The 56,665-nt window shown below is 63.7% G+C and carries 49 protein-coding genes (1 of these 49 cut by a window edge); 27 read left to right on the top strand and 22 right to left on the bottom strand.

Annotated features, from left to right (window positions below):
- A protein-coding gene (locus ACGK9R_RS08015) for a TonB-dependent siderophore receptor (protein ID WP_394580037.1) crosses the window boundary here: on the bottom strand, nucleotides 1-1,990 show its 5' portion. 239 nt of this gene lie to the left of the window's left edge; the window shows 1,990 of its 2,229 coding nt (coding positions 1-1,990); it begins with the start codon at nucleotides 1,988-1,990; its stop codon lies beyond the left edge, outside the window.
- 172 nt (nucleotides 1,991-2,162) lie between these two features.
- On the opposite strand from ACGK9R_RS08015, the gene ACGK9R_RS08010 reads away from it, so the two are divergent.
- The 6 genes from ACGK9R_RS08010 to ACGK9R_RS07985 all read left to right on the top strand — a co-directional run bounded on the left by ACGK9R_RS08010 (nucleotide 2,163) and on the right by ACGK9R_RS07985 (nucleotide 8,566).
- Nucleotides 2,163-2,615, top strand: a complete 453-nt coding sequence (locus ACGK9R_RS08010; protein ID WP_394580035.1) for a GNAT family N-acetyltransferase — start codon at nucleotides 2,163-2,165, stop codon at nucleotides 2,613-2,615.
- A gap of 334 nt (nucleotides 2,616-2,949) precedes the next feature.
- Nucleotides 2,950-3,858, top strand: coding sequence for a LysR family transcriptional regulator (locus tag ACGK9R_RS08005; protein ID WP_394580033.1), 909 nt, complete (start codon nucleotides 2,950-2,952; stop codon nucleotides 3,856-3,858).
- 133 nt (nucleotides 3,859-3,991) lie between these two features.
- Complete coding sequence (locus tag ACGK9R_RS08000; RefSeq protein WP_394580032.1) at nucleotides 3,992-5,392, top strand: amidase; 1,401 nt, start codon at nucleotides 3,992-3,994, stop codon at nucleotides 5,390-5,392.
- A gap of 44 nt (nucleotides 5,393-5,436) precedes the next feature.
- A complete protein-coding gene (locus ACGK9R_RS07995) occupies nucleotides 5,437-5,664 on the top strand; it encodes a hypothetical protein (protein ID WP_394580030.1) in 228 nt (75 codons plus the stop codon).
- Complete coding sequence (locus ACGK9R_RS07990) at nucleotides 5,657-7,171, top strand: sodium:solute symporter (RefSeq protein WP_394580028.1); 1,515 nt, start codon at nucleotides 5,657-5,659, stop codon at nucleotides 7,169-7,171. The genes ACGK9R_RS07995 and ACGK9R_RS07990 overlap by 8 nt, the downstream gene beginning before the upstream one ends.
- A 9-nt stretch (nucleotides 7,172-7,180) precedes the next feature.
- Nucleotides 7,181-8,566 (top strand): DUF2252 family protein, encoded by a 1,386-nt coding sequence (locus ACGK9R_RS07985; protein WP_394580027.1) that lies wholly within the window; start codon nucleotides 7,181-7,183, stop codon nucleotides 8,564-8,566.
- A 55-nt stretch (nucleotides 8,567-8,621) separates the two neighbouring features.
- On the opposite strand, the gene ACGK9R_RS07980 is transcribed toward ACGK9R_RS07985, so the two are convergent.
- Nucleotides 8,622-9,680: an SPFH domain-containing protein gene (locus ACGK9R_RS07980; protein ID WP_394580025.1), complete on the bottom strand. Its 1,059-nt coding sequence runs from the start codon at nucleotides 9,678-9,680 to the stop codon at nucleotides 8,622-8,624.
- A gap of 2 nt (nucleotides 9,681-9,682) precedes the next feature.
- On the bottom strand, nucleotides 9,683-10,174 hold the full coding sequence (locus ACGK9R_RS07975) for an NfeD family protein (RefSeq protein ID WP_394580023.1): 492 nt from the start codon (nucleotides 10,172-10,174) through the stop codon (nucleotides 9,683-9,685).
- A 250-nt stretch (nucleotides 10,175-10,424) separates the two neighbouring features.
- On the opposite strand from ACGK9R_RS07975, the gene ACGK9R_RS07970 reads away from it, so the two are divergent.
- Nucleotides 10,425-11,147, top strand: a complete 723-nt coding sequence (locus tag ACGK9R_RS07970) for a trimeric intracellular cation channel family protein (RefSeq protein ID WP_394580021.1) — start codon at nucleotides 10,425-10,427, stop codon at nucleotides 11,145-11,147.
- Between the two features lie 5 nt (nucleotides 11,148-11,152).
- Here the strand turns inward: ACGK9R_RS07970 and ACGK9R_RS07965 are convergent, their stop codons facing one another.
- Nucleotides 11,153-14,056, bottom strand: coding sequence for a hypothetical protein (locus ACGK9R_RS07965; RefSeq protein ID WP_394580019.1), 2,904 nt, complete (start codon nucleotides 14,054-14,056; stop codon nucleotides 11,153-11,155).
- A 122-nt stretch (nucleotides 14,057-14,178) separates the two neighbouring features.
- On the opposite strand from ACGK9R_RS07965, the gene ACGK9R_RS07960 reads away from it, so the two are divergent.
- Complete coding sequence (locus ACGK9R_RS07960; protein ID WP_394580018.1) at nucleotides 14,179-14,886, top strand: DUF3581 family protein; 708 nt, start codon at nucleotides 14,179-14,181, stop codon at nucleotides 14,884-14,886.
- A 101-nt stretch (nucleotides 14,887-14,987) separates the two neighbouring features.
- Here the strand turns inward: ACGK9R_RS07960 and ACGK9R_RS07955 are convergent, their stop codons facing one another.
- The 5 genes from ACGK9R_RS07955 to ACGK9R_RS07935 form a co-directional block, all read right to left on the bottom strand.
- The gene (locus tag ACGK9R_RS07955; RefSeq protein WP_394580016.1) at nucleotides 14,988-16,706 is read right to left on the bottom strand and encodes a potassium/proton antiporter; all 1,719 of its coding nucleotides are present in this window, start codon (nucleotides 16,704-16,706) and stop codon (nucleotides 14,988-14,990) included.
- 70 nt (nucleotides 16,707-16,776) lie between these two features.
- Nucleotides 16,777-17,208, bottom strand: coding sequence for a hypothetical protein (locus ACGK9R_RS07950; RefSeq protein WP_394580014.1), 432 nt, complete (start codon nucleotides 17,206-17,208; stop codon nucleotides 16,777-16,779).
- A 76-nt stretch (nucleotides 17,209-17,284) separates the two neighbouring features.
- On the bottom strand, nucleotides 17,285-18,163 hold the full coding sequence (locus ACGK9R_RS07945) for a transglutaminase N-terminal domain-containing protein (protein ID WP_394580012.1): 879 nt from the start codon (nucleotides 18,161-18,163) through the stop codon (nucleotides 17,285-17,287).
- Complete coding sequence (locus ACGK9R_RS07940) at nucleotides 18,160-20,553, bottom strand: circularly permuted type 2 ATP-grasp protein (protein WP_394580010.1); 2,394 nt, start codon at nucleotides 20,551-20,553, stop codon at nucleotides 18,160-18,162. The genes ACGK9R_RS07945 and ACGK9R_RS07940 overlap by 4 nt, the downstream gene beginning before the upstream one ends.
- Nucleotides 20,554-20,606: 53 nt before the next feature.
- Nucleotides 20,607-23,957, bottom strand: coding sequence for a DUF2126 domain-containing protein (locus ACGK9R_RS07935; protein ID WP_394580008.1), 3,351 nt, complete (start codon nucleotides 23,955-23,957; stop codon nucleotides 20,607-20,609).
- A gap of 251 nt (nucleotides 23,958-24,208) precedes the next feature.
- Here ACGK9R_RS07935 and ACGK9R_RS07930 point away from each other — a divergent pair, with 251 nt between their 5' ends.
- On the top strand, nucleotides 24,209-25,792 hold the full coding sequence (locus tag ACGK9R_RS07930) for a circularly permuted type 2 ATP-grasp protein (protein WP_394580006.1): 1,584 nt from the start codon (nucleotides 24,209-24,211) through the stop codon (nucleotides 25,790-25,792).
- Nucleotides 25,773-26,777: an alpha-E domain-containing protein gene (locus ACGK9R_RS07925; protein ID WP_394580004.1), complete on the top strand. Its 1,005-nt coding sequence runs from the start codon at nucleotides 25,773-25,775 to the stop codon at nucleotides 26,775-26,777. The genes ACGK9R_RS07930 and ACGK9R_RS07925 overlap by 20 nt, the downstream gene beginning before the upstream one ends.
- Here the strand turns inward: ACGK9R_RS07925 and ACGK9R_RS07920 are convergent.
- The gene (locus tag ACGK9R_RS07920; protein WP_394580002.1) at nucleotides 26,774-27,856 is read right to left on the bottom strand and encodes a putative zinc-binding metallopeptidase; all 1,083 of its coding nucleotides are present in this window, start codon (nucleotides 27,854-27,856) and stop codon (nucleotides 26,774-26,776) included. The two genes, ACGK9R_RS07925 and ACGK9R_RS07920, sit on opposite strands and share 4 nt — an antisense overlap.
- Before the next feature lie 308 nt (nucleotides 27,857-28,164).
- Between ACGK9R_RS07920 and ACGK9R_RS07915 the strand changes: the two genes are divergently transcribed.
- On the top strand, nucleotides 28,165-29,664 hold the full coding sequence (locus ACGK9R_RS07915) for a CoA-acylating methylmalonate-semialdehyde dehydrogenase (protein WP_394580000.1): 1,500 nt from the start codon (nucleotides 28,165-28,167) through the stop codon (nucleotides 29,662-29,664).
- A 9-nt stretch (nucleotides 29,665-29,673) separates the two neighbouring features.
- Here the strand turns inward: ACGK9R_RS07915 and ACGK9R_RS07910 are convergent, their stop codons facing one another.
- A complete protein-coding gene (locus ACGK9R_RS07910) occupies nucleotides 29,674-30,363 on the bottom strand; it encodes a hypothetical protein (protein WP_394579999.1) in 690 nt (229 codons plus the stop codon).
- Between the two features lie 183 nt (nucleotides 30,364-30,546).
- On the opposite strand from ACGK9R_RS07910, the gene corA reads away from it, so the two are divergent.
- The 3 genes from corA to ACGK9R_RS07895 all read left to right on the top strand — a co-directional run bounded on the left by corA (nucleotide 30,547) and on the right by ACGK9R_RS07895 (nucleotide 33,878).
- Nucleotides 30,547-31,515, top strand: coding sequence for a magnesium/cobalt transporter CorA (corA, locus tag ACGK9R_RS07905; RefSeq protein ID WP_394579997.1), 969 nt, complete (start codon nucleotides 30,547-30,549; stop codon nucleotides 31,513-31,515).
- Nucleotides 31,516-31,606: 91 nt separating this feature from the next.
- Nucleotides 31,607-32,773 (top strand): alcohol dehydrogenase catalytic domain-containing protein, encoded by a 1,167-nt coding sequence (locus ACGK9R_RS07900; RefSeq protein ID WP_394579995.1) that lies wholly within the window; start codon nucleotides 31,607-31,609, stop codon nucleotides 32,771-32,773.
- 58 nt (nucleotides 32,774-32,831) lie between these two features.
- Nucleotides 32,832-33,878 (top strand): proline racemase family protein, encoded by a 1,047-nt coding sequence (locus tag ACGK9R_RS07895; protein ID WP_394579993.1) that lies wholly within the window; start codon nucleotides 32,832-32,834, stop codon nucleotides 33,876-33,878.
- Nucleotides 33,879-34,105: 227 nt separating this feature from the next.
- Here the strand turns inward: ACGK9R_RS07895 and arfB are convergent, their stop codons facing one another.
- Both arfB and ACGK9R_RS07885 read right to left on the bottom strand, forming a co-directional pair.
- Nucleotides 34,106-34,519, bottom strand: a complete 414-nt coding sequence (gene arfB / locus ACGK9R_RS07890; RefSeq protein ID WP_394579991.1) for an alternative ribosome rescue aminoacyl-tRNA hydrolase ArfB — start codon at nucleotides 34,517-34,519, stop codon at nucleotides 34,106-34,108.
- A 5-nt stretch (nucleotides 34,520-34,524) separates the two neighbouring features.
- On the bottom strand, nucleotides 34,525-35,472 hold the full coding sequence (locus ACGK9R_RS07885) for a D-2-hydroxyacid dehydrogenase family protein (RefSeq protein ID WP_394579989.1): 948 nt from the start codon (nucleotides 35,470-35,472) through the stop codon (nucleotides 34,525-34,527).
- 185 nt (nucleotides 35,473-35,657) lie between these two features.
- Between ACGK9R_RS07885 and ACGK9R_RS07880 the strand changes: the two genes are divergently transcribed.
- The 5 genes from ACGK9R_RS07880 (at nucleotide 35,658) to ACGK9R_RS07860 (ending at nucleotide 40,147) form a co-directional block, all read left to right on the top strand.
- The gene (locus tag ACGK9R_RS07880; RefSeq protein ID WP_394579987.1) at nucleotides 35,658-36,272 is read left to right on the top strand and encodes a flavin reductase family protein; all 615 of its coding nucleotides are present in this window, start codon (nucleotides 35,658-35,660) and stop codon (nucleotides 36,270-36,272) included.
- Between the two features lie 168 nt (nucleotides 36,273-36,440).
- Entirely contained in the window at nucleotides 36,441-38,531 is a 2,091-nt protein-coding gene (locus tag ACGK9R_RS07875; RefSeq protein ID WP_394579985.1) for a methyl-accepting chemotaxis protein, read from the top strand.
- A 146-nt stretch (nucleotides 38,532-38,677) separates the two neighbouring features.
- Nucleotides 38,678-39,307, top strand: coding sequence for an SDR family oxidoreductase (locus tag ACGK9R_RS07870; RefSeq protein ID WP_394579984.1), 630 nt, complete (start codon nucleotides 38,678-38,680; stop codon nucleotides 39,305-39,307).
- A complete protein-coding gene (locus ACGK9R_RS07865; RefSeq protein WP_394579982.1) occupies nucleotides 39,308-39,787 on the top strand; it encodes a metallophosphoesterase family protein in 480 nt (159 codons plus the stop codon). It abuts the gene before it with no gap.
- Nucleotides 39,788-39,808: 21 nt separating this feature from the next.
- Entirely contained in the window at nucleotides 39,809-40,147 is a 339-nt protein-coding gene (locus ACGK9R_RS07860) for a hypothetical protein (RefSeq protein ID WP_394579980.1), read from the top strand.
- Here ACGK9R_RS07860 and ACGK9R_RS07855 read toward each other — a convergent pair.
- Nucleotides 40,144-40,359 carry a DUF3820 family protein gene (locus ACGK9R_RS07855; RefSeq protein ID WP_394579978.1) on the bottom strand — a complete coding sequence of 72 codons (216 nt, stop codon included), beginning with the start codon at nucleotides 40,357-40,359 and terminating at the stop codon, nucleotides 40,144-40,146. The two genes, ACGK9R_RS07860 and ACGK9R_RS07855, sit on opposite strands and share 4 nt — an antisense overlap.
- 51 nt (nucleotides 40,360-40,410) lie before the next feature.
- On the bottom strand, nucleotides 40,411-41,280 hold the full coding sequence (locus ACGK9R_RS07850) for a LysR substrate-binding domain-containing protein (RefSeq protein WP_394579977.1): 870 nt from the start codon (nucleotides 41,278-41,280) through the stop codon (nucleotides 40,411-40,413).
- A gap of 123 nt (nucleotides 41,281-41,403) precedes the next feature.
- On the opposite strand from ACGK9R_RS07850, the gene ACGK9R_RS07845 reads away from it, so the two are divergent.
- Nucleotides 41,404-41,829, top strand: a complete 426-nt coding sequence (locus ACGK9R_RS07845; protein ID WP_394579975.1) for a VOC family protein — start codon at nucleotides 41,404-41,406, stop codon at nucleotides 41,827-41,829.
- A gap of 30 nt (nucleotides 41,830-41,859) precedes the next feature.
- On the opposite strand, the gene ACGK9R_RS07840 is transcribed toward ACGK9R_RS07845, so the two are convergent.
- Entirely contained in the window at nucleotides 41,860-42,753 is an 894-nt protein-coding gene (locus ACGK9R_RS07840) for an AraC family transcriptional regulator N-terminal domain-containing protein (protein ID WP_394579973.1), read from the bottom strand.
- A gap of 189 nt (nucleotides 42,754-42,942) precedes the next feature.
- Here ACGK9R_RS07840 and ACGK9R_RS07835 point away from each other — a divergent pair, with 189 nt between their 5' ends.
- On the top strand, nucleotides 42,943-44,004 hold the full coding sequence (locus ACGK9R_RS07835; protein ID WP_394579971.1) for an NAD(P)-dependent alcohol dehydrogenase: 1,062 nt from the start codon (nucleotides 42,943-42,945) through the stop codon (nucleotides 44,002-44,004).
- Nucleotides 44,005-44,240: 236 nt separating this feature from the next.
- Here the strand turns inward: ACGK9R_RS07835 and ACGK9R_RS07830 are convergent, their stop codons facing one another.
- Entirely contained in the window at nucleotides 44,241-45,026 is a 786-nt protein-coding gene (locus ACGK9R_RS07830) for a class I SAM-dependent methyltransferase (RefSeq protein ID WP_394579969.1), read from the bottom strand.
- 158 nt (nucleotides 45,027-45,184) lie between these two features.
- On the opposite strand from ACGK9R_RS07830, the gene nfsA reads away from it, so the two are divergent.
- Nucleotides 45,185-45,922, top strand: a complete 738-nt coding sequence (gene nfsA, locus ACGK9R_RS07825) for an oxygen-insensitive NADPH nitroreductase (protein ID WP_394579967.1) — start codon at nucleotides 45,185-45,187, stop codon at nucleotides 45,920-45,922.
- 6 nt (nucleotides 45,923-45,928) lie between these two features.
- On the opposite strand, the gene ACGK9R_RS07820 is transcribed toward nfsA, so the two are convergent.
- Nucleotides 45,929-48,802, bottom strand: coding sequence for an EAL domain-containing protein (locus tag ACGK9R_RS07820; RefSeq protein ID WP_394579965.1), 2,874 nt, complete (start codon nucleotides 48,800-48,802; stop codon nucleotides 45,929-45,931).
- Nucleotides 48,803-48,861: 59 nt separating this feature from the next.
- On the bottom strand, nucleotides 48,862-49,209 hold the full coding sequence (locus ACGK9R_RS07815) for a hypothetical protein (RefSeq protein ID WP_394579963.1): 348 nt from the start codon (nucleotides 49,207-49,209) through the stop codon (nucleotides 48,862-48,864).
- Nucleotides 49,210-49,650: 441 nt separating this feature from the next.
- Between ACGK9R_RS07815 and ACGK9R_RS07810 the strand changes: the two genes are divergently transcribed.
- From ACGK9R_RS07810 to ACGK9R_RS07795, 4 genes are all read left to right on the top strand, one after another.
- On the top strand, nucleotides 49,651-49,917 hold the full coding sequence (locus ACGK9R_RS07810) for a DksA/TraR family C4-type zinc finger protein (RefSeq protein ID WP_394579961.1): 267 nt from the start codon (nucleotides 49,651-49,653) through the stop codon (nucleotides 49,915-49,917).
- Between the two features lie 91 nt (nucleotides 49,918-50,008).
- Nucleotides 50,009-51,625, top strand: coding sequence for a PQQ-dependent sugar dehydrogenase (locus tag ACGK9R_RS07805; RefSeq protein WP_394579959.1), 1,617 nt, complete (start codon nucleotides 50,009-50,011; stop codon nucleotides 51,623-51,625).
- Nucleotides 51,626-51,699: 74 nt separating this feature from the next.
- Nucleotides 51,700-52,104: a hypothetical protein gene (locus ACGK9R_RS07800; RefSeq protein WP_394579957.1), complete on the top strand. Its 405-nt coding sequence runs from the start codon at nucleotides 51,700-51,702 to the stop codon at nucleotides 52,102-52,104.
- Between the two features lie 297 nt (nucleotides 52,105-52,401).
- Nucleotides 52,402-53,292, top strand: a complete 891-nt coding sequence (locus ACGK9R_RS07795) for a dihydrodipicolinate synthase family protein (protein ID WP_394579956.1) — start codon at nucleotides 52,402-52,404, stop codon at nucleotides 53,290-53,292.
- On the opposite strand, the gene ACGK9R_RS07790 is transcribed toward ACGK9R_RS07795, so the two are convergent.
- Nucleotides 53,282-54,211 carry a glycerophosphodiester phosphodiesterase gene (locus ACGK9R_RS07790; protein WP_394579954.1) on the bottom strand — a complete coding sequence of 310 codons (930 nt, stop codon included), beginning with the start codon at nucleotides 54,209-54,211 and terminating at the stop codon, nucleotides 53,282-53,284. The two genes, ACGK9R_RS07795 and ACGK9R_RS07790, sit on opposite strands and share 11 nt — an antisense overlap.
- 95 nt (nucleotides 54,212-54,306) lie before the next feature.
- On the bottom strand, nucleotides 54,307-54,750 hold the full coding sequence (gene soxR / locus ACGK9R_RS07785) for a redox-sensitive transcriptional activator SoxR (RefSeq protein WP_394579952.1): 444 nt from the start codon (nucleotides 54,748-54,750) through the stop codon (nucleotides 54,307-54,309).
- A 177-nt stretch (nucleotides 54,751-54,927) separates the two neighbouring features.
- Here soxR and ACGK9R_RS07780 point away from each other — a divergent pair, with 177 nt between their 5' ends.
- Entirely contained in the window at nucleotides 54,928-56,001 is a 1,074-nt protein-coding gene (locus tag ACGK9R_RS07780) for a zinc-binding dehydrogenase (RefSeq protein ID WP_394579950.1), read from the top strand.
- A gap of 16 nt (nucleotides 56,002-56,017) precedes the next feature.
- On the opposite strand, the gene ACGK9R_RS07775 is transcribed toward ACGK9R_RS07780, so the two are convergent.
- A complete protein-coding gene (locus ACGK9R_RS07775) occupies nucleotides 56,018-56,563 on the bottom strand; it encodes an adenylate kinase (protein ID WP_394579949.1) in 546 nt (181 codons plus the stop codon).
- Nucleotides 56,564-56,665 lie beyond the last annotated feature (102 nt).

The raw sequence follows: 56,665 nt of genomic DNA, 5'->3' as shown, positions 1-56,665 counted from the left end.
CCGGTTCCTGCTTGCCGTACCAGGTGCCCGAAAGCAGTACCGAGAGATCCGGCGTGATCCACCAGTCAAGCGAGGTGTTCAGCGTGTACTCGGGAATGATCGACAGCGGCTGTCCGGTATCCTTGTTTTCGTTCTCTATCATGTAGGTGAAGTTGTTGTTCCAGCTCAGGGTGCTGCCGTTGTGGCCAATGAGCGGCACGCGCAGGTTACCCTCGAAGCCGCTAACCACCGCCTTGGAGGCATTCTCCCACTGGAAGATACCGCCGTTGTCGGCCACCGTACGGCCCACCTCGTCGAGACCCGCCTGAATGCGGTCGTCGTAGTCGTTGTGGAAGTAGGTCAGCGAGGCCTGGTAGCCGTTGTCCGCCCACTCGATGCCGAGCTCCTTGTTCAGGCTGGTTTCGGCGTCAAGATCGCTGTTGCCCTGAACGTAGCAGCCGCCACCGCTATTGCCGGTGTAATTGAACGGGCAGCCAAAGCCGCGGGTGTAGTAGAGGTAGTTGTCGTTGGACTGATAAAGGTTCGGCGCCTTGAAGGCCTGGGCGATGCCGCCCTTTAGGGTCACGGTATCGGTGGCGAAGAACTGGGTGTTGAAGCTCGGGCTTGCGTGGGTGCCGAACTGGCTATGGTGATCCACGCGCAGGCCCGGCGTTACCACCCAGCGCTCGCCCAGGTAGATGTTGTCCTCGGCGAACAGAGCATAGGTCTGGTCGTCCGCCTTGCCATCCTGATTGTTCGGATCGAGCCCGGGCACGGCCGCGCCCCAGCTTCTTGCGCCCTCGACGGAGTAGGGGTCTTCCAGACGGTTGTTGCGGTGCTCGAAGCCCAGCGTCCAGACGTGGGTATTGCCCGCCATTTCGGTGGGCATGTTCACTTCGCCGTCGAAAGTGTAGTTGCGAAGCCGTGACACCGACCCCTCGGCCTCGGTGTTGATGCTGCCTTCCACGCCCCCCGCCAGTCCTTCGTTCAAGCGCCAGTTGTTGGTGCCTTCGAAGCCCAGGGTCACGCGCGAGGTGTTGCCTTCGCCCCAGTTGCCGCGGTGGGTCAGCGAGGCGGTGTTGCGGTACAGCCGGTTGGTTTCGGCGCCGTCTCCGGCAAGCTCGGTGAGAAGGTCGCTGCCGCTTGTGCTGACCGCCCGGTCGCCCGCGTAAATGTTGCCTTGGCGGCTGGTGCCCGCCTCGAGCTCGATCACGTTGGCGTCGTTGACGTCCCAGCGCAAGAGGCCGTTGATGTCGCGGTTGCGCACGCCTTCGCGCCCGGCTGGCGGTGTGGCGTCGGGGTCGCTGGCGAAATCCCGGTTGACCGCCAGCGAGTCGGCGTCGGTGGTACTGACGTTGCCGTACAGGCGGAAGGAGAAATCATCGACGAGAGGGCCGCTGAGCACGAACCCGGCGCGGCGATTTTCACCCTCGTTACTATCCTCAGGCAGGCGCCCGTAAACGCTTACGGAGCCACCCAAAGTATCGGAAGGCGCCTTGGTGATGATATTGACCACACCGCCCGAGGCACCGGAGCCGTAGCGCGCCGCCGCCGGGCCGCGCAGCACCTCGATGCGCTCGACGGCATTGGCGGGCACCCAGTTGGTGTCGCCGCGGGTGTTGCGCTCGCCGCTTCGGCCCATGCGGATGGCGTTACGCGATTGCACCGGGCGGCCGTCGATCAGGATCAGGGTGTTTTCCGGACCCATGCCGCGCAGATCGATCTGGCGGTTGTTGCCGTACTGGCCGGAAGCGCTGTTGCCGGTCAGGTTGACGCCGGGCATGCGGCGAATGATCTCGGAGAGGTCGTTACCCGGTGGGCGACGCTCGATCTGCTCTTCGGTAATGGTGGAGGAGCCCAGGGCCTGGGTCGCAATGGCTTCCGCCGTCACGTAGAGCGTCTCGCTCTCCACGTCCTGAGTTTGTTGGGCGGCCAGCGCACCGGAGAAGGCCAGTGACGTGGCAGCCGCCAGGGTACGCAGCGGGAAAAGCGCGGGGGACAAGCGAAGCATGGGGGTGGGCTCCGAGAGCAAGGCATTTTGTGAAATGGAACTTTTCGGCAATTCGCGAATACTAAAATAAATGATAATCGTTTTCAATAATTATTGGTTTTAAAAAAGAGGTCATTCGAACGCCTGAATCGATGGCGTATAATCCCGGGTTTTCGTCGGATGAGGCCTTACCGTGTCCCTGAAATTTGACTGGTCACGCTTTGACCAACTTGACCTTCACACCTTTCACGAGATCGTGCGCGCCCGGGAAGCGGTATTCGTGGTCGAGCAGGCCTGCGCTTATCAGGAGGTGGATGGCCTCGACCCGCTGGCTTGGCATTTGCGCGCCACTGTCGAGGGTAAGCTTGCGGCCTACGTACGTGTGATCGGGCCGGGAGACAAGTTCGCCGAGCCCTCGGTCGGTCGGGTCATGACCGTGAGTACGTATCGCGGGCGCGCGTTCGGCCGTACCCTGATGGTCGAGGCGATCCGCTTTACCGAGGAGCGCTACCCGGGCCACGGCATTCGCATCGGCGCCCAGGCGCACCTCGAAGGGTTTTACGCCTCGCTCGGCTTTGAAACCGTAAGCGAACCCTTTGATGAAGACGGCATCCCGCATATCGAGATGGTCAAATCCGGGTCGTGATCAGCGGCGCCGTGTTCCCCTCCCGGCCCAGGGCGCTTATACCGCGCCGGGATTCAGGTTAGAGTCGCCTGATCGACAAAGGACGGTGTCATGGAAGATCAACTCGACGCGCTGCTTGCCCCGCTGATTGCAAGACGCACGCGTGCCCGACGGCCCCCACTGCCAAACGCCCGTGAGGTTTCACGCCCAGATCGACTCTGAAGGCGAGGCGAACCTGGACTGGTGAGCGGTCGGGCTCATCTATCTTTTTTACTGCGAGCAGCACCCGCAAACCTTCGAGTTCGTGCGGCAGAACACCTGAGCCGCGATCACGTTTCAAAACAAGGAGTACCCCATGATCAGCGGCCGCGCGCTTCACTACTTCGACACCGTGGCGCGGTGTCGTTCGTTACGCCAGGCGGCGGCCAAGCTGCATATCGCGCCCACGGCGATCAGCCGCCAAATCGACCTGTTGGAGCATCAGATGGGCGCGCCGCTTCTGGAGCGCGGCCCCAACGGCATCAGCCTGACCGCTGCCGGAGAGCTGCTCGCCGCTCAGGCCCAGCACACCTTGCGCGACCTGGAGCGCGTTCAGGAGCATATCGCCGATCTCAAGGGCCTGCGTACCGGCCGGGTACGTCTGCAGGTGGCCGAAGGCGTGGTGGTGGGGCTGCTGGCCCCGGCGCTCGCCGACATGGGGCAGCGCTACCCACGGCTGAATTTTGATATCGGCATCGCCAGCGCCGGGCAGGTGGTGGAAGGCCTGCGCTTGGGGACTGCGGATATCGGCCTCTCGTTTTTCATGCCGCGCCACGAAGATATCTTGATCCTGGAAAGCGCCCGACTGGAGCACCATGCGGTGATGGCGCCGGAGCATCCGCTGGCCGCTTTGGGCGAAGTGACGCTTGAGCGCTTGGCGGAGCACCGCATCATCTTGCCGGGTGAAGCCTTCGGGGCACGTCAGGCTTTCGAACGCAGCGCTCACCGAGCGGGTATCAAGCTCATGCCCACCTTCGATACCGCCTCTCTCGAGACCCAGAAGGCGCTGGCCTTGAACGGGGCTGGCGTGCTGGTTTTGCCGCCCATGGCGGTGGCTCGGGAGTGCCGCCAGGGCGAGCTTACAAGCGTTCCCCTCGCGCCAGACGAACTCGAACCCGCGCGCATGGATCTGTGCGTTTTTCGCCACCGTACGCGCAGTTTTGCAGTTGAGGCATGCCTGTCGCTGCTGGCCAAGGCGCTGCAGGCTCACGACAGCGAGTCGTGACAGCGCCGTGCGTTGATCTCTGTCGTTGAAGGTGCACACAAAAAGTGGACACGCCGTCGTTCAAATTGAAATAGTATAGTGTGCTGACTCACGCCATTCTGGACGCGTCGATAACAACGCAAAGGACGACGGCATGTTCGAGCTTCATCAATTGACGGCCACTCAACTGCTGGATGGCTACCGGAACAAGACATTCTCTCCCGACGAGGTGGCCAAGGACCTGGTGGCTCATATCGAGCGGTACGAAGGCCAGATCAACGCGCTGTACGCCTATTCGCCGGAGCGCTTTCTGGGCGCCGCCAAGGCCTCCACCGCCCGCTGGTCGAAAGGCGAGAGCCTGGGGGCGCTCGACGGCATCCCGATTACGCTTAAGGAGCTGGTGGCCACTCAGGGTCAGCCGGTTCCGGTGGGGACGGGGCTGGGCGACCAGAGCCTGGCGGCGGCTGACGCGCCGCCTGCCGCGCGCCTGAGTGAGGCCAACGCGGTGCTGCTTGGCAAGACTACCTGCCCGGATTTTGGCATGCTCTCGTCAGGGCTTTCATCGTTTCACGGGCTGACCCGCAACCCCTGGAACCTCGAGTGTAACACTGGCGGGTCGAGCTCCGGCGCCGGGGCAGCGGCGGCGGCTGGCTTCGGGCCGGTGCATATCGGCACCGACATCGGCGGCTCGGTACGCCTGCCCGCCGCCTGGTGCGGCGTGGTCGGTTTCAAGCCGACCCTCGGGCGCATTCCGATCGACCCCTATTACGTCGGTCGCTGCGCCGGGCCCATGGTGCGCTGTGTCGAGGATGCGGCGCTGGTCATGCCGAGCCTGAGCCGAACCGACCGGCGAGATGCCATGCGCCTGCCGCCGGAGACGATCGACTGGCAGGACCTCGCGCTCGATCTGAGCGGTTTACGTATCGGGCTGATGCTCGATGCTGGCTGTGGGTTGCCGTTGGCGCAGGAGATCGAGGCAGCGGTGGTTGCCGCCGCCCAGGCACTGGAAGCATGCGGCGCCAAGCTCGTTCCAGTGGCCCCGGTGTTGACTCGAGAGATGCTCGACGGGCTGGATCGGTTCTGGCAGGCGCGCCAGCAGACCGAGCTCGAGAAGCTTTCCGCTGAGGAGCGCGCCCAAGTGCTGCCTGCCATTACCGAGTGGGCCAGTGCCGCCAAGGCCTCGAGTGCCCAAGACGTGGTGAACGGCTTCCAGCAGACCATGGCGATGCGCCGGGCGAGCGAGGCCGTGTTCGACCATGTCGATTTCGTGATCTCGCCCACCACACCCAACGTTGCCTTCCCCGCCGAGTGGGCGTCGCCCACCGACGATCCTCGCCGGCCATTCGAGCACATTGCCTACACCGTGCCCTGGAACATGGGCGAGCAGCCGGCGATTTCGCTCAATGCCGGCTATAGCCGCGAGGGAATGCCCATCGGCGTTCAACTGATCGGGCCGCGCTTCAATGACCACGGAGTGCTCAAGCTGGCTTACCAGCTACAGAGCTGCCTTGCGCTTCCCCCGCAATGGCCTTCACTGCTCACCCATCCTGCGTGACTCTCGATAACAATATGCCTACTACCACTTCAAAGGGAATTACCATGCGTCAACGTTTCGTTCTCCCCACCTCCCGCGCAGGGTGGGGGCTGCTTGCCGCCTTCGTTGGCCTGGTACTGGCCGGTACCTGGCCGGTGATCGGGCTGTTCAACCGCGTAGTTCTACTGTTCGGCCTGCCGCTGATGATCGTCTGGAGCTACGTGATCATCTTCGCCTGCGTCGCCGTGATGCTGATCGGCAATCGCATTGTCGAGGGGGATGGTCATGAATAGCGCCTGGCCGCTCGTCATTACGCTCGGGTATATCGCCAGCGCGATGATCATTGGCCTGAAGGCCCGGGCCGGGCACCGTATGGAGTCGCTGGAGCAGTGGGGCGTGGCCGGTCGCAGTATGGGGCCGGTGACGCTGTATCTACTGATCGCCGCCGGTAGCGTGAGCGCCTACACCTTCATGGGGGCGCCGGGCTGGGCCTACTCCAAGGGCATTGCGGTGTTCTACGTGGCGGTGTATCTCGCCTATCTGGCGCTGGTGGCCTGGTATTTCGGCCCCAAAGTGTGGCAGTTCGGCGAGCAGTTCGGTCATGTGACCCAGGCAAGCGCCATCGCCGACCGATACCAGAGCCCGGCGCTCGGGGGGCTTTCTGCGCTGGTCATGGCGGTGGGCTCGGTCGCCGTGGCGGTGCTGCAGACCGTGGGCTCCGCCTATATCCTGTTCGTGATGAGTGGCGGGATGATTCCCGTGTGGCTCGGGGTGATCATCGTGCTTACCTGCATCGCGGTGTATCTCTACGTGAGCGGCCAGCGCGCGATCGGGCGCACCAACGCCTTCCAGGGGGCGCTAATGCTGGTGGTCGCTTGGTCGGTAGGGCTTTGGGCGCTGCACAGCGCCACCGGCGGGCTCGATGTGGCCGCGCTGTTCGAGCGACTCCAGGCGGAGAACCCAGAGTTTTTGACCCTGCCCGGTGCCAAGGGCGACATGAGTTTCAGCTTCTGGACCACCTCGATCATCGTGTCGATGTTCTCGTTCATGCCGCCGGTGTGGACCCAGTGGATGTGCGCGTCCTCGGCGCGCACCATTCGGCGCAGCGCCACCTGGCTGCCCACGTATTATGTGGTGATCCTGCCCATGGTGGTGGTCGGTTTCATCGGCATCTTTTCGCTGCCGGAGTTGGCTCGCGCCGACACCGTAGTGCTGGAGTACGCCATGGCGAATTTGCCGGTGGTGCTGGTGGGGCTTCTGGGCGCAGGGACGCTCGCCGCCTCGATGTCGTCGAGCGAGCCGTTCATTCACTCGGTGGCACTCTCGATCACCAAGGACGTGCTGCAGCCGCTGTTCAAGCTTTCCGATGCGTTCACCGCCAAACTCGCCCGCTGGCTGCTGCTGCCGGTGATGGCGCTGATCGTCGCGCCGCTGGCGATTGCCGAGCCGGGGAGCCTGGTGATGATTCTGCTGGTAGGGCTGGGCTTTGCCTCCCAGGTGCTGCCAGCGTTCATCGGCATGTTCTTCTGGCCGCGGGCCTCCACACTGGGTGTGATGGCGGGGATTCTATCGGGTTTCGTGGTCACCGTGGCGTTCACCACGGTGTGGTCGCATCCGTTGGGCATTCACGCCGGCTTCTGGGGCTTGATGCTCAATCTGCCGGTGTTCGTTCTGGTCTCGCTCGTCACCCCGGCGGTGGAGGCGAGCGTGGTCGAGCGCTTTTTCCGCATCGCGGCGCCGCGCGGGTTCCGGCGCGCCGGGGCGCTGTCGCTCGAGGTAGCTGACTCACAGCGTTCATGAAACGCGGCTATGCTGGGGCTTGCACTCATCAACGAAGGCAGCGCCATGAGCCACGAACGGGTCGGAAGAGACCGCCCTCAGCAGGTCATCGAGTCGATCTACAGCGTCAATGAAACGCTTTCGGCGGCGCATCGCCAGGCGAAATTCGCTCGTATGGCGGCGTCGCCGCGACGCTTTTTCGACGCCTCGGATCATCTTTACTGGCAGGACGCCTGGCATGACTGGCGCCTCGCGCTTTTCGGCGGCTGGCCGCAAACCCGCACCTGGCTTCACGGCGATGCGCGGGTGGGGAGCTTCGCCGCCGTGGGCTATCCTCAGCATCCGCCTCACTACACCCTGACATCGCTGGATCACGCGCTGATCGGCGATTACCAGCTCGATCTATGGCGGCTGGCCACGAGCCTGACGCTGGACGCACGCGAAAACGCCGGGCTTTCCGACAAGGGGATCGACCGGGCGCTGGAAGCGCTGGCCCGAGGCTATCTCGAGGCTCTAAAGGCTCACCGCGACGGCCAGCCCGCTCGGGCGGGTGCGCTTGAAAGCGCGAAGGGCCCGCTCAAGGCGTTTCTGCGCAAAGTGGCGGACAAGCAGCACCCGGGGCGGGCACTCGCGAAGTGGACCGAGCTCGACGAGCACCAGAACCGGCGTTTCGTGACGGGGTCGCAGAAGCTCGCCAACCTGCCTGCGGACGTCGCCAGCCGGCTCAAGCGAATCATCGAAAACGACTACCCGCAGACGCTCAAGACCCCGGCAAGGCAGGGCGATGCCCACCACTTTAGGGGCAAGGACACCGCGCGCAGGCTTGATGAGGCGGGGCTCGAGCACTATTACGTGCTGCTCGAGGGCGGCCACGAAGACGAGCACGATAACGTCATCCTCGAGGTCAAGGAGCAGCGCCCGCCCCAGGCGTTTCATCTTCTGAGCAGGGCGGACCAGCAGGTTTGGCGCAAGCTCTTTCTTAACGAGGGGCTTCGCCACGCCGCCGCCGCGCACGCGCTTTCATCACATTTTGATGCCTACCTTGGCTGGATCACGCTCAATGAGCGCATTCTGGCGGTTCGCCAGCTGCCCGGCTTTCAAAAACGCCTGCCCACCCACAAGATCAAGGGCGCCAAGGCGTATTGCAAACTCGCGCAGCAGTGGGGCGCCATGCTGGCGGATCTTCACGTGCAGGGGGCCACGGCGCTGAACCGCGGTGAAGCCGGGTTTGCCGAGGCAGTATGTGAGCGCGCCGCCAGAGACGAGGCGGCGTTCATCGAAAGCGTGGCGGCGTTTGCCCGTGGCTATGCCGCCTGCGTCGCGCAGGATTACCGGCTGTTCGCCGAGCATTTCATGGCTGGCGAACCACTGGGCACGGGCTCTTCTGCTGATGTAGCGCGGCGTATCGCGTCTTGAAGCGACACCGAGCCCTGCGCTCGGTGCCTGGCGTTTGGCGTGAGGTGAAAAACCGTTATTGGCCTGCTGCACCCCCCACGACGCCGCTTTGGAAAGCGCTGTGGCGCGCGCTTCTTGAAGCGCCCTCGCGCAGGTGGCTGGCTACGGTGTCTTCCGGCGAGCCTGCCATTTCGCGGAACATGCCCATCGAGCCCAAAAGCGCCGAGGACTCGTAGGGCACGAACACTCGCTCGCCGTCCTTGGCCATGTTGGGCAGTACCTTGATGTAGCTTTGCCCCAGCAAATAACCCACCACGGTGCGCTTGTTTTCCTCGCTTTCGCCGATGGCGTTGAGTACCAGCTTGATCGACTCCTGCTCGCCCTGGGCGCGCAGAATCGCTGACTCCTTGTCGCCCTGGGCGTTGAGGATGGCGGATTCTCGCTGGCCCTGGGCCATGGCGATCGCCGCGGATTTCTCGCCTTCGGCCTCGGTCACCGTGGCCCGGCGCTTACGCTCGGCGGCCATCTGCAGGCGCATGGCGGACTCCACCTCTTCGGGCATGGCGATATCCTGCACCTCGACGCGAGAGATCTTCACCCCCCACTTGGAGGCGGGCTCCTCCATCGCCGCCTGGATTTCGTTGTTCACCTCGGCGCGGGACTCGAACAGCTTGTCGAGCTCCATCTTGCCGACCACCGAGCGCAGCGTGGTCTTGGCCAGTACCTCGACGGCCTGGCTCATGTTTTCCACTTCGTACACCGCTCGCTTGGGGTCGATGATCTGGAAGTAGAGCGCGCCGTTGATGCGCACGGTGACGTTGTCGGTGGTCACCACCGGCTGGCCGGGAAAATCCATCACCGTTTCGCGGCGGTCGATGCGGATCTCATCGGTAGTGATCGCCTGGTACTCGTCGCCGAGCTTGCGATAGCGCAGCATGGTGATGGCGCGCGGCTGCTCGATGAACGGGATGATGACGTTGATGCCGCTTTCGAGCACGCGGTTGAACGAGCCGAGCCGCTCGACCACCATCACTTCGGATTGGCGCACGATGACCAGCCCCTTGACGATGATGGTGATACCGATGATGAGAACGATCAGGCTGATCAACAGGCCAGGGCTAATGGGTAGATCCATCTTCAGGGCTCCTTCTTGTGAGCGTTGTCGTGGTGGGTCGGGTCGGGGGGAGGAGTGAGCACGACCAGCGCGGTAGTGCCCTCGAATCGCTTGAAAATGACCTCGGTGCCCGGGGGTAACGCGGTGTCACCGCTTTCCAGCACGCGCAGGCGGTAGAAGTCGCCGTTGACCTTGATCCCCGTGGCGCCGTCATAATCGCGCTCTAACGTGGTATAACGATTGCCTTTCTCCACCCCGGTACCGGTGGTGCCGTAGGCCACGCCGCGCGGTGAAAAACGCGGGCGAATGTAGCGGATACCCAGCGGCACCAGCACGCCGGAGAAAATACCCATGCAGAGCAGCTGCCAGGGCACTCCCAGGCCGAGCGCGGTCACCAGCGCCGTCAGCGCCGCGGCGATGCCCAGCGCCAACAGCAGCATGGCGCCGGAGGTGAGCTCGGCCAGGCTCAAGAGCAGCGCCAGCACGAGCCAGCTATAGGCGGGGTTCCACTCCATGGGCTTACTCCTGGGGGTTGAAGATCCGTGATTGAAAATCAGAACTCGAAGGGGGGCGTGAGAGCCGTGCCCGCCGTCGAGCTGACATTTACGAGCTAACTCGGTTTCGGGGTGGTCATTCTCGTAGCATACCGGCAATCGGCGCCAGGCGTCACGGTACTTGTCGGCGCGGCCATCGGTGGCGCGGACACGGACAGCACAAAAAGAGTACCATCCCCCGGCTATCGGAATCGGTTCAGGAGAGGCGCGCGTGACGGGAGTGGTTTACTGGCTGGACATGGCCGGGGTAATCGTATTTGCCCTTTCCGGGGTGATACTGGCGTGTCGCTCGCGCATGGACCCGTTCGGCATGCTGGTGCTGGCTGCGGTGACCGGCATCGGCGGCGGCACGCTGCGCGATCTGGTGCTGGGTATCCGGCCGGTGTTCTGGGTCAGCGACCCGGCCTACCTTTGGGTGATTCTGCTGACCGTGGGCGTGTCGCTTTTGGGGTTTCACTACATTCACCGGCTCTCGCGCCGCTTTCTACCGGTGGCGGACGCCTTCGGGCTTGCGCTTTTTACCGTGATCGGCACCCACAAGGCGCTGATACTGGGGCACGCCGGCGTGGTGGCGGTGCTGATGGGCATCATGACCGGGGTCGCCGGCGGGATGTTGCGCGACGTGCTCGCCCAGCGGGTGCCGATGGTGCTGCGCGAAGAGATATACGCTACCGCCGCCATGGCCGGTGGCATCGTCTATGCCGCGCTCTACGCTTTCAGCGCGCCGCTCGGCGTCGCCATCGGCGCTTCGCTGTGCACGACCCTGGGGCTTCGCCTGGCCGCCATCCGCTGGCACCTGGCGCTGCCGCAGTTCGCCTGGGTGAGCGTGGCACCGCCGGAAAGCGATGCCGAGCCCGGCGCGCTCTCCACGCCTGAAAAAGCCAAGGAGCGGGTGCGCATGATTCGCCGCGAGCGCCCGCGCCGCCGGCGCTAATCGTTTTACCAGCGCGGCGCCCGGGTCGCGCGCCAGCCGTCGAACCAGCGTCTGGGCTGTAAAAGGTGCAGGCTCGGCTCGCCGTCAATCAGCTCGACCCCCAGCCCCAGCGCCCCCAGGCGGGCATAGAGTGCGCCGCTTACGCCCTGTTCACCGAGCGTAATATCCGATAAAAGCGAAAGCGGCCCGCCGCCCAGTGCTAAATCATGCAGGTGAATGCGCTCGCCGCTGATCGCTACATTGGCCCGCCCTTCGATGCCATGTACGCTCAGAAGCCGCCCCAGCCATTCGTTGCTCCGAGCGCGGGCCAGAAACAGCCGCGCCAGAAGCCCCGTGTCGCGCATGCTCAAGCGCAGCGAGCTCGACAGTTCGATCGGCTCGGCCCAGGTGAGCGCGGCATCGACCAGCTCCAGGCGCACCCACCAGCCCGCATCCTGAGCGCCCTGGTCGCTCAAACGAAAGACGTTCTCGAGCGTGAGCCTGGAGTCGCGGGCGCGAAAACGCCGGGTTTGCCAGTCGCCCTCGTCGAGGGCCAGGTGGAGCGTGAGATCGCCGCGCAGGCGCTGCTTTAGAAGGGCAAGCTCGGTGCGAAAGGCGCGCAGCGTCACCTCGCCCTCGGCGCGGTAGCCGTCAAGGCGCCATTCACTTTCAAGGCTCGCCTGGCCGCCCAGTAGTTCAAGCCCCTCGGTATCCGGCAGGTAGTCGTTGTAGCGAGCGATATCCGGTACCTCGACGATGGGCAGTTGGATGCGCGTGGTGAACTGCTCCGGCGAAGGCGTTTCGCGCACGTCGCGAAAGTGCGCTGTCTGGGTGGTGAGCGCCAGGTGGCGCCCGGCCAGCGCCGGGCGCTCGCCGCCCTGGCGGGTCAGCTCGAAGCGAGGAATGGCCAGCGTTAGCGAGGCGTCGTCGCGACTCGAAAGCTCGGCGCGAAGCTCGCCGCGCCCAAAAGCGGTGTAGTCGAGAAAGTGCGCCTCAAGGTTATTGGCATCCACCCGCAGCCGGGTCGGGGGGAGCAGGTCGCTACCGCTGAACGCCGTTTCCAGAAAGAGTTCGCCGCTGCCGTCGACGGCCAAGCCCGGCCCCGCGGGAAGAAAGGCGTTGAGAAAACCAAGGCGCTGCACCTCGCCTTCCAGGCGAACCTGGCCGCCGAGTTCACCGTCCCGGCGCTGAAACCGCCCCAGGCGCAGTACCAGCTCGCTTTCGAGCGCCTCGGTCGAGGCCGTGGCGCTGGCCACCTGCCAGCGAAGCCGGGAGCCACTGAGGTCAAACGCCGAGCCGTCGAGCGCGGCGTCTTGAAGGGAGAGCGTCAGGCGGGCGTCGCTCTCGAGACGGCGCGGCTGATCGTCACCCGGCAGGCGCGTGCCCCAGCGCTCGCCAACGAGCGACAGCTCGCCCTGGAGCCGGTTATCGGCAAGCGAAAGCTGCCCCTGGCTGCGCGCCTGGCCGCTTTCGAGCTCGAGCGCCTGCGGGCTCGGCAGCGCCGCCGCGAGATACGGCGAAAGGGCGGCAATATCCGGCATCGTGGCGTTCTGCCAGGTCAGGCGCGCGCTGATCTCATCAAGTGTCGGCGCCTCGAGCGGGCTTTCCAGCGCCAGGGTAATGTCGGCGTCGGCCAGCAGCGTACGGTCCTGGTGGGTCAGCGTGGCACTGCTGAGTGAAAGCGAGGACTCGACCAGGGCACCGGGCTCGTTCGAGGCGCGCAGCACGCCGTTTCCACGGGCGGTGAACGCGTTGTAAGTGGCGCTGAGCCCGTCGGCCTCGACGTCGAGCGCGGCGCGGTAAAGCGCGGCGTCCTGGATTTCGGCGCGGGCGCTGATCCGCCCCTGGCCCTCGAAGGCCAGCGGCGCCGGGGCGGCGGGACTGGCGTAGCGGTCGAGCATGTCCAGGCGCCTTACCCGGCCCTCCAGCGCTATCTCGGCGCCGCGCGGCGGCGCCAATTGATCAAGGCGCTGGTTGGCCGTGGTCGCGGTGGCCGTGAACGAGGCCTGGTCGGCGTAGGGCGTCTGGTCGGCGAGTACCACGTCCTCGAGCGCGGCGCGAAAGTTCAGCGCGTCGTCGTCCACGTTCAAACGCACCAGGCCACTGCCCGTCGCGCTATGCTCGGCCAGCGCCTCGGGCTGGGGCGTTCGTAGAAGTGTCGCGGTGTCGAGCCCCAGGCGCAGCGCCGGGGCGCGAAGCGCCACCTCGCTTTCATGGGTCAGCACGCCGCGCTCGATGCCGAGTGCCACCGTGAGCGCCCCGTTTCCCGCCAGGCTGACGCCGGGCAGCGCTTCGAGATAGGGCATGAATACATCCCAGGCGTCCGCCCGGGCCGAGGCATCGAGCTTGGCCGTGAGCGCGTCGAGCAGCGCTTCGGCAAGCATTGCCGGCTCTTGCGCCGAGGTGGCGGTGGGTGCGAGCGTGGCCCGGGCGTCGAGGCGTACGTCGCGGGCAAGCGTGGCGCTATCCCTCAAGCGCGTCAGCTGGCCGTTGGCCACGGCCAGTGTCAGCTCGCCGGCCGAGAGTGTGTCGCCGCTGAAGGCGGTATCGACAAGCCTGAGCGTACCCTCGGCGGTCAGCGCGACATCGCCCACGCGAAAGCGGCGAATGCCTTCGGCATCGAGGGCGTGAATGTGCAGCTTTCCAGTTAAAAGCGAAAGCAGCGAGAGCGAAAGCGTGGCGCGCTCGGCGCTGATGCTGACAGGGAGCGTCGGGTCCTGGCGGGTCAGCGTCAGGCCTTCGACCTCCCAGCGGCCGGGGTGGCGGGAGCTTGCGCGCTGCCACTGCACCTCGACGCCTTCGATTTGAGAGAGCCGGTCGGCCGCCCACTGGCTGTTGAGCAGCAGCGAACTCGAAAGCCACCACAGCATCGAAAGCATAATAGCGGCGATCAAAACGATCGAAAGGGCGAGCAGCGAATGACGAACCACGCGCGTTTTCGAAGACGTAGAGCGTTTGATAATGGCTCCTTTTGGCGCATGTTTTATGGCATTATGCGCGACAAGGGACTGATATGGGTTTTCGACTTCAACGCTAGGCAGGCAGCAAAGCCATGTTCAAGGATTTTTACACGCAGCGCGGAGACCATGTGGTGATCTCCGCCGAGCAGGCCAGCCGTTTCGCCAAAGGCGTCGCCGGTGACTACAACCCCATCCACAATCCGGATGCGCGGCGCTTCTGCGTGCCCGGCGATCTGCTGTTCACCCTGGTGTTGGCCAGGTTCGGTCTGTCGCGCCATATGGAGTTTCGCTTTACCAATATGGTAGCGGCGGACACGCCGCTCACGTTCAGCGAGAGCGAAGACGGCAAGATCCACGTGGGCGATGACAGCGGCAAGTGCTACCTGCATGTCACCCGCCAGGGCGATACCACGTTCGACCCGCACGTGATCGAAAATTTCGCGCGCTGCTACGTGGCGTTTTCAGGCAAGAACTTCCCGCACTACCTGAAGCCGCTCATGGAGGAGCACGGGGTGATGTTCAACCCCAAGCGCCCGCTGGTGATCTACGACAGCATGGGTTTTTCGCTGACCAGGCTTGACGGCTTTACACCGAACCTGGCGCTGACCGACTCCTCGCTCGACGTTCAGGGCAAGCGCGCCGAAGCGCTTCTGGAGTTCGCCATCGAATCGGCGGGAGAGCCGGTCGGGGTGGGCTCGAAAAAGCTCGTAGTCAGCGGGCTGTGTGACTACGACGACCTGCAGATGGCGGCGATCGTCGACGAGTTCTACCGCTTGAAGGCGGCTTACGAAGCCGCCTGACCCAGTCTGAGCACGTCGTCAGCCAGCCATGATCGACGTGCGTGGCGCAATACGACAAGCGCCTGTCAGGAAAAGGGCATGTCGCCATGCCCGTTTTTCGATCAAGTGGAGCTCTCGGTGATCGTCAAGGCGACGGTCGTCACCCGGTCGCCCAAAAGCCCCTCCACGCTCAGCGTAATGTTCCCCAGAGACAGCGTATCGCCTGCCTTGAGCGGCGTCGAAAGGCGTTCGTGCAGTAACCGATCAAGCGTTATCTCCTCGCTTTCGGACGTGCGAATGCCGTAGGAGTCGCGCAGATCGACGAGTCGCGTGCTGCCCTTGAGCCGCAGTGGCTTGTCGGGAAATTCCGTGTCGGATCCTTCCGGCGCGTCGGAAAATACGCGGTCGATGAAAGGGCGCGTCTCGGGGCGCAGTACCACGAAGAGATGATCTCCCGCTTTCAACTCGGTGGAGCCGCGCGGCGGTATCACCGTGGGGCCGCGCGTGATCATCGCGACCACGGTCGTTTCCGGTAGCGCCAGCTGCGAAAGACGTCGCCCCTCGGCTCGAGGCTGCTCGCTGAGGCGGTACTCGACGATATCCGCATCGACCTCTTCAAGCGCGGTGATCTCCAGGCTAGCCGCGGGCTGAGCCGGCGGCGGCTCGGTCAACTTCAATTTACGCGCCACCATCGGCAGCGTCGTGCCCTGAATGGAGGCGGAGATCAGCACTACGAAGAACACGACGTTGAAGATCAGCGGCGCGCTTTCGAGCCCGAAGATCAAGGGGAAAATGGCCAGAATGATCGGCACCGAGCCCCGCAGGCCCACCCAGGAAACCAGGCTCGTTTCACGAGCGTTGAAGCCGAACAGCTTCGAAATCGGAATCACCGCCAGCGGGCGGGCCACGAGAATCAAAACCGCCGCGATCAAAAGCCCTTGCCACCATACCTCGAGTAGCGAGGGCGGGTTGATCAAGAGACCCAGCACGACGAACATGGCGATCTGACTCAGCCAGGCCAGACCATCGTGAAACAGGAAGATGCTGCGCTGAAAGGCGATCCGGCGGTTACCGATCACCACACCGGTCAGGAAAATGGCAAGAAAGCCGCTGCCCCCGAGGTTGGCCGCGATACCGAACGATAGAAAGCCGCAGGCGGCGACCATGACAGGATAGAGCCCGGAGGCCACCAGGTGGATCCGGTTGATCAGCTTGACCGATGCCCAGCCTATCCCCAGCCCCACCAAAGCGCCCACGCCCATCTGCGTCACGAACAGCTGCAACAGCCCAAGGCCCGGCGGCATGTCGTTTACCATCACTTCCAGAAGGCCGACGGTCAAAAAAATCGCCATGGGATCGTTGGAGGCGCTTTCGATCTCCAGGGTCGATTTCAGGCGCTTGTTGATGTGGATGTTGGCGTTGCGTAACAGCGAGAATACCGCAGCGGCATCGGTGGAGCCCACGATGGCACCGAGCAGCAGCCCTTCCAGAAGCGAGAGCCCTAGAATGTAGGTGGCCGCCACGCCGGTGATCACGGCGGTGACGAGAACGCCCAGGGTCGCGAGTAGCGATGCGGGTTTCCATACGGCCTTGATCGAGGCCGCCGGCGTTTGTAGACCGCCGTCGAAAAGAATGACGGCGAGCGCCATGGTGCCGAGCGCGTGGGCCCAAATCGGGTTGTCGAAGGCGATACCGCCGATACCGCTCTCGCCGGTCAACATACCGATCGCCAAAAAGAGCACCAGTACCGGCAGGCCCAGGCGTGCGGAAAGCTTGCTCGAGAGAATGCCCACCAATATCAAAACGGCGGCAAGTAAAATCAACTTGTCGATTAAAAACATGAAATGTCCTTTCAGGCATGACGCAATTAACGACCGGCCGGCCCTGGCGATCGCGAAGAGGGATCAAGGGTTACGTCAATGAGCGAGAGGGGGGCGCGCGATAAGCGGGTAGCTGGTAGTTACCGCGGGAGCGAATGACGAGCGCGGCGGCGAGAAAGCGCTCGCACGATGCCAAACGCCGGGTCAGGCGATCGGCGCTGGAGGCGATGTCCAGGGTATAAAACGGCGGCGACTGCGAAGCAAGCCCCTGGTCGGTTTCCGAGTCGCCATCGAAGGACGCTGCCATCGGCGCGCGAAGACGTAAACGCTCGGGCAGGTATGCGTAGCCCCGCGTCTCCTTTTGAACCTTGGCGTCGTGACCGACCGTTTTGGCCTGGAGAGTTCCCTGCGGGTGTGGGTGGCCGAACACCCCGAATAACAGGACGATAAGAACGCATAAACGCGGCCACCGCGTGAAGCGATGCGCGGCGATGCGGCGGTGATAGGAAGGCATAAAGGGCATGACGACGTCCTGTGCGGTCGCTCTATCTTCCTGCCCGAGGCGCGATTTCGTCAAGTCACCCTGCAGTGGCATCGTGTCACGCAGCACCGGGCGAAGCGACGGGTATCACGTCGACCTCGACTTCCAGGTGGTGGCTGCCGCCGCCGTTCATGACGCCCTTGAGCGGGGCCACATCGAAGTAGTCTCGCCCCCAGGCGAGTACCGGATGGCGTTCGCCGGCCAGCGCCCCGTTGGTCGGGTCGAGCGCCAGCCACCCCCACTCCGGCACCCAAAGCGCAAGCCAGGCGTGGGAGGCGTCGGCCCCTACCAGCCGCGGCTTGCCCGGTGGCGGCTCGGTCTCCAGATAGCCACTCACGTAGCGCGCCGAGAGCCCGATCGAGCGCAGCGCGCCGATCATCAGGTGGGCGAAGTCCTGACAAACGCCTCGGCGATTGGTCAATACATCGGAAAGTGGCGTGGCCAACGTGGTAAACCCCTGATCATACTCGAAGTGCTCGAAAACGTAGGCGTTGAGCGCCAGGGCGGCCTCGACGAGCGGTCGCTTCGGGGTAAAGCAAAGCCTTGCGAACTCGGCAAGCTCGGCGCTACGGCGCACGAAAGGGGAGTCCAGCCGGTAGAGCTGGGTTTCGAAGCGCGAATCGGCCTCGAGCAACGCCGCGACCTGCTCCCAGGCCGGCGAGTGCGCGGGCAGCGCGGCCATGCCCCAGGTATGGATCGGGGTCGTCACCGTCACGTCGAGCATCCGATGCAGCTCTTCCATGGCGAAGTAGAGCACCCGGTTGCCGAACACGTCGCGCCGTTCGGCCTGATAATGTGGGAGCGGCGTGATGGAAAGCTTCGAGGCGCCGCACTGCTGGTGCTGCGTCTTGCGCGGCAGCACGCGGGTCTCGCTGTGACAAAGCGTGACCGGCGCGCTGTAGTGATAGCGCGTAGTGTGGCGAAGCGTGTACTTCACGGCGCGGGCTCCATGCTGACCATGAGACTTGCCCGCTCGACATGGCTGAAATGGCTATGGCTGATCGCATCGGACAGCGCATTGAGCGGTGTCAAAAGCGCATCGAGCAGCTGGCCGAACGCTTGCTGGGCCTCCTGAGTGTCGTTGACCCGGCTTAGCCGGTCGATGTCGGCCAGATGGAGCGCCGCGTTGGCCTGAATCAGGAGTCGACGCTCGGCGTTGCGGTAGGGCGTGGCCGTGCCCGGCAAGCGCTCGACCTGTTGGTTGAGCCGTTTGAGCATATAGCCGACCGAGCGCGGGTTGGTTTCATCGAACAAAAGCAGATCGATGATCGCCGCCGGGTGCAGCTCGCTGCGGTAGCGCCGCCGATAAGCGGTGAAGTTGTCGGTCGTGGCGAGCACCACTTCCCATAGCGCCGGCTGACGTGCGGGCCGGGCGTTGACGATCAGCTTCAAAAGCGTCAACAGCCCCAGCGCGCGATCCAGAAAGCGACCTATATCCATGAAACGCCAGCCGTAGTGGTGTGGCATGGTTTCGTTACAAAGCCCGAAAAAGCCGGCGAGCCGGGTGAAGATGCCTTCACAGGCGCGCCGCGCGCCACCGGTTTCAAGGCGTGGCGTGAGCGACTCGAACTGATGGCGAAGCTGTTGAACCACGCGCCAGGAGTCGTCGCCCAGATGATCGCGCACGCTACGCGCATTGTAGAGAAGCTGGGAGAAAAGCGGCGCCAGGGCGCGCGGGTCGCTGCTATCGAACTGGGCGAGAAGCGCGGCCTGCTTGGGCTGAAAGCCGGTGAGCGGCGCCGTGCTGGCGGGTGCGGGCTTCTCGCGTAAATCGAGCGCCAGCAAGAGCTCGTCCAGCACCTGGTCGGCGATGTCGTCCTGGTCGTACTCCATGAGCCGCATCAGCGCTTCGCGCAAGAGCCTGGCCCGGTTGTCCAGCCGCTCGCCGTAGCGGCCCAACCAGAAAAGGCTTTCCGCTACGCGGCTGGGCAGGTCTTCGCTGTCGCGAGTGACCACGACCGGGCCACGCGCCTGCTTGAGCTGGCTGGTATGGGGCTGCGCGCTGGTGGCGGTCACCCATACATCCTTCATCACCGGGCTTTCGAGCGAGGGCGAGCCCGGTGCTCCCAGCCAGCCAAGCCCGCCGGGCATCACCTGATAATCCTCGCTGGTGCCCTTGGGCGCGGCAATGCTTTTTGGTGTGCGGCTCACGAAACAGCGCAAGTTGAAAGCCGCCGGGCTCAACGCGGTCAGCGTCTCGTCGAAGGTAGGCAGCGTCGCGGGCAGCGTTTGAGGCGTGGCGGCAGGCAGCAAAAGCGCCTCACCCAGCAGGTGCTCGCAAAGAGCGGGCAGGTAATCGGACAGCGCCGCGCTTTCGAGCACTCCCACGCCCAACGCATTGGAAAGCGCCACTCCCTGGGTGCGCACGGCCTGTAGCAACCCCGCCACCCCGATGGCGGAGTCGCCCTTGAGCTCCATCGGGTCGCAAAAGGCGTCCGGACATTGACGCAGCACCACATCGACGGGCTTCAGGCCTCCCAGCGTGCGCAACCACAGCTGGCTTTCGCGCACCACCAGATCCTGGCCCTGGACCAGCGCGATGTTGAGGTAGTTGGCCAGATACGCGTGTTCGAAGTAGCGCGGATCCTGCGGCCCCGGGGTCAACAGCACCACGGTGGGGTCGTCCCGGTGCTGATAAGCCAGCACCGTCAGCGTGCGGTGGTGGGTGTCGAGAAAGCTCGCCAAGCGCTTGAGCGGCGCGTTGCGATACATTTGTGGCAGCGCGCGCGCCATGAGAATGCGGTTTTCCAGCGCAAGCCCCGTGCCCGAAGGCGCCTGGAGCCGGTCGCCGACCACTCGCCAGCGCCCTTCGCTGTCGAGAATGACATCGACCCCGTGATAGCTGATCGGGACGCGATCGGTGGGCTGCGCGCCGTGGCAGGGGAGTAAAAAATCCGCAGACGCGAGCATCGCCTGGGTCGGTAGAAGGCCCGCCTCGAACAGATGGCGCGGACCGTAGATGTCGCTATAGAGCGCGTTGAACAGGCGGCTGCGCTGCAAAAGCCCCGCCTCGAGAGTATGCCACTGAGGCTGGTCGATCACCCAGGGCAGCGGGTCGAGCCGCCAGGGCCGCCCCTGGCGCTCTTCGTGCATGTTGAAGATCACGCCGTTTTCGGCCAAAAGCCCTTTGATATCGTCGTGCTGGCGAAAGCGTTCCTGTTCGCTCTGGGCATCCAGACAGGCAAGCAGCGCCGGCCAACCCGGGCGCAGCTTGCCAAAGCGGTCGACCATGGCGTCGAACCGTGCGGGCATTTTATTGCCTAGCTGCTCGAGGTAGCCTTCGATAAGTCCGGGGGAGGCGGTCGAAGGCGCAACAGAGGCGGTCATACGGCGTTTCCTGACAATCGTAAAAGTGACGCTTTACATGAAAAGGGTGGCCATCAGCCAGGCTGCCAGCGTAAATCGAGCGTGAGCGGAAGCTCGGGGCTCGGCGTTTCCAGCGGCGGCATTTGAAATCCGTGGCGGTGACCGCCAACCTCGAAGCGCCCCATGCGCCGCGCTTCGGCTTCGAAGGCGTTGACCGGGAAGGTGTCGAAGCTTCGCCCGGTGGGGTGCACCACGTAATAGGTGCAGCCCGCCACGCTGCGCTGGTTCCAGGTATCGATCACGTCGAATGCCAGCGGTGCGTGCACCGGAATCTGCGGATGCAGCGCCGAGGGCGGCTGCCAGGCGCGGTAGCGCACCCCGGCCACCGCTTCGCCGCTGCGCCCGGTGGGCTTGAGCGGCACGCGGCGGCCGTTGCAGCTCACCACGTAGCGGTCGTCGCTCATGCCGCTGACCTTGACCTCGAGGCGCTCCACCGATGAATCCACGTAGCGCGCGGTGCCGCCGGCGGTGGCTTCTTCGCCGAGCACGTGCCAGGGCTCGATTGCCTGGCGCAGCTCGATACTGAGCGTGTCCGTCGAAAGACGCCCGTGCAGCGGGAAGCGGAACTCGCGAAACGGTTCGAACCACGCAAGCTCGAAATCGAAGCCGTGGCGGCGCAGATCATCGAGCACGTCGCCCAGGTCTTCCCACAGGTAGTGGGGCAGCATCCAACGATCCTGTAGCGCGCTTCCCCAGCGCACCGGGCGGCCGCGGTAGGGCGTTTTCCAGAGCCTGGCCACCAGCGCGCGGATCAAAAGCGTTTGCATCAACGAAAGTCTGGCGTGAGGCGGCATCTCGAAGCCGCGAAGCTCCAGAATTCCCAGCCGACCGGTGTCGCTATCCGGCGAGTAGAGCTTGTCGATACAGAACTCGGCGCGGTGGGTGTTGCCGGTCAAGTCGGTCAGCAGGTGGCGCAGCAGGCGATCCACCAGCCAGGGTTTGGCCACGTCGCCTTCGGGCATCTGTTTGAGCGCGATCTCGAGCTCGTAGAGCGCTTCGTGGCGCGCCTCGTCGACCCGTGGAGCCTGGCTGGTCGGGCCGATGAACAGCCCCGAGAAAATATACGAAAGGCTCGGATGGTGCTGCCAGTAGGTGACCAGACTCGCCAAAAGCGCCGGGCGGCGCAGAAACGGCGAATCCTCCGGGGTGACACCGCCGAGGGTAACGTGGTTGCCGCCGCCGGTGCCGGTGTGGCGGCCATCGAGCATGAACTTCTCGGCGCCCAGTCTTGAAAGGCGCGCCTGCTCGTAGAGGCGTTCGGTTTGCGCCACCAGGGTTTGCCAGCTCGCCGCCGGCATGATGTTGACCTCGATCACACCCGGGTCCGGGGTGATCATGAAGCTTTCCAGGCGCGGGTCGCGCGGCGGCGGGTAGCCTTCGATCATCACCGGGCAGCCGATCTCTTTGGCGCACTCCTCGATACTGCTGAGGAGATCGACGTAGTGCTCGAGCTGGGTCAGCGGCGGCAGGAAAACGTGGAGCCGGCCGTCGCGATGCTCGACGCACAGGCTCGTGTGGACCACGGCGTGCTGGCGGTCCTGCTCGGCGCTGGGCTGCTGCTGCACCGACTCGCCTTCCGGGTGACTCGAGCTTGCATGCACGCTCTGGCCCACGCGCTCGGCATAGCTTGCGCGGTGCTGCTCGGCGTGACGCCGCGCGACCTCGCCGTGAATGTCGCCAAGCTCGGCGCGCGGGGCGAACAGCGACTGCGGCTGGGGTCGATCTTCCGATTCCGCCCAGGGCAGCGCCGAAAGCGGTAGGCGAAGGCCCATGGGCGAGTCGCCGGGAATCAAATAGAGGTGATCGCGTCTGAGCGGCCAGCGCCCGGTCTCCCAACGGTGGTTCTGGGCGATCGAGTGGCGAAGCGGTAAGGCGTAACCCACCACCGCGCCGAGATCGCGCTCCAGAAGCCGGGCCAGGCGGCGGCGCTCGGCGTCATCCTTGAGGTTCGCCTCGCGCGGGTCGACGCTGACTGGCAGGGCCTGCTCTTTCCACAGGTAGTAGTAGGCGTCCTCGAAGGCCGGAATCCAGAAGCGCGGCGAAAGCCCCAGCCGCTCGGCCAGCGCGTGGGTAAAGCTCTTGGCAAGCAGTTCGTTGGCGTGCACCGCCGGGGCCTCTTCCATGCAGGCAAGCCATTTGGGTTCGCGCCACAGCGCCACGCCGTCCTTGCGCCAGTAGCAGGCCAGTGCCCAGCGCGGCAGCGGCTCACCGGGGTACCACTTGCCCTGCTGCTGCTGAACCACGCCGCCGCTGGCGAAGACGGCCTGCAGACGAGTCAACAGCGCCTCGGCGCGCTCGCGCTTGTGTTCGCCGAGCGCATCGATATTCCACTGCGGGCTTTCCATGTCGTCGATGGAGACAAAGGTGGGCTCGCCGCCCATGGTCAGGCGCACGTCCTCGCGCAATAGCTCTTCGTCGACCTGGTCGCCGAGGGCCACGATGCGCGACCACTGCTCATCGCTATAGGGTTTGGTGACCCGGGCATCTTCATGAATGCGCTCGACGCGCATCTCGACGTCGAAGCTGACCTCGCACTTGTCGCAAAAACCGGTGATCGCCGCCGCGCTGCCGGTGGTCGGCGTAGCGGCCAGCGGAATGTGGCCTTCGCCGGCAAACAGCCCCGAGGTGGGGTCGAGACCGACCCAGCCGGCGCCGGGCAGGAACACTTCGGTCCAGGCGTGCAGGTCGGTAAAGTCGACCTCGCTGCCCGACGGGCCGTCGAGCGCCTTGACGTCCGGCGCCAGCTGAATGAGATAGCCGGAAACGAAGCGCGCCGCCAATCCCAAATGACGAAAGATTTGCACCAGCAGCCAGGCGCTGTCGCGACACGATCCGCTGCCAAGCGTCAGCGTCTCTTCACAGCTCTGTACGCCGGGCTCCATGCGCACCAGGTAGCTGATGTCCTGCTGCAGGCGCTGGTTGATCTCGACGAGAAAGTCGACGCTCGTGCGCGGCGTACGATCCACACTTTCGAGCCACTCGGTGAGCTTCGGGCCCGCCTCGGTGACTTCGAGGTAGGGGCCGAGCTCGCGCTTGAGCTCTTCGGGATAGGTGAAGGGCAGCTTCTGAGCGCTTTCGTCGAGAAAGAAATCGAAGGGGTTGATCACCGTCATCGGCGCGATCAGCTCGACGGCGATGGTGAGCTCGCGGCGCGGTTCAGGGAAGACCACGCGGGCGTTGAAGTTGCCGAACGGGTCCTGCTGCCAGTTCAGGAAGTGGTCATTGCCGGAAATATCCAGCGAGTAGGACTCGATCCGGGTGCGGCAGTGCGGTGCCGGGCGTAGGCGGATCACATGAGGCGAAAGATTGACCGCACGGTCGAAGCGGTACGTGGTGCGGTGAGTCAAGGCAACGCGAATGGTCATGGGCCACCCTAGAGTTGAGCGGGGCGAACACGCGTGCGCCAGCCCCCGGGTAGAACGCAGTATCGCTCCGGGCGGCGAATTTTGCAGCACAATTTGCGTTGAATGATGAAGGCCCAGGGTGAGCTTGACGCGCAGTGAGCGGCGCGCCATAACGTTTACACAACGTTACCCCGCAGCGGGCGTTTAGCGCAGATCCACCTAAACTGAGGCTATCGGACCTGCGGGTTCGCTGCCGCGCCAGGAGAGCGCCCATGAGCAAAGTGAACTGGAATCAATACGCCTGCCGCGACTATTTTGATGAGCTCATAGCCGCCCCCGGCCAACCCCGCGCCTCGGCTTTTGAACTTTGTAACATGCTCGCCCACTTCAGCGCCGACGAGCTCGCCGAGCGCAAGGCCGCGGCGGAAGTCGCGATTCGTACCATGGGTATTACCTTTACTGTCTACTCCGAAGGCGCGATGATCGACCGTGCCTGGCCCTTCGATATCGTGCCGCGCATCATCCCCGCCAGCGAGTGGCGCAAGACCGAGGCCGGGCTCAAGCAGCGCGTGCAGGCCTTGAATCTTTTCATCGACGACCTTTATCACGACCAGAAAGTGGTCAAGGACAAAGTGCTGCCGGCGGAAGTGCTGGCCCAGTCGGTCAACTTTCGCCCGCAGTGCGTGGGAATCAACCCGCCGCACCGGGTGTGGGCGCACATTTGCGGCTCGGACCTGGTGCGCGGCGCCGACGGCACGCTCTATGTGCTCGAGGATAACCTGCGCATTCCTTCGGGTGTCTCCTACATGCTCGAAAACCGCAACGTGACCAAGCGTGTGCTGCCGGAGCTTTTTGCCTCCAACAAGATTTTGCCGGTGGACGACTACGTCGCCCAGCTCTACGACATGCTGGCGGCGATGTCGCCGCGCCCCGGCGACGACCCCCAGGTAGTGGTGCTGACCCCGGGGATCTACAACTCCGCCTACTTCGAACACGCCTACCTTGCCCAGCAGATGGGGGTGGAGCTCGTTCAGGGCAGCGATCTGCTGGTCGACGAGCATAACGTGGTGTACATGCGCACGGTGGAAGGGCGCCGGCGGGTAGACGTGATCTATCGCCGGGTCGACGACGAGTTCCTCGACCCGGAGGTGTTCAACAAGCAGTCGGTATTGGGCGTGGCCGGTTTGATGCGCGCCTGGCGGGCGGGCAACGTGGCGCTGGCCAACGCCCCGGGGGCGGGCGTGGCCGACGACAAGGTCGTCTACGCTTTCGTGCCGGAGCTGATCCGCTACTACCTGGACCAGGAGCCGCTTTTGCCCAACGTGCCGAGCTATCTGTGCATGTTCGAGAAGGATCGCCAGTACGTGCTTGAGCACCTGGACGAGCTGGTGGTGAAGCCCGCCAACGAGTCCGGCGGTTACGGCATGCTGATCGGCCCGCGCTCGACCAAGGAGACCCGCGACGAGTTCGCCAGGCTGATCGAGGCCAATCCGCGTAATTACATGGCCCAGCCGACCATCGCGCTCTCTACCACGCCCACGCTTGCCGGGGGCTTGCCCGAGCCGCGCCACGTCGACCTGCGCCCGTTCATACTCTCCGCCGGGCCGGATATTCACGTGACCACCGGTGGGCTCACCCGGGTGGCGCTGGTGGAAGGGTCGCTCGTGGTCAACTCCTCCCAGGGCGGCGGCAGCAAGGATACCTGGATCGTGGACGTGGAAGAAAACGACGCGAGCCAGAGCCAGCAGCAGGGGCAATCACAAGGTCAGTCGCAATCTCAACAGCAGGGCCAGTCCCAGGGCCAGCATCAGAGTCAGCAACAGGGAGGCGAGCACCATGCTGTCACGGGTCGCTGAGAATCTTTACTGGATGGCGCGCTACGTCGAGCGCGCCGAGGACACCGCGCGGCTTTTGAGCGTCAACAGCCATTTGATGCTCGACCTGCCGCGCAATCTGCCCCTGGGCTGGGCGCCGCTGATCGAGATGACCGGCACGCTCGAGGCGTTTCGCGCGCGTTTCGACACTTTCGACGAACAGAGCGTGGTGCATTTTCTCTGCGCCGATACGCAAAATTCGAGCTCGATCCTTGCGTCGCTTGCCAGCGCCCGGGAGAACCTGCGCACTACCCGCGATGTGGTGCCGCGCGAGATCTGGGAGGAGGTGAATTACCTGTATCTTGGCGTGGCGGATCACGCCGAGCACGGGGTCAGCCCGCGCCGGCGAGACGCGTTTCTCAAGAACGTGATTCGCAGCTGCCAGACCCTGACCGGGCTGATCGAAGGCACGCTGAGCCACGGCCCGGCGCGTACCTTCATCGAGCTTGGCCGCCAGCTCGAGCGCGCCGATATGACCACGCGGATTCTCGACGTGCGCTCGGCGAGTCTACTGCCGCAGAATCCCGAAGAGCTCTTGCCCTTCGAGAACCTGCAGTGGATGAGCCTGCTCAAGTCCCTGACCGCCTATCAGATGTACCGCCAGCAGGTGCGTCTACGGGTACGCGGCCCCGACGTGCTGCGCTTTCTATTGCAGGACCCGCATCTGCCGCGAGCGATCGCCTGTACGCTTGAAACCCTGAGTCAGGAACTTCAGTGGCTACCCCGCCAGGACCGGGTAGCGGCCACGGTCTCGCTGGTGCGGGCGGACGTGATCGACGCCGACATTCAGGCGCTCGCCCACTCGCCGAGCAAGCTGCACGCTTTCATCGACGAGCTGCAAGTGGCTTTCGCCAACATCCACGACACCCTGAGCGCGACCTATTTCGTCAACAGTGAGGACGTTCCCCGCGTCGACTCGAGCCAGCGCCCGACCCAGAGCACCAGCGGGGAACAGGATAACGACTAGGCGGCGCCGGGCGAGGCACTCCCCCCTGCACGAGCGATCAGCTCGTGCAGGTACTCGAGCTTGGCGTGCACCGGCGGGGCCAGCACCGAGGGCGCCAGGTCCAGAAGCCCCATGTCGCGGTTGAGTTCGTTCACCGCCAGCCCCACCTGATGAAACGCTTGTACCAGGCTCTCCAGACTACCGTCGTACTCGGTATGGGTAACCCCCATGTGCTGAGCGGTGTCGAGGACCGAGACCATGTCGAGATAGAACGCGAAGCTCTCGGCAAAATCCTCCCAGGCGTGCATGGTGGCGTAGGCGGAGATGTGGCGCTCGGCCCAGTCCTGGGGCGCACCCTGCTGGTAGTACTGCTCCAGCGCCTCGCTGTAAGTCGGGTTCTCGTGGTCGCCGAAGACCGCCTTGCAGGCTTCTTCGTCCTGACCCTTGACCAGTAGATCCCAATAGTAGTGGCCGACCTCATGGCGAAAGTGGCCGATCAGCGTGCGGTGGGACTCGTTCATATCGACCCGCAAGCGCTCGCGCTCCACCGTATCCGCCTCCTTGACGTTGATGGTGATATGGCCCTCGGCGTGGCCGGTGTACACCTTCTGCTGACCGACCGAGCGCCAGAGCCCCTGGTCGGGCAGGGCATCGGCCATGAACGAAAAGGTGAGCGGCAGCGGCGTATCGTCGCCCGGAGCGCCATGGGGCAGCTTCAATAAATCCAGCGTGTAGAAAAGCCGACGCTTGGCGGCTTCAAGTGCCGCCCAGCGCTCGCGGTTGCCCTCCACCCCAAGATCCGGAATCACGTCGTTGTGGCAGCAACAGTCGCACAGCGGTGCCGGCTCGGTGCCACCAGGCGCCGGTGCGTGGTCGGCGGCGACCATGCGGTTGCAGACGTTTTCCACCGCGTAATTGTGACACTTGACCAGCGGCGCTTCACAGCCCGCGGCGCTGCAGCGGTACTGGCCGGATTCGAGCGGCTCGAGCGCGACGATGGCATGGCACGAAGGGCACCAGCCGACTTCAAAATCGCAGGCGACACAGTGCGTGTTTTCGAAAAACAGCGGATTACCACAGCGACAGCTAAAGGTCTGCATGAACGTCTCCTTGTTGTGCACCTTCTTTTCAGTCCTATCAGCGCCCGCCCTCGATGCCGCACTTTTTATGAGGGTGGCGATTCTCGCAGCATAGCCTGGCGGTTGCGCGTTGGATGCGTCTCGGCCCCGCTTTTCATCCAAAACGGCGGGTATTTTTTTACCCGCTCGGCACCGCCAAGGGCTAATTGACGTTTACGTCAACTTGCTGCTATATCTGGGCCGATACGAGCATGCGCGCCGCGGCCAGCAGCGTTACCCCTCGCGGCGGAATCTTTTAAAAGCAATAACAATCGATCAGGAGAAACGCTGTGGCTCTACGAGACATTCCACTTTTCATCGACGGCCAGGCCGTGGCGTCGCAAAGCGGCGAGTGGCGCGAGGTGATCAACCCGGCGACGCAAGAAGCCGTTGCCCGTGTGCCGTTTTGCACCCCGGACGAGGTCGAGCGCGCCATCGAAAGCGCCCGCGCGGCCTTTGGCGAATGGCGCAAGACGCCGCTCAACAAGCGCATGCGCATCATGATGAAGCTCGCCGCCCTGATTCGCGAGCACACCGGGGAGCTCGCCGCGCTGATCACCGAGGAGCACGGCAAGACACTGCCGGATGCCGAAGGCGAGGTCGGTCGCGGGCTCGAGGTGGTGGAGCACGCCTGTTCGATCACCTCGCTGCAGCTCGGTGAAGTGGCCGAGAACGCGGCAAGCGAAGTGGATGTGTACACCCTGCACCAGCCGCTTGGCGTGGGCGCGGGCATTACGGCGTTCAACTTCCCGATCATGCTGCCGTGTTTCATGTTTCCGCTGGCGATCGCCACGGGTAACACCTTCGTTTTGAAACCCTCCGAGCAGGACCCGAGCTCGACCATGCGCCTGGTAGAACTCGCTCATGAGGCCGGCGTGCCGCCGGGCGTGCTCAACGTGGTCCACGGCGGGCCGGAGGTGGCCAATCAGCTCGCCGACGATACCCGCATCAAGGCGCTGTCGTTCATCGGCTCCTCCCACGTTGGCGGGCTCTTGTACGAGCGCGCGGCGAAGGCAGGCAAGCGCATGCAGGCGATGATGGGGGCGAAGAACCACTGCGTGGTAATGCCGGACGCCAACAAAAGCCAGGCGATCAATAGTCTATTGGGCTCCGCCTTCGGGGCGGCGGGCCAGCGCTGCATGGCCAACTCCGTGGTCGTGCTGGTGGGGGAGGCGAGACAGTGGCTCGATGAGTTGATCGAAGGTGCGCGCGGTATGCGCGTTGGCCCCGGTACCCAGCGCGACGCCGACCTGGGGCCATTGGTGTCGCCCCAGGCGAGGGCGCGGGTCGAGGGGCTGATCGATCAGGGCGAGCGCGAAGGCGCAACGCTTGCGCTCGATGGGCGCGGCTACCAGGTGGAAGGCTACCCGGACGGCAATTTCGTCGGGCCGACGCTCTTTAGTGACGTGACCGCCGACATGAGCATCTACCGGGAGGAGATCTTCGGACCGGTGTTGTGCGTGGTGAACGTGGCCACGCTGGAGGAGGCGATTGCGTTCATCAACGCCAACCCCAACGGGAACGGCACTTCGATCTTCACCAGTTCCGGCTGGGTGGCCCGGCGTTTCGAAACCGACATCGACGTCGGCCAGATCGGCATCAACGTGCCCATTCCGGTGCCGGTGGCATACTTCAGCTTCACCGGCTCGCGCGGCTCGAAACTCGGCGACCTGGGCCCCAACGGCAAGCAGGCGATCGCTTTCTGGACCCAGACCAAGACCGTGACCGCGCGCTGGTTCGAGCCCGAGAACGTCTCCGGCGGTATCAACAGCACGATCTCGCTGAGCTGAACCGGCCCGCTAGGTCTGCATGAGAGGCAGGCTCTGCTCGAAAAGCCGCTCGATCTGCTCGAGCTGGCTTTCGTGCAACACCAGCAGCGTTTCGCCGCTTTCTGCTTCACCGGCGGGCGGCGTGAGCAGCGCGAACTCGCCCTCCTCGAGGTGAAATTCGTGAATCTCGCGCCGCCCAAGGGCAGTGTCGCAAAGCGAACAGCGGTAGCGCTCATCCTCGCCGTACACCAGGCGGTGATACATCTTGAACTGGGTGTAGAGTGCAAGGCCGCCCTCGAAGGCCGGCCAGCGCGCCGGCGTCGCGCGGGTGCCGTCTTCGACCGTTTCACCCCTGGCGGTTGCGGCTTTGATCGCCGCCGCTAGCGGCTCGGCCAGTAGTACCCCTTGTCGTGACACCGAAAGCGCATCCTCGCGCGAGCGCTGATCGAAGGCGCTCGCGGCCGCGCGAAACGCCTCGAGCGAGATCAGCGGCGAGTCGATGTGGGCCAGGTCCGCCGGATCGCAGCCGCCGTTTTCCCAGCCGTGAATGATGCGAAGCGTTACAAGCCCCTGGGCCATGGGTTTGCCCAGCAGCATGTAGAGCGCCACTTTGACGTGCAGTTCGCGCTCCTGGGCGCTGTTTTCAAACGCGCGATACGGGTCTGCGAACAAACCGTGCAGCCGCCCGTGCACGTGTTCCTTGGCTTCGGCGAAAGGCATGGGGCCTCCTCAAACGCAGTGTTTTCTTCAAGTTATCTCTTTCTTCAAGGTATGGCTTTTTTATCTCATTGACATTAATTATCTCGTGTTCGGCTAACGCTCCGGTTCAACGTAAGCTAGAGTGATCGGCTTTTACTCGGCCTTTTAGCGCCGGAGTTTCAGGTCGACGAGGATGGCAAGACGATGATTCGCAGTATGCTGACAAGCCCGGATGGCAGCCAACAGATAGGCGGCGAAGAGCTGATCGAGCAGTGGCGGGAAGCGCCGCACAGCCACATCTGGATCGACCTTCAGGGCGAAGAGCAAACCGTCGAGCGCACGCTGCTGGAGCGCTTCGAGTGTCACCCGCTGGCGATTCAGGATGCGCACAAGGAGCGCCACCCGCCCAAGATCGAGGAGTTCGAGAACCACACCCTGATCATCTATCGCGGTATCTCATCCTTCGATGCGGAGCTCAACTTCGTGCCCCAGCAGGTGTCGTTTTTCATCGGCGAGCGCTTTTTGATCACCCTGCACCCGGGCGAGGCGATGAGTATCGAGCGGCTGTTCAACGCCCAGGGCGGGGCGCTTCTGGCACAGTCGCCGGAGCGCGCCGCCCTGCGAGTGATGTACACCTCGGCGGGGTTTTACAGCGACAGTTTGCTTGAGTTCGAAACCGCGCTGAGCGATCTGGAAGACGAGCTTTTGGAAGACGGCAACGACGCGCTGATGCGCCGGATCATCAGCTACCGCTCGAAGCTGGTCAAAATGCGGCGAATATTCAGCTACCACAAGGGCATCACCCAGGAGCTGACCGCCTACGACTACGAGCACCTGCCGCGGGATCAAAGCGAAACCCTGTACGCGATCAACGACGTCGCCGAGCGCTTCGAGCGCCTCTACACCCTGACCCAGATGTACTACGACATCTGCGGCGATCTGGTCGACGGCTATATCTCGATCTCCTCGCACCAGCTCAACATCACCATGCGCATCCTGACGGTGATTACCGCGATCTTCGTGCCGTTGACCTTTATCGCCGGAATCTACGGGATGAACTTCGAGGTCATGCCGGAACTCGGCTGGCGCTACGGCTACTTCTTCGTATGGGCGTTGATGCTCGTGATTGCGGGCGCCCTGGTCTGGTACTTCCAGCGCAAGAAGTGGTTCTGATTCGATGCCCCCGGGGCGGTCGGGGGGATTGAGCAAGGGCTAAAGTTTGATATGGTCTCCCAAACTCACCTCGTGATGATGGGAGGCCTTGATGGCTAACGCGCGCGACACCGTACCTGACACCATGGCAGCGATGCTCTTGACCGGCCACGGCGACATCGACAGGCTCGAGTACCGCGAGGATGTCGCCACCCCCGCGCCCGGCCCGGGCCAGGTGCTGGTACAGGTGACCGCCACGGCGAAGAACAACACCGACCGCAAGGCGCGCGAAGGGCTCTACCCGACCAAAGGCAAGGAGGAAGTAACCTCCTTTGCCATGGGGGGCTCCCCTACGCTCACCTTCCCGCGCATTCAGGGCGCGGACATCGCCGGGCGCGTGGTGGCGGTGGGCGAGGGCGTCGATACCGCGCGCATCGGCGAGCGCGGTCTTCTGGACTTCAACCTCTACCCGGATGCGCGCGCCGATATCAACCTCGCGCCGGACTACTACGGCCACGGCGCCGACGGCGGCTTCGCCGAGTACGTGGCGCTGCCTTCCAGGCAGTTCCATCACATTCCCAACCCCGACCTGACCGACGCCGAACTCGCCTCGATGGGCATGTGCTCCTATCAAACGGGCTACCACATGATGACCGCGGCAAACGTGCGTGAAGGCGAGCGCGTTTTGGTCAGCGGCGCCAGCGGCGGCGTAGGTACCGCGCTGATCCAGCTCTGCCGCGTCGTCGGCGCGATCCCCTACGCGGTGAGCCAGCCGGACAAGGCGGAGGCACTTTTAGCGCTCGGCGCCGAGGCGGTGATCGACCGGGGCGAGCTCGACACCTTCGTTGACCGGGTGCTCGAGGCTACCGGCGGCGCGCCGATCGACGCGGTGATGGATCTGGTAGGCGGTTCGATGACGGATCTCTTCATCGATACCATGATTTCGGACATGAGCGCGCGCGCCACCTACCCAAGGCTCTCCATCGCCGGCGCCAGCGGCGGCAACATCAGCGAGATCATGTGGACGCGCATCTACCTCTATCAGGTGCAGATCTTCGGCGTCTCTCACGGCACCCGCGAAGAAGCCGCGCAGCTGATGGCCTGGATCGAGCAAGGCGCGCTCAAGCCGGTGCTGCACGCGGCGTTCAAGCTTTCCGAGCTGCACGAGGCGGAGCGCTACTTCGTCAGCCGGGGTAATAATTATCTCGGCAAGATCGTGATCGTCCCCGACGCCCAGTGGGAAACCCACGGCGCGCCGTTCGCGCTCGCATCGAGCTAACGCTCTTTTTGCCTATCGCGCTTTTCGCTTTTCTCATTGGCCATCCCGGGAGATGCCCTTGAAAAACCGTCATACCATTGAACTGATGGATACCCACGCCGGCGGCGACGTCAGCCGGATCGTCACCGCGGGCATCGACGCGCTGCCCGGCGCCACGGTGCGCGCGCAGATGGAGTACCTGCGCGACGACGCCGACGGCCTGAGGCGGCTTCTGCTCGAGGAGCCCTACGGCATTCCCGAGATGTCGGTGGATCTACTGGTGCCGCCGACCCACCCGGAAGCGGTGGCGGGCTACATCATCATGGAGGTGATGGGCTACCCGATCTATTCCGGCTCGAACACGCTATGTACCGCTACGGCGGTGCTGGAAACGGGGCTCGTACCCAAACAGGAGGGCATCCAGCGCTTCAAGCTCGAAGCCCCGGCGGGGCTGGTGCAAATCGAAGCGCGGGTACACAACGGCGTAGTCGAGTCGGTCACCTGTGAGGGGCTACCGAGCTATATCGACACCTACCGCGATACCCTCACGGTGCCCGGCGTGGGCGAGGTGACCTACTCGATCGCCTACAGCGGCGGGTTCTACGCGCTGGTCGACGCCGAGGCGCTCGGTTTTCGGCTGACCCTTGACGAGGAGGCCGCCCTTGCCGCCTGCGCGTATAAAATCGTCGAGGCGATCAAGGCCAAGCGCGGCTTCTCCCACTACACCCTGGGCGACGTGGGGCCGCTGCCGTTTTTGCACTTCATGGGGCCGGAAGAGGCGGTGGGCGAGGGCTATACCCGCTCGCGCTCGACGACCTATGTCCACCCGGGCGTGATCTGTCGCAGCACTACCGGTACCGGTACCTCGGCCCGGCTTGCGCTGATGAGGTATGAAGGGCGCCTGGAGATCGGCGACAAGCTCGAAACCGTGTCGCTAAGGGAAACCGGCTTCATCGGCACCTTTACCGGCACCCACCGCGAAGGTGCCTATCAGGTGGTCGAAAACACCATCACCGGGCGCAGCTACGTGCTCGCCGAGTCGAAGATCGTGATCAACTGCGAGGACCCGATGGTGCGCTGCGGCGAACTGCACCATATCCTGAGCGACCGGCACGAAGGCTCGTGATCTAGCGCCGAGGGGAGGAGAGTGATCACTTTCAGCGGGCTCGCAAGCAACCCGTGGCGGGTAATGCGGCTCAGTCAAGGCATGTACGTGCCAAGGGCCACAAACCTCATGTGGGAGGCCGCTTCAGCGGGCGAATGGCGCCGTCAGGTGCCTTTGCCGGGCCACCCGTCGCGAGCTGAAGCTCCCTCCCACAACCTCAGTCAAGCCCGATTGAACGGCGTTAAGCGTCAGGGTGACACCTTCCCCCGCAGCGACTTGATCGCGCCCTTACGCGTCTTGTTATCGACCCGGCGGCGTTTGGCGCTCTTGCTTGGTTTGGTGGGGCGGCGCACCTTGCGTGGCGTTACCGCTTCCAGAATCAGCGCCTTGAGCCGGGCGAGCGCATCCTCCTTGTTGAGCTCGAGGGTGCGGTGGCTCTGCGCCTTGATGATGATGACGCCTTCCTTGCTGATGCGCTGATCCGAATACGCCAGCAGCCGCTCCTTGTAGACCGGTGGGAGCGTCGAGTGCGGTATATCGAAGCGCAGGTGCACGGCGGAAGCGACCTTGTTGACGTTCTGCCCGCCGGCGCCCTGGGCGCGAATCTGGGTGAGCGTGATCTCCCAGTCGGCGAGCGTCACGCTGTTGGAGAGTCTGAGCATCGCCTTCACCCCGCCAGATTGGTGATCGCACGCCCGTCGATGAACGCCCTCAGGTTGTCGAAGGCGTCGCCGAAGTAGAGCTCGAAGCTGTCCTTCTCCACATAGCCCAAGTGCGGCGTGGCGACCACGTTGGGGAGTGAGAGCAGCGGGTGGTCGGTGACCGGCTCGTCGTCGAAAACGTCCACCGCCGCGCGCCCGGGGCGGCCCTGCTGCAAGGCGGCCTCCAGCGCTCCCGGCTCGATCAGCCCGGCGCGGCTGGTGTTGACCAAAAGCGAGCCCGGCTTCATGCGCGCCAGGTGCGACGCCGTAACGATACCCTGGGTCTTGTCGTTCAGGCGCAGGTGCAGGGTGAGCACGTCGGCGCGCTCGAAAAGCTCCTGCTGGTTCTGCACCACGCCCAGGCCGTCGGCGATGGCGCGTTCGCGGCTGCCGGCGCGGCCCCATACCAGCACCTTCATGCCGAAGGCCTGGGCGTAGCGCCCGACCACGCTGCCGATGCGTCCGTAGCCAAAAATCCCCAGCGTACGCCCCTTGAGCCCGGTGCCCAGCGTTCGCTGCCAGCGCCCGGCTTTCAGGTTCTCGACCTCTTCGGGAATATGGCGCATCGCCGCGAGCACCAGCCCCCAGGTCAGCTCTGCGGCGGCGTCCGGCGAGCCCTTGCCGGTCATCACCGTCACGCCTTTGCGCTTGCAGGCGGCAAGATCCACGTGGGCCGCGCCGCCGCCGGTTTGGCTGATCACCTTGAGTTTGGGCAGGCGCTCGAGCAGTTCGGCGGTGATCGGCGTGCGCTCGCGAATCAGCACCAGGGCGTCGGCCTCCTTGAAGCGCTTCACTTGGGCGTCGAGCTCGGTCGCGGTGTCGTTGTGGATGGTCACCTGGAGGCCGTCGAGTTTGGCGAAGGCGTCCAGATGGCGCACGCAGTCCTGGTAGTCGTCGGGTATCACGATGTGCACGGGAATCTCCTTTTCATGAGCGGGTTCATTAAAGCATACCCGGCGGGCAGACTTTACCGCGCCGCTCGTTTTTAGGCGCTGGCTCGTTTCGGCGCTGACATGCCCGGGCAGCTTGCGCTAACGTGAGAGCGCTGCGCGGTGAATGCGTTCAGCGCGATGTTCCTGATCCTTGCAAGGAGGGCGCCATGCCCCACTACTCGATCGACGCCGGCGAGCTCAGCGCCGGCCAAATCTACCGGCTGTTATCCGGCACCGTATGCCCGCGCCCGATCGCTTGGGTGGCGACCTGCGACGCCGAAGGCCGCGCTAACCTCGCGCCGTTTTCGTTTTTCAACGTGGCGAGCGTCGACCCGCCGGTGCTGGCGTTTTCACCGCTGCTCGACGGCGAGGGCAGGACCAAGGACACCGTGAACAACCTCAACGCGGTGGGCGAGTGCGTGGTGCACGTGGGCAGCGAAGACCTGGTCGAAGCGCTCAACGCCACCAGCGCCACGCTTACCCCGAATGACGACGAGTTCGATCACGCCGGGCTCGAAAAGGCCGAGATGCCGGGGGTGAGCGTGCCGCGCATCAAGGGCGCGCCCGTCGCCTTTGGCTGCACGCTTTTCGATATCGTGCGCTTTGGCGACAGCCCTCTCGCGGGCTCGCTGGTGCTGGCGCGCATCGTCAGCATCGAGGTCGACGAGCAGATCTGGGACGGGCGCCACGTGGCCATGGATACGCTCAAACCGGTCGGTCGGCTGGCGGGGAGCGACTACGTGCGTATTTCCGATCGCTTCGCGCTGGAGCGCCCGGGCTAAGTAAAAACGAGCCAAAACAGAAGGATATTCGAAGTTTTTTTATGGTCGCGCTCAAGTGCGCGCCTCTGGTGCCGATAGTCGTAGCGTTTCGCCCTTTTTCGGCCCGTGATCCCGGGGTACCGACAGGGCCATACGCTTTCTCTAGTCGACCATAAGCGAACCTTCGTCATGAAAAAGTCGTTAAGTATCCGCGCCATGCTGATGGGCCTTTTTGCCGCGGCGATTCTCGGCGCGGGCGTGCTCGCCGCCACTGGTTGGATCACCAACCAGCGGTTGGTCAATGCCCAACGCTATGTCACCCAGGACGTGCTGGCGCTGAAGGAGGCAGGCCGACAGCTGGGGCTCACCCTGGGCGCCTTTGGCCAGCGCCACGCCGATATGCTGGCCGCCCAAAGCGCGTCGGCGCTAAACGAGGTGACGCCGCTGGACGCGCTGGACGCGCGCTTTCAAGGCGCTCGGGAGCGGCTCGAAAGCGCGCCAGGCGACGAGCACGACCCGCACATGGCCACGCTCGACGCCGACTACCAGCGGCTGCTGGCCGGCGATGCGGCGCTTTTGGAGGTGCGCCAGGATACGCTCGACTTGCGCCTTCGTATCGCCGCGCAGATCGAGGCAATGCAGGCGCGTATCGAGAGCGTCATACAAGGGGCGCAGAGTGCCTCCGATCAAACGCTCTACACCCAGGCGCAGCGGGAACAGAGCCAGCGCGACTTGATGCAGGCCTGGCGCGAGGAGGGCACCACCACGCTCCCCACCCAGCTGCTCGACGATCTTTACCGCCCGCGCGTGGATATCGGCCGCCTGAGCGGTGAAGCGCGCCTGGCCCTTGCCCGGCTGGCGGATCTGAGTCGCCAGATGCTCCAGGTCGAGGATACCGAGGCGCTGATGGATCTGCGTAACTTCGTGATCGTGCCCCAGGTCGGGCAGGCGCTGCAGGCGCTGGACGCGATCGCCCAGGCGCCGAGTACCGAAGTGGAGCAGCGCGAGGTCATCCGCGAGCTGGCCGAGGAGGTGGGCGATCTCAACACGCTCATGGTCGAGGCACCGGACTCGGTGTTTGCGCTGCGTAACGCGCAACTGGCGCTCGATGCGCGTACTCAGGCCGCGCTTTTTGACACCTCCCAGGCGCTGGCGGCGATGAACGATACTCTGGACGCCATTAACGACGATATTACCGCCAGGGCCAACAGCGCCGCCACCGACGCCAGCCGCCTGGCCCAGGCCGGGCGCACGCTGCTGGTGCTGGTGACGCTGGCGGTGGTGGCGCTGCTCGGCATTTTCGGCGCGCGGACCCTGGTGCGCGTGCTCGGCCCGCTCAAGCTCATGCGCCAGCAAATGGAAACCATCGGCGGCGCCAGCGGCGAAAGCGCCGATCTCTCCCGGCGGCTGGCGCTCAAACATAGTGACGAAGTGGGCCAGGCGGCGCTTGCCTTCAACCGGATGATGGATACCTTCGAAGCCATGGTGCGCGAGGTGCGCGAAAGCGCCGAGGCGATCGCCGAGGGCAGCGGCCGGATCGCCGATGGCAATGACGATCTCTCCCAGCGTACCGATCAACAGGCCAGCTCGCTGACCCAGACCGCTGCGAGCCTCGAGCAGATGACCGCGACGGTCAAGCAGACCGCCGACTACGCCGACCAGGCGAAGGGCGCCAGCCACCAGGTCGACCAGCGCGCCCGCGCCGCCGACGACGTAGCCAAGCGCAGCGCCGCAGCCATGAGCGATATTCGTCAGGCGAGCGAAAAGATTACCTCGATCATCAAGGCGATCGACGATATCGCCTTTCAAACCAACCTGCTGGCGCTCAACGCCTCGGTGGAAGCCGCCCGCGCCGGCGAGCAGGGCCGCGGTTTCGCGGTGGTGGCCCAGGAAGTACGTAAGCTTGCCGGGCGCAGCGCCGAGGAGGCCGCGCGCATCCGCCATCTGGTCGACGACAGCATGAGCAAGGTCAGCGAAGGCGAAGAGCTGGTGATCGCCTCGAGCGCCCATCTACAGGAAATCGTCGATAGCCTGGCCCAGGTGACGCACTACGTCGGCGATATCGCCAATGCCACGTTCGAGCAGTCCGCGGGAATCGATCAGATCAACCAGATGGTCGCCCAGCTCGAGCAGGTCACCCGGCAAAACGCCCACCTGGTGCAGGAGGCCGCCCGTACCAGCCAAGCGCTGGATAGCCGCGCCAGCGACATGCACGCCCTGATGGGCCGGTTCCAGGTCAGCGGCTACGCTGAACACAGAGCGCTGCCCAGCTCCGGTTAGTACCGTTTGCATGCAACTGAGCGGAGGCACTGATTTGGCGAAAGCGCTGGTCGCCCGCGCCGATGGGTTGAATTTACCCGTCGGCGCCGGCATCTATCGGTTTAATGTTACACGTCACAGGTTCAGACAACCGCCAGGGAGGTAGCATGACGATACTCGTGGTAGGCGCCAACGGCCAGATTGGCAAACAGTTCTGCGAACAGGCCCAGCAGGCGGGCATAGCCGTACGCGCGATGGTGCGCCGTGAAGAGCAGCTCGAATGGTTCAAGGCGCGCGGCATCGAGGCGGTGATCGGCGATCTCGAAGGCGACATGGCCCACGCTTTCGAGGGCTGCGATGAAGTCGTCTTTACCGCCGGCTCAGGCCCCCACACCGGGCCGGACAAAACGCTTCTGATCGATCTGCACGGCGCGATGCGAAGCGTCGATATTGCCAAAGAGAAGGGGCTCAAACGTTTTGTCATGGTCAGCGCGATTCGCGCCGAAAAGCCGCTCGAGGCGCCGGAGAAGATGCGCCCTTACATGGCCGCCAAGCTCGCCGCCGACCGCTACCTGGAGAACTCGGGGCTCGCCCACGTGATCCTCAAGCCCGGCCCCCTGACCGACGAGGCGCCGACCCACGGCTTCGTCGACTCATTGGAGGCTTCGCCCAGCGGTTCGATCACCCGGGCGGACGTAGCCTACGCGCTGGTGCATGTCGCCCGGCATCCGGCGCTTGAAAACCGCTCGGTGACGCTTTTGAACGGCGACCAGCCCATCGATGCGCTGCTGAGCTAGGTGGGCCTGAAACTCGACACCCCGGTCGGTGTGATCAGCGACACCCACGGGCTTTTGCGCGACGAGGCGCTGACCCTGCTCGAAGGGTGCGGGCTGATCCTGCATCTGGGCGATGTCGGCCATAAGCCCGAGCACGCCGATATTCTAGCCCGGCTCGAAGCGCTGGCGCCGGTTTACACGGTGCGCGGCAATATCGACACCGCCGACTGGGCCAGGGCGCTTCCCGCCACGCAAACGCTCACCGTCAACGGCTGGCGGCTTCATCTGGTGCATCGGCTCGAGGACTTCGATGCAAGCACCGCTTGCGATGCGGTGCTGCATGGTCATTCGCACAAACCCTTCAACGGCTGGCGGGACGGGCGTTTGCTCTTCAACCCCGGGGCGGCGGGCAAGCGCCGCTTCAAGCTGCCGCTGACGCTTGGCAAGCTGTGGCTTAATGAGCGCGTTATTCGTCCCGCGATCATTCACCTGCCGCTATAGCGCCCGCTCGAAGGAGACCCGATGACGACCACTCCCTTGACCGAGGCCGTGCGCCGACTGCTGGAAAACGCACCAAAAAGCGCGCTGCCGCTTACTTATCAACAGGTGGCCGAGGCGCTGGGCCTTGCCCCGCCGCGCACCATCGCCCGGGTAACCGGGGCACTCGAAGAGCTGATGCGCGAGGATGCCGAAAGCGGCCGGCCCTTTCTGGCCGCGCTGGTCGTCAGCCGGCGCGATGGCGTGCCAGGTCATGGTTTTTTCGAGCTGGCTCGGGCGCTGTCGCGCTTTCCTGACGACCCCACGCGCCAGCGCGACGCCTACCACCGGGAGTTCGCGCGAGCGCTCGCCGCGCGCGACTAACGCTGCCGACGAAGCGGCTCGAGCAGCTCGCCCAGGCCGTTGTGGTCGATCTCGTGCATCAGCGCTAAAAGCTCGCCGATCTCACCCTGGGGGAAGCCTTTGCGCGCGAACCAGTTCAGGTAAGGCCCCGGCAGGTCGGCCAGCAGCCAGCCTTGGTACTTGCCGTAGGGCATCGTGTGAGTCACCAGCTTTTCAAGATCGTCGGGCGTCACGCTTGCCTCCTGAACGGACCGATCACGTGCAGCGGTCGAAAAAGCGCAAGCTTACCGGCTCGAGGCAGCGGCGACCAGTTCCTCGGCCAGCGCCCTGGCGGGTGGGCTCGATTGCTCGACGCCGCGATGCACAAGGCCTATCTCTCGATAAAAATCCGGTGCGGCCAAATCCATGGCGTGCACGCCGGTGGGCCAGCGTTTAAGCGCTTTTGATTCTGGCAGTAGCGCCACACCCACTTTTCTGGCCACGAGGGCGACGATGGCGTCCAGCTCGTCGACCTCGCACAAATCCTGAACCTGGCAGTGCTGCTCGCGTAGAAAGCGCTCGACCTGGCGCCCGCCAAACGAGCTTCGTTCGTAGCGAATGAACGGATAGCGCGTCAGCAGCGTGCGCCAGTCGTGGCCGGCCATGCTGGCGGGCACCAGCAGCCGAAACGGCTCGCGCGCGAGCGTTTGCCAGCGCAGACCGCTGTGCAGCGCGAAGGGCGGGCGGATGATCACCGCCATGTCGAGTTCGCCGGTGTCGACCTGGTCGAGCAGGGCCATCGAAAGCCCCGGCAGTACCCGCGTGCGACACTGCGGGTGGGCGCGGTGAAAACGCGCCAATGCCGTGGGCAGCATCAGCCGCTGCATCGAAGCGATCGCCCCGACGGTCACGCGCTCCCCGCCACCGGGCGCCCGGGCGAGCCCCAGCTGACCGTAGAGCGCCAGAAGTTCCTGCGCCTGGCTCAGCACTTGCTGGCCTTGGCGGGTGAGCAGACTCGCCCGACCCTGGCGTTCGAACAGCGTGACGCCCAAATGCTCTTCCAAACGTTTCATCTGCGCGCTCACTCCGGCTTGGGTCAGGCCGATCTTGTGCGCGGCACCTGCGAACGTGCCGGCCTTAACCACCGCCAGTAGCGTTTTCAGCTCACGGATCATCGACAAATCCTGGTTGTGAATCGAGCAAAAAAATATTGATTTTATTTTCGCACAAAGCCGCCTAGCATGAGCATCGAAACGCATTTTTCGACCAACGACAACGAATGATCCAAGGAGCGTGCCATGAGTCTTTCTCCCTTCCATCTCGCCATTCCGGTTTACGACGTCCCCCTGGCGCGGGCGTTTTACAACGACGTCTTCGGGCTGGAAGAGGGGCGCTCCAGCGATAACTGGGTGGATTTCAACTTCTTCGGCCATCAGCTGGTGATTCATGGTCATCCGAAAACCCCGGGCCAGGAGAGCGCGCACACCAACCCGGTCGACGGTCATAACGTACCGGTACCACACTTTGGTGTGCTGCTGGAATGGGACGAGTGGGAGGCACTGGCCGAGCGCTTGAAGCAGAAGGGTATCGAGTTCGTCATCGAACCCTACGTGCGCTTCAAGGGCCAGGTCGGCGAGCAGGCCACCATGTTCCTGCTCGATCCTTGCGGCAATGCCCTCGAGTTCAAGGCGTTCAAGGACAAGAGCCAGATTTTCGCCAAGTAAGCCACGCTTGCGCGTCCAGGGCGCCGGGGGTCACACTCCCGGCGCCTTTTCGTTGCGACGATGCTTGAGCGGGGAGTCGCCGAAGTAGCGCTTGTAGTCGCGGCTGAACTGGGAAACGCTGCGATACCCCACCGCCAGGGCCGCCTGGTTGACGTTGTGGCGGTGCTGGGTAAGCAGCGTCTGGGCCTTCAATAGACGCAGGCGCTTGACGTACTGCACCGGTGAGGCTTGGGTAATCTGCTTGAAATGCTGGTGAAAGGTGGAGTTCGACATGTTCGCCTGGCGCGCCAGGGTATCGACGTCCACGTCCTCGGCGAAGCCCTTGTGCAGCCAGGACAGCACCTGCACGATGCGGGAATAGTGCCCGTGGCCTTGAACCAGCGCCCGCAGTGCCGGTCCCTGATCGCCTCGCAGCGCTTCGAACACCACGTCGCGCAGGCGCGCCGCCCCCATTGCGTGGCAGGCGCTCTCGTCATGAAGGGTCTGCGCCAGACGCATGACCGCCGCATCCATCGTCTCACTCATCGCCACCGAGGCCATCGGCTCCGGGTCAGTGTGCGCCGGGCCGTCGTGACCCATGGCGCTGACCAGCTCGTTCAACAGCGCAGGGTCGAGCCTTACGGCCAGACCCAGAAGCGGCATTTCGGCACTGCCGAAGGTTTCGCACTCGAAGGGCAGTGGCAGGGTCTGAACCAGATACTGCCCCGGGCCGTAGTGAATTTCCCGGTTGCCCAGGTAGCCGGTCTTGTGCCCCTGGGCAATCACGGTCAGGCTCGGCTCGTAGATCAGCGGCGTGCGCGGCTGGTAGCGCCCCAAGTGCAGTAGCGACACGCCCGACAGACGTGTTGCGTTGAAGCCATCGTGCCGAATCAGGGGGGCGATGAACTCGGCAAGCGGGCTCGACATCGAAGTAGCGGCGGTCATGAAGGCTCTCTTTCCAAAACGGGCGTGCTCAAGGAAGGCGCGTTTTAAGGATTGTGTCATTTTTCAGCGTGATAATGTTATTCAATCACTTTTTTTTGGAGAAACAGGCAAAAACTTCGGAGCATCCTTTATCGCGCTGTGGGCTCGATGGGCCAATACTGTGGTTTTTGCGATCCACCTGGAGCGATCATGACACAAGCCAACTCCTTCGCGGCCTTTGCCGCCGACAAGCCGCTGGCCCCTTTCAGCTTCGAGCGTCGCGCCCCTCGCGCCGACGACGTGGCCATCGAGATCCTCTACTGCGGCGTTTGCCATAGTGATTTGCACTTCGCCCGTAACGATTGGGGCATGAGTGAGTACCCGGTCGTGCCGGGCCACGAGATCGTCGGCCGCGTCACGGCAGTAGGGGAAAAAGTCAGCCGCTTCAAGCAAGGGGATCTGGTCGGCGTCGGCTGTATGGTGGACTCCTGCCGTCAGTGCGCGGCGTGTAACGACGGCGTGGAGCAGTACTGTCTCGAAGGGTTCACCATGACCTACGGCAGCCCCGACCGCATCGACGGCACCACGACCCAGGGCGGCTACTCGGATGCCATCGTGGTGCGCGAGCATTTCGTATTGAAAATGCCCGATGGCATCGATCTCGCCTCTGCCGCACCCATTCTCTGCGCCGGCATCACCACCTATTCACCGCTCAAGCACTACGGCGTCAAGGCGGGTCACAAGCTCGGCGTGATCGGCATGGGCGGGCTTGGCCACATGGGCGTGAAACTCGCCAAGGCGCTGGGCGCCGAGGTGACCGTGTTCACCCGCTCGAGCGCCAAGGTTGAGGAAGCCAAGCGCAACGGCGCCGATCAGGTGGTGGTCTCGAGCGACCCGGCGCAGATGGAGGCCGTGGCGGGGAGCTTCGACTTCATGCTCGATACCGTGCCGGTACAGCATGACCTGAACCCCTACCTCAACGCACTCAAGTACGACGGCACCCACATTCTGGTCGGGTTGCTCGAGCCGATCGAACCCGCGATCGAAGCGTTCAATCTGGTGTTCAAGCGCCGCGTGGTGGCGGGCTCTCTGATTGGCGGCATCGCCGAAACCGAGGAGCTCTTGAACCTGTGCGCCGATCAGGGCATCACCTGCGATGTCGAGATGCTCGACATCCACGACATCAACGCAGGCTTCGAGCGCATGGAGAAGGGCGACGTGCGCTACCGTTTTGTCATCGACATGGCTAGCCTGAAGAACACGCCCGTCTGACACGCCGCTTTCGGTCCGTCAAGCCAACCGCTCCGGATTCGTCCCGGGGCGGTTTTGTTCAGGAGGCGACGGTGGCGTTTTAGTCGCGAAATGACGTCAGCTGTTTTAGCTTCTCGTCCCGCCTGCGGATGCCCTTCAAGACAACCATATAAACAGGAGTGATACCCTGATGCGCAACTTGTCCATCAAATGAAGCTGGTTGGCGGCTTTGGTCACCACTCAGGAGCGCTTTCTGCTCATGTCAAACTAACGGCCTCGGGCAGGTGCGCCACTACGCGCAAGCGCACGTAGTCGGCGCTCCAATGGCCCTGGCCGTCGCTCAGAGTGTGCGAGAGCAGGGTCAGGGTATTGTCCATCACCGTGATCTTGAGATCTTCGTCGAGGCCGTGGAAGAACGGCTGGGCGAAGGTCTCGAGCCACGCCTGCATGCCGGTGGGCAGCGGGGTCGGGCGGGGAATCAACGCGATGCTATCGACCTTGAAACCGGCGGTTTCGAGCAGGTGGGCGTACTCCTCGGTCGTTGGAAAGTACCAAGGATGGCGCCCCCGAGCGCTGATGCCACGAAACTGAAGCGAGGCGATCAGGGCGGTACAGATGGCGGCAACGTTGCCGTGACCGCCGAACTCCGCCACGAACCGCCCACCGGGTTTGAGGGCGCGAGCCACCCCCGCCAGCACCGTTTGTGGGTCCAGCATCCAGTGCAGCGCGGCGTTGCTGAACACTGCATCGAATTCGTGATCGAAGGGCAACTGGTAGGCGTCGATGCGCTTGGCCTCGAGCCCGCGGGCCAGCGCGGCCTCCACCATCTCCTCGGCGGCATCCACACCCAGTACCTCGGCGCCCTGGGCTTTGATGCGCTCGGTCAAGGCGCCGTCACCGCAGCCCAGATCGAGAATCCGCTCGCCGGGCCGAGCCGCCAGCAGGTCCAAGACATCCTGGCCAAGCGTGGGGACGAAACTTGCGTGCTCGGCGTACTGGCGCGAGTTCCAGTGCTGTCCCGGCGTGTGAGAAGTATCGGTCATGGCGGTTTCCAGATATCCAGGGAGGAGGATGCGTCGTATCCATGTCAGTATAGTCAGTCAACATCCATTTTATGAGCGGACGAATCAAGCGCGTAGGCGCTGTGGTCCAAACGCGAGCGCCGCATTGGCGGCGTGTCATTTTCATTAGGCGAGACGATATGAACGATACGATCCAACAGATGATGTCCCACCGCTCCATTCGCCGGTTTCGTGACCAGCCGCTGCCAGAGGGCCTTTTGATCGAGCTGGTCAAGGCCGGGCAGGCGGCGGCGACCTCGAGCCACGTGCAGGCGTACAGCATCATCCACGTGAAAGCGCCCGAGAACCGCGAAAAGCTCGCCGAGCTTGCCGGCGGCCAGCCCTACATCGCCAGCGCCGCCACGTTCCTGGTTTTCTGCGCCGACATGAAGCGCCCGCTGGAGGCCGCCGAGCGCGCCGGCGCCGAGGTCGTCTCCGGCATGACCGAGCAGCTTCTGGTGGCCACCGTCGATGCCGCGCTGGTGGCGCAAAACGTGGTGGTGGCAGCGGAATCCGAGGGGCTTGGGATCTGCTATATCGGCGGCATTCGCAACAACCCGGACGCGGTCAGCGAGCTTCTGCGCTTGCCCCGACACGTCTATCCGGTCTTCGGCCTGTGTCTTGGCTACCCCGACACCGAGCGTCTACCCGAAGTGAAGCCGCGCCTGCCGGTCGAGGCGGTACTCAAGGAGGATGTCTACACCAGCGACCACCAGCATGTCGCCGCCTTCGATGAGACCATGCGTAGCTACTACCAGGCACGTAGCAGCGCCAACAAGGATACCGACTGGTCGAACAATTTGACGCCGCTGTTCGAAACCAAGCTGCGCGCTCACATGCGCGACTTTCTGATCGAGCGCGGCTTCGAAATGAAGTAGTCGCGATCAGGGCCTGGCCGCGTCGTCGAGTAGCGCGGCCAGCGGCGTGGGTTTGCCCAGGTGATAGCCCTGAGCATAGTGGATGCCGTGCGTGCGCAGCAGCGGCAGCAACGCCGGCTGGTCGACGAACTCGGCGATGGTCTGTTTGCCAAAGCCGCGAGCAAGCTCAGCGATCGCCTTGACGATGGTCTGGCTGTCCGGCTGGGTGAGCAAATTGCGGATAAAGGAGCCGTCGATCTTGATGTAGTCCACCGGCAATTTGCCCAGGTAGTGAAAGCTACTGAACCCCACGCCGAAGTCGTCCAACGCGGTTTTGCATCCCAGGTCGCGCAGCTTCTGCAGCACGTTGTGGGCGACCGAGAAATCGGTGATGGCGGCAGTTTCGGTGATCTCGAGAATCAGATGGTGCGGATCGACCCGGTGGGTCTGAAGCTCCCGCGTGAGGTACTGGCTCAGGCCGTGGTCGTGCAAGGACTGACCGGACAGATTCAGCGCCAGCGAAATACCGCGCTGCTGCAAGACGCCAAGCGCGGTCAGGCTTTCGCGGATCACCCAGCGGTCGATTTGAGTGATCAGCCCGCTCTGCTCGGCGATGCAAATAAAGTGCTCGGGGCCGACCAGGCTCTGGTCGGCGTTGCGCAAGCGTATCAGCGCCTCAAAATGCTTGATCGAGCCATCCTTGAGGCAGACGATCGGCTGTACCCAAAGCTCGAACTCGTCTTTTTTCAGCGCCTGACGCACCCGCTCGGTCCAGTAGACCCGCTCCTGGAGCTCGCTTTTGGCGCTATCGCCCATCGATAGCAGGTGCCAGTCGGGCTCGCCCTGTTCCTTGGCCTTGTACATCGCGATATCGGCGCTGGCCAACAGGTCCTCGGCGCTGTTGCCGTGCTGCGGGTAGAGCGCGATACCCACGCTTGCGCTGACGTGGTGCTGACGGCCGGCGGCGCTGAAGTCGATGGTATTGATCAGCTGGAGCACGTACCGAGCGGCGCTGACCGCCTGCTCACTCTGAATGTCGGTCATCAGTAGCGCGAACTCGTCACCGCCGAGCCTGGCGATGGTGCTGCGCTGACCGAGATTGGCGCTGAGTGTAAAGGCGATCTCCTTGAGCAGCGCATCCCCCGCGTGATGGCCGCACAACTCGTTGATCTCGCGGAAACGGTCGAGATCCAGAAGCAGCACCGCCACCTCGGTGTGTTCGTCGAGCGCCAGCCCCAGCGCCTCCTGGAAGTAGCGGCGGTTGTAGAGCTCGGTAGTCGGATCGCGTTCGGCAAGCCAGCCAAGGCGCGCCTCGATACTCTTGCGCTCGGTGATGTCGAGCCCAACGCTGATGCGCGAAAGCCCGCCGGTATCGGCCTCGTTCAGCGGCGCGTGAGACCAGACGACGGTAGCGTGGCGTTTGTCGCGCGTCTCGAAGGTGCTCTCCTCGGGCAGGGCCGGCCCCGGGGCGGCGGCCGTGGGTTCAGCGAAAGTGTCGCTTACCGGGTGGACGCGATTGAATACCTCGATGAAGGGACGACCAAGCAGCGCGCGCTCGCTCACGCCCAGCGTGTGGCAGGTGTAGCTGTTGGCCAAGCGAATATGGCCCTGGTGGTCCTGGGCGACGATGAAGACCTGGGCGGTATCGAGCAGGCTGCTGGCGAAGTCGCGCTCACGGGCGAGCTCCTTGATCCGACTCGAAAGCTCGGCGCTGCGCTCTTTAGCGTCGGTTTCCAGCCCATGAAGCTGCTGGGCGAGTGCGCGCGTTGACTCCTCTAGTACGTCGATTTCGTTGTGCAGATGCTTGGGCGTGTGGGAAAGCTGACCCTCGACCCGCTCGAATTCGCCTCGGGCAAGCGAGGGCAGCAGTGCCGAGACGCGGCGCAGTCGACTCACTGGCCCCAGCAGAATGAGCAGCAGCAGAAGCTCGGCGATCACGCCGCCTACCAGCCCCACCAGTAGCAGCGTGCGCGTGGCCGCCTGAATGCTCATCATCGAAAGCGTCGTGTCGGCGATCAGCAGAAAATAGCCCGCGCTTCGCCAGTCCCCGTCTTCCCACATGTAAACGGCGCTGACCTCGAGCTGGCGATTGTCGCGGTGAACGCTGTATGGGGCGCTCACCAGCTGCTGGATCGGAACGTTGGCGGCGGCGGCTCTCAAAATCGGCAGAGTCTGCTCCGGGCGCGTCAGGGCGACCATCACGCCGTCCCAATCGGCGATTTGCTGGTAACCAGGCGCAGCGGTTTGGAGGTCGTTGCCGGTGACCATTAGCGCGATCTCGCTGTTCGAGACCACCTTCACCTCGCGCATCATTTCCGCCAGATCACGGGAGAAAATCACCACGCCCTGGCTTTCACCGCCTTGCAGCACCGGCACCGCAGCGAACTGATGGCAGGCCAGCGCACAGCGCAGTCGCGTGAGCGGCACTTCGCTTGAGAGCGCCTCTTCGACCCAGCGCCGGGCAGGAAAAAAAGGCGGATCGTCGCCATGATCGAAGTGGGCCAGTTCGTCGCCCTGCTGGTCGTAGACGAAAATATTGTCCACGCCGACCTCGAGCTGGAGCATGGGCCACTGAGCCCCGACCAGTTGAGCAAGTGCTGCGCTGTCGTCGTTTTCGAGTGCGCTACCCAGCGCCGGGGAGCTGGCGAGTAGCCCCGCGAGCTGGCGCAGAGTGTCGCTCGAGCGGCGCAGCGCCAGCCCGATTTCGCGCTGCTGGTGTTCGTGGTGCTCGAGCCGGTTCGACTCCATTTGTCGGGTCAGGTAGTACTGGCCCAGGCAAACGAACAGTACTACCAGCACCAGCAATAACAAACTACCCGGCACGATGACGCGCCAGGTAAGGCTCAACCGGCGGGGCGTGTTACGCAAAGGCGTAGGCTGCATGAATAGTCGAGTTCCCATCGCTTGATCTTGCCAGCCAGCACCGCGCCGCTTTGACATGCCGCCCCAATGTTCTGGCGTCATTCATGCGGGATAACCGTGAGCGTGTCGTCGAGGTAATCGCGCTCGAGATAGCCAAGGGCCCCGGGGGTGGCGCTTAGCCGTTGGTACATCTCCTCTTGCGTGCGCACCCGATGAGGGGCTTCGCCCATGCCCGAAAACAGTGCTCGGTCCCAGGCAAGCTGCAGCTGGTGCGGATAGACCCCCAGACACTTCTTGGCAAAATCGGCGTGAATGGGATGGCGGTTGGGCAGTACGAAGACCTCTACGGCGCTGCCGTCCGGCCAGGTGCGCTTTCGCATGGCGAACATCGCACGAACGGCGTTCTGATCGAGCGCTGCTATCGGGGCGTCTGGGTGGGCGATCATGAAGACGTTCGCCGTTGAGTGGGCGTGGGCTTGTTGGCTCCCCGAAACCGCCATGGCAAGCCAATAAGCACACGTGAGCCACCCTGTTGAGCGTGGCGCCACCCCCTGGAGCACTAATGGATAACGTATTTTAGTCATGCCTGAAAGTCCTTGGGTAGCGGGCTTCATGACAGGATAAGCTTCGCCTTTCTTGTGAAAAAAGCGAAGCGCGGCACGAGGTCTTTTAACGGCTGAGCCTATAGTGTTTGTATGGCCGCTAGAACCAACAATAGCGTATAAAATTAGATTAGCTGGACCAATGAACAATGAAAGTTAAAGAGGCGCTTGGCAGGGCGGGCCTGGCGGTGCGCGTTGAAGCAAGCCTGGCGCGCAAGGCGCTACACTAGAGGGGATTTTCGAACGGACAAGGCCACGCTCAACGCGGTGGCAAGGAGGCATATCATGGCCGGTGGATGGGCAAGAGACGGCGCCGAGCAGGAGCAGATCGAAAGTACGCTGGAGGAGGGCGTTGAGTGGGCGCGCCGCCAGCTCCCCCAGGGCGAAAGCCGCCACTTCTGCGAGGAGTGCGACGAACCGATCCCGGAGCCACGGCGAAAAGCGCTGCCGGGGGTAAAACTCTGTGTCACCTGTCAGGCCGAGCAGGACAAGCACGCAACCCGGGCGAGCGGCTACAACCGGCGCGGCAGCAAGGATAGCCAGCTGCGTTAGGAACGCTTTTTTGAACGCTTCACCTCACGTTTAACCACTCCCCCGGCCCTGGCCAACGCCTCTGCCGGGGCTATTTTACAAAGGGTCCTGCATGCGCAAACGCTCCCCCTGGTTTTATATCTGCCTTCACTTTGCCATCGCGCTTTTGGTCGGCATCGTGCTGGGCAGTATCGTGCAAACCCAGATCAACCTGGCGGCGCTTACCGACATGGGCGTCGAGATTTCGACCTTTCGCCGCGTGATGACCACGCTATGGGATCTGGTGACCTTCTCGCCGATTTACGCGCTGCTGTTCTCGGTCGGCTTTATCGTCTCCCAGGCGGGCGGGCTCCTGGTTTCTCGGCTCACACTCGCCGGGCGCTACCGGCTGCTGCTTTGCCCGCTGCTGGCAGTGGCGGCGCTGTTTTTGACCGTTCATCTGGTCAACCACTTCGCCCCCATGCCCACGCTGGTGGCCGCCACGCGTACCACGCTCGGATTTTTCGCCATGCTTTTGAGTGCCGCCGTGGCCGGGCTCGTGCTGGCACTTCTGCGCGGGCGTGGCCACCATCGTGTTCACGCGGCAAGGGCGGGGAGCGCGGCCATCCTCGCGCTCGCCGCTGGGGGCGTGGCCACGGCGCTGCCGCCGGAGGCTCTGGCCGAAGAGCCATCGAGCACCGCCTACCGCCTTGAGACCGTGGCCGAGGGCCTGGAGCACCCTTGGTCGCTCGCCTTCTTGCCGGATGGACGAATGCTGGTGACCGAACGCCCGGGCAGGCTCAGAGTCGTCACGCTTGACGGCGAGGTAAGCGACCCGATCGCCGATGTGCCGACAGTCTTCGCCTCCGGTCAGTCGGGGCTTTTCGATGTGCTGCTCTCGAAGGATTTTGCCGAGGATCAAACGCTTTTTTTGAGCTTCGCCTGCGGTGATCTTGCCGCCAACCACGCCTGCCTGGCCCGTGCTCGCTTGGCGGGGGATAGGCTCGAACAGGTCGAAGAGATTTTTCGCACCAGCCCCGCCAAGCGCGGTGATGCCCACTACGGCGGAAGGCTGGCGTGGCTTGACGACGATACTTTGATACTCACCCTGGGCGACGGCTTCGACTACCGCGAACAGGCGCAGAACAACGCAAGCCACCTGGGCACTATCGTGCGGCTGAACGTCGATGGCAGCGCACCGCGGGACAATCCGTTCGTTAATGAAGACGATGCGCGCCCGGAGATCTATAGCTACGGGCACCGTAACGTGCAGGGGCTGGTGGTGGATAATGAGGGGCACATCATCACCCATGAGCACGGCCCGCGCGGCGGCGACGAGATCAACCTCATCACGCCCGGCGCCAACTACGGCTGGCCGATCGCGACCACCGGGCTCGACTACACCGGGGCCCGCGTCACGCCCTTCACCGAGTACCCGGGCACTGAAGCGCCGCTTTTGGAGTGGACGCCCTCGATCGCGCCTTCAGGCCTGACCCGCTACGACGGCGAGCTTTTCCCCGGCTGGCAGGGCGACCTGCTGGTCGGCGCGCTGGTCAACCGTGAGGTGCGCCGCGTCACGCTCAGCGATGATCTGACCGAGGCCCGGGACATGGAAGGGCTGTTCGGCGAGCTCGAAGAGCGCATCCGCGACGTACGCACCGGCCCGGACGGCGCGGTGTATTTGCTGACCGATAGCCCCGAAGGCCGACTCGTGCGAGTCGTACCGGCAACGGCTGGTGGCCAGCCCTGACATCGACTCGGCCTGGGGGGAAGCGATGGTATATAATCAGGCGCTTAATTATATACCCACCCTTAGGCTGTTCGATGGTCCAGATCCTCTACTCCCACCACACCGACACGCGCGAATTCGTCCATCGTCGCCTCTCTACCGACCGTTACGACAAGGCGTGCGAAATCATTGACCAGTACCCTTGGGCGCAAGAGATGGCGCTGTTCGACGAGCAGGGCGAGGACGGCGGCTTCGAGTTTCTACTCGGCGAGCGCAACGGCCGGCACGCGCACTATCAGTTCATTCCGATCGAGGAGCGCAAGGGTCTCCTTCAGCTCAGCGTGCTGGCCAGAACCGGCCTATTCAAGGTGCTTGGCCGTCGAGCGCTGACGCGAGACTTCCATCTCGTCTGCGCCGACACCGCCAAGGGCCACCTTCAGGATCTCTTCGAGCACTCCATCGACTTTCTGTATGAAAAGCACCGGCCGTTCAAGCGCTGAGGTGGGCCAGCGCGCTTGATAACGTTGAAAGAGGGCAGCCACATGGCGGTTCACGGCGCGATCATCGGCGAGCGGCTGAGCACTCGCCACGAGTATCACTACGCGAAAAAAGTGGTCGGCACGCACCGCTATAAGGGATAGCGTTTTGTCGTGCGTTTGAAGCGCGAGGGCGATCAAACACGCTACCCTTTGCGAGGTGTTATCGTGGATTCGAATGTTGAAGTCACACTGACTTCAAGAGCCGTGGTACGGTAACGAAACGTCGCTTCATCGCCACTGCCCTGAGAGGATCCGCCCATGTTCACCGGCCTGAGTGCCTTCCCCTTGACGCCCATGAACGAACAGGACATTCGCGAAGACGAATTCGTGGGTCTGGTACAGCGCCTGGCGAAGGCGCGAGTGGACTCCATCGGCGTTTTGGGTTCGACCGGCAACTACATGTATCTGTCCCGTGAGGAGCGCGCCCGGGTGACGCGCTTGGCGGTGGAAAACGCCAGCGATGTGCCGGTCGTGGTCGGCATCGGCGCGCTTTCCACCCGCGATGCGATCCGCTTGGCCGAGGATGCCCAGAGCGCGGGGGCGAGCGGGGTGCTGCTGGCGCCGGTATCGTATCAGGCGCTCACCGAGGAGGAGGTTTTCGAGCACTACAAGGCGGTGTGCGAGCATCTCGACGTCCCGCTGTGCGTTTACGACAACCCGGGCACCACGCATTTCTCTTTCAGCGATGCACTGCATGGGCGTATTGCCGAGCTCCCCCGCGTGGCCTCGATCAAGATTCCGCCGGTGTCGGCCGAGCCCAGCGCGGCCGAGGAGCGTATCGCACGGCTGCGCGCGTTGATTCCCGAAGGCGTCACGCTGGGTATCAGCGGCGACCCGGTGGCGGCGGTGGGGCTAACGGCGGGCTGCGATGCCTGGTATTCGGTGCTGGGCGGGCTTTTGCCGGAGCAAACGCTTGCCATTACCCGTGCCGCCCAGCGTGGGGATGCACGCGAGGCGCAGCAACTGTTAGAGGCGTTCGAGCCGCTTTGGGCGCTCTACCGTGAACATGGCAGCCTGCGCGTCATCGCCACGCTGGCCGAGGCAATGGGCGTCGTCAGCACCCCGTGCCTACCGCTCCCGCTCAAGGCCCTCGAGGGCCAGGCGCGGGAGCGTGTCGAGCGTTTCATCGAAACCGGTTTTACTCGGTGAGTTCGATCAAGCGATCCGCGTAGTCGGTAAATAGGCCGTTCACGCCCCAGTCGAGCAGGTGCTGCATTTCCTCTGGAGCGTTGACCGTGTAGACATGCACCGCCAGGCCGTTGTTTTGAGCCTGCTGCACGAACGCCTCGGTGATGACCGGCTCGCCGTCATACAGATAGTTGGTGCCCAGCCCCACGGCGTAATCCGCCACGGCCTGGAAGTCTGCGTCGGTGATCTCGTCGGGGGCCGGCGTCACGCCAGTCCACTCCGTCAGGCGGGCTTCGCTCTCTTCGTCCGGGGAGTACCACACCAGCTGGATCAGCGGAATGTCGGCGTTCAGGTCGTGAATCTTCAGCAGGCTTTCCTGATCGAAGGACTGGATCAGCACGCGCCCTGTGTCGATCATGTCATAGGCTTCCAGGCGGCGCACCAGCCCTTCTTCCACGCCCGGGTTGAGTTCCGGCGACTTGGTTTCCAGGTAATACCGCGCGTCCTGGCCGAAGCGGTTGAACACCTCTTCCAGCGTGAGAATGTGGGCGCCTTCGAACGCCTCGTTGGCAAGTTCGGGGTTCTCCTCGTTGAACCAGCTTCCCGCATCGAGATCCTTGAGTTCGGCCAGGGTATGGTCGTTGATATGGCCCTCGCCGTTGCTGGTACGCTCGAGGGTGTCGTCGTGAAAGGCGACCAGCTCGCCGTCGCTGGTCATTTGAATGTCCAGCTCCAAATAGTCCGCCCCCCAGGCGTGGGCCAATTCGAGCGCGGCCATGCTGCTTTCCGGCGCGTGGCCGCTGGCGCCGCGATGAGCGATCACCTGAAACGACTGTAGATCCTTTAGCTGCTGCTCGAGCGGCGTGGCATCGGCCAGCGCCGGAGCCGAAAGAGCACCTGCGAAAAGACTCAGTGGAAGAAGGGCGGTGTGACGTTGCATGAACAATCCTTTTGCTGAATGTTTGGTCAATAAACTTATCCCTTTTCCCGGGCGATTCCAAACCGTGGGACAGCCAATGAACGTGGGTATCGTGTCTAAACGCCTGACGAGACCAGCAAGCGCGCCCCGGGTCCTTCCTCGGCCAAGTGGTCATCCGGGTTGCGCAGCGGGCAGTCTGCCAGGGAAAGACAGCCGCAGCCGATGCATCGATCCATCTGGTTGCGCAGCTGCATCAGACTTTCCATCCGGCGATCGATCTCCTCGCGCCAGGCGGCGGTGATCGCCTGCCAGTCCGCTGCACTCAGCGGGCGATCAGAGGGAATCGAATCCAGGTGCGCCTTGGTCATTGACAGCGGAATACCGGCGCGCTGGGCGATGCGAATCACCGCAACGCGGCGCAGTACGCTACGCGGGTAGCGGCGCTGATTGCCGTTGGTTCGCCAGGACGCTATCAGCCCCTTGGACTCGTAGAAATGAAGCGTCGATACTCGTACGCCGCTGCGTTTGGCGACGTCGCCAACGGATAGATCGGTAGCCATCAAACGTTAAAACCTCGAGCTTACTAAAGGTATTTTGAACAATACCGCTTTAATACGGCAGTTAGAGTCAAAAAATAAATCTGTTGACCTCAACTATAGTCGAGGTTTTAGTCTTGTGCCGTGGCTGTCGTCGCCATATTCCATCTGTGTGTCTTTCACCCAAAGGAGTGACTGCTGATGAAAGCCTGGTACAAGGAATCTTTGAAGGCACCGCTTGTCTGCGCCGAGCGTCCTGACCCGACATGTTTGCCCGGATCCGTCATCGTGGATGTGCGAGCGGTGCATGTGCCTGCCTACCTAATGGCCATGGTCGACAGCACCGACATCCCGCTGCCCGTACCGTTGGTTCTGGGGGCGGGCGGCGTTGGCGTGGTGCGCGAAAAGGCGGATGACGTGTTCAATGTCGATGTGGGCGATGTCGTGGCGCTCGACTGTCTGGTCGAGTCTGGCGATACCGACTACCCGGAAGACGTCCTCATGGGGCTGGGCGAAATAGGTGGGCGCGGCCTGGAATCCGACGTGGTGGACGCCATGCGCACGCAGTGGCGAGACGGCACCATGGCGCAGAAGGCGCGGCTGCCGAAGGAAGCCGTCACTCGGCTACCCGGGGCGGAGCATTTTGATGATCCTGGCCGACTGGCGTTTCTTACCTGGCTCGGCATCGCCGGGGAGGGTGTCGAGCAGTCCGGCCAACAACCGGGCGATGTCGTGGCCATTCTGGGCGCCACCGGGCAGATGGGCGGCGCGGCGGTGCTGGTCGCTTTGGCCAAAGGCGCTTCGCGGGTGGTCGCGCTAGGTCGCAATCAAGCCGCGCTCGAGAAACTGGCCACGCTGGATGCGCGTGTCGTACCCGTCCGTCTGACTGGCGACATCGACCAGGACGCCGCGGCCATCACGGCGGTGGCCGGTTCCCCGCATGTGGTGATCGACACCATGGGAGACGCCAATAGCGCCAATCCGCTGCTGGCCGGTTTTGCGGCGCTCCGGGATAGCGGCACCCTGGTGCTGATGGGCGGCGTGCGACAGGACATCCCGTTTCCCTATGGCGAGGTACTGCGCCGCCGGCTGACGATCCGCGGGTCACGCATGTACCGATCAGAAACGGTGCTGTCGATCTGGCGCATGATCGAAGCCGGGCTGATCGATTTGGGTAAAGTAGGCATGGTCGAGGTAGGCATCGACGACCCGAAAGCCGCCATCGAAACCGCCACCAAGACTACTGGACTCAACTTCGTATCACTGAGACCCTGACGCGCAAGCGGCGCGGCTAGTCGCGCCGCTTGGCCAGTTGCTCGATCAACAGGTTTGCTTCGTCGGGGTGGGTCAAGCGAACGATCTGTATTGAGCGGTACTCAGGATTCAGCGTATCCAGCAGGTAGCGCCGGCGCTGGCGGCGCCAGTAGGTCAGCATCCATAAAAGAATCGAGTCGCGGCTTAGAAAGGTCTTGCGAAAGGTTTCGCGGTTGCCGGTGCCGGGCCAGAGTTCGCGGCGGGTAACGATGCGCACGATAGCCCGCTGCAAGGATTGGCGAAAGGTGCGCCAGAAGCCGTAGTCGAGCCAGACGATCATATCGACCTCGCGCCACTTGATCGCGCGGGTGCGGTTGAAGTTGCCGTCGAGCACCCAGCCATCAGCGGCGTCGGCCAGCGTCGCCTCGAGTTTGGGGAAAAACGCATCGTCCGGCGTTTCCTGCCAGTTGGCGCGCCAGAAGAGCTGATCGAGCGCAATATGCGGGACATCCAGCGCCTCGGCGAGTCTTTTCGACAGCGTGCTCTTGCCGCTGCCGCTTGTACCCACGACGTTGATTTTCATGGTGCCGGCCTTTAAAACGGCGCGCCAGTCTACGCAGGGGCCTTTAACCTGGCAACCTGGAGGCGCGAGACGCCGGACTATGATTGAATGAGACGTTCTGAA

It is taken from the genome of Halomonas sp. HNIBRBA4712, from assembly GCF_043558675.1.
Taxonomy (GTDB): Bacteria; Pseudomonadota; Gammaproteobacteria; order Pseudomonadales; family Halomonadaceae; genus Vreelandella.
Note: the sequence above shows the minus strand (reverse complement) of the source record. Positions and strands in the feature narration are given on the sequence as shown.

Coding starts and splice junctions, on each gene's coding strand:
- ACGK9R_RS07800 (WP_394579957.1), top strand. CDS start 51,700: ATGGTCCAGATCCTCTACTCCCACCACACCGACACGCGCGAATTCGTC.
- ACGK9R_RS07845 (WP_394579975.1), top strand. CDS start 41,404: ATGAGTCTTTCTCCCTTCCATCTCGCCATTCCGGTTTACGACGTCCCC.
- ACGK9R_RS07830 (WP_394579969.1), bottom strand. CDS start 45,026: ATGACCGATACTTCTCACACGCCGGGACAGCACTGGAACTCGCGCCAG.
- nfsA (WP_394579967.1), top strand. CDS start 45,185: ATGAACGATACGATCCAACAGATGATGTCCCACCGCTCCATTCGCCGG.
- ACGK9R_RS07835 (WP_394579971.1), top strand. CDS start 42,943: ATGACACAAGCCAACTCCTTCGCGGCCTTTGCCGCCGACAAGCCGCTG.
- ACGK9R_RS07850 (WP_394579977.1), bottom strand. CDS start 41,280: ATGATCCGTGAGCTGAAAACGCTACTGGCGGTGGTTAAGGCCGGCACG.
- ACGK9R_RS07955 (WP_394580016.1), bottom strand. CDS start 16,706: ATGTTTTTAATCGACAAGTTGATTTTACTTGCCGCCGTTTTGATATTG.
- ACGK9R_RS07805 (WP_394579959.1), top strand. CDS start 50,009: ATGCGCAAACGCTCCCCCTGGTTTTATATCTGCCTTCACTTTGCCATC.
- ACGK9R_RS07990 (WP_394580028.1), top strand. CDS start 5,657: ATGAATAGCGCCTGGCCGCTCGTCATTACGCTCGGGTATATCGCCAGC.
- ACGK9R_RS07795 (WP_394579956.1), top strand. CDS start 52,402: ATGTTCACCGGCCTGAGTGCCTTCCCCTTGACGCCCATGAACGAACAG.
- ACGK9R_RS07930 (WP_394580006.1), top strand. CDS start 24,209: ATGAGCAAAGTGAACTGGAATCAATACGCCTGCCGCGACTATTTTGAT.
- ACGK9R_RS07995 (WP_394580030.1), top strand. CDS start 5,437: ATGCGTCAACGTTTCGTTCTCCCCACCTCCCGCGCAGGGTGGGGGCTG.
- ACGK9R_RS07975 (WP_394580023.1), bottom strand. CDS start 10,174: ATGGAGTGGAACCCCGCCTATAGCTGGCTCGTGCTGGCGCTGCTCTTG.
- ACGK9R_RS07960 (WP_394580018.1), top strand. CDS start 14,179: ATGTTCAAGGATTTTTACACGCAGCGCGGAGACCATGTGGTGATCTCC.
- ACGK9R_RS07925 (WP_394580004.1), top strand. CDS start 25,773: ATGCTGTCACGGGTCGCTGAGAATCTTTACTGGATGGCGCGCTACGTC.
- ACGK9R_RS07935 (WP_394580008.1), bottom strand. CDS start 23,957: ATGACCATTCGCGTTGCCTTGACTCACCGCACCACGTACCGCTTCGAC.
- ACGK9R_RS07790 (WP_394579954.1), bottom strand. CDS start 54,211: ATGCAACGTCACACCGCCCTTCTTCCACTGAGTCTTTTCGCAGGTGCT.
- corA (WP_394579997.1), top strand. CDS start 30,547: ATGATTCGCAGTATGCTGACAAGCCCGGATGGCAGCCAACAGATAGGC.
- ACGK9R_RS08005 (WP_394580033.1), top strand. CDS start 2,950: ATGATCAGCGGCCGCGCGCTTCACTACTTCGACACCGTGGCGCGGTGT.
- ACGK9R_RS07820 (WP_394579965.1), bottom strand. CDS start 48,802: ATGGGAACTCGACTATTCATGCAGCCTACGCCTTTGCGTAACACGCCC.
- ACGK9R_RS07980 (WP_394580025.1), bottom strand. CDS start 9,680: ATGGATCTACCCATTAGCCCTGGCCTGTTGATCAGCCTGATCGTTCTC.
- ACGK9R_RS07920 (WP_394580002.1), bottom strand. CDS start 27,856: ATGCAGACCTTTAGCTGTCGCTGTGGTAATCCGCTGTTTTTCGAAAAC.
- ACGK9R_RS07870 (WP_394579984.1), top strand. CDS start 38,678: ATGACGATACTCGTGGTAGGCGCCAACGGCCAGATTGGCAAACAGTTC.
- ACGK9R_RS07910 (WP_394579999.1), bottom strand. CDS start 30,363: ATGCCTTTCGCCGAAGCCAAGGAACACGTGCACGGGCGGCTGCACGGT.
- ACGK9R_RS07985 (WP_394580027.1), top strand. CDS start 7,181: ATGCTGGGGCTTGCACTCATCAACGAAGGCAGCGCCATGAGCCACGAA.
- ACGK9R_RS07840 (WP_394579973.1), bottom strand. CDS start 42,753: ATGACCGCCGCTACTTCGATGTCGAGCCCGCTTGCCGAGTTCATCGCC.
- ACGK9R_RS07775 (WP_394579949.1), bottom strand. CDS start 56,563: ATGAAAATCAACGTCGTGGGTACAAGCGGCAGCGGCAAGAGCACGCTG.
- ACGK9R_RS07780 (WP_394579950.1), top strand. CDS start 54,928: ATGAAAGCCTGGTACAAGGAATCTTTGAAGGCACCGCTTGTCTGCGCC.
- soxR (WP_394579952.1), bottom strand. CDS start 54,750: ATGGCTACCGATCTATCCGTTGGCGACGTCGCCAAACGCAGCGGCGTA.
- ACGK9R_RS07940 (WP_394580010.1), bottom strand. CDS start 20,553: ATGACCGCCTCTGTTGCGCCTTCGACCGCCTCCCCCGGACTTATCGAA.
- ACGK9R_RS07875 (WP_394579985.1), top strand. CDS start 36,441: ATGAAAAAGTCGTTAAGTATCCGCGCCATGCTGATGGGCCTTTTTGCC.
- ACGK9R_RS07860 (WP_394579980.1), top strand. CDS start 39,809: ATGACGACCACTCCCTTGACCGAGGCCGTGCGCCGACTGCTGGAAAAC.
- ACGK9R_RS07815 (WP_394579963.1), bottom strand. CDS start 49,209: ATGATCGCCCACCCAGACGCCCCGATAGCAGCGCTCGATCAGAACGCC.
- ACGK9R_RS07950 (WP_394580014.1), bottom strand. CDS start 17,208: ATGCCCTTTATGCCTTCCTATCACCGCCGCATCGCCGCGCATCGCTTC.
- ACGK9R_RS07880 (WP_394579987.1), top strand. CDS start 35,658: ATGCCCCACTACTCGATCGACGCCGGCGAGCTCAGCGCCGGCCAAATC.
- ACGK9R_RS07900 (WP_394579995.1), top strand. CDS start 31,607: ATGGCTAACGCGCGCGACACCGTACCTGACACCATGGCAGCGATGCTC.
- ACGK9R_RS08000 (WP_394580032.1), top strand. CDS start 3,992: ATGTTCGAGCTTCATCAATTGACGGCCACTCAACTGCTGGATGGCTAC.
- arfB (WP_394579991.1), bottom strand. CDS start 34,519: ATGCTCAGACTCTCCAACAGCGTGACGCTCGCCGACTGGGAGATCACG.
- ACGK9R_RS07810 (WP_394579961.1), top strand. CDS start 49,651: ATGGCCGGTGGATGGGCAAGAGACGGCGCCGAGCAGGAGCAGATCGAA.